General features: G+C 58.8%; 53 protein-coding genes and 1 pseudogene (1 of these 54 running past the window's edge). 26 read left to right on the plus strand and 28 right to left on the minus strand.

Annotated elements, in window-relative coordinates; translation table 11 throughout:
- Window positions 1-217 precede the first annotated feature (217 nt).
- The 5 genes from FHT82_RS16445 (at window position 218) to ugpC (ending at window position 5,628) form a co-directional block, all read left to right on the plus strand.
- The gene (locus tag FHT82_RS16445) at window positions 218-1,375 is read left to right on the plus strand and encodes a Gfo/Idh/MocA family oxidoreductase (protein ID WP_183732834.1); all 1,158 of its coding nucleotides are present in this window, start codon (window positions 218-220) and stop codon (window positions 1,373-1,375) included.
- Window positions 1,376-1,388: 13 nt separating this feature from the next.
- Window positions 1,389-2,273, plus strand: a complete 885-nt coding sequence (locus tag FHT82_RS16450) for a sugar ABC transporter permease (RefSeq protein WP_183732837.1) — start codon at window positions 1,389-1,391, stop codon at window positions 2,271-2,273.
- Window positions 2,270-3,127, plus strand: coding sequence for a carbohydrate ABC transporter permease (locus FHT82_RS16455; RefSeq protein WP_183732840.1), 858 nt, complete (start codon window positions 2,270-2,272; stop codon window positions 3,125-3,127). Before FHT82_RS16450 ends, FHT82_RS16455 begins: the two co-directional genes overlap by 4 nt.
- A gap of 75 nt (window positions 3,128-3,202) precedes the next feature.
- The gene (locus FHT82_RS16460; RefSeq protein ID WP_183734161.1) at window positions 3,203-4,408 is read left to right on the plus strand and encodes an extracellular solute-binding protein; all 1,206 of its coding nucleotides are present in this window, start codon (window positions 3,203-3,205) and stop codon (window positions 4,406-4,408) included.
- Between the two features lie 86 nt (window positions 4,409-4,494).
- A complete protein-coding gene (gene ugpC, locus FHT82_RS16465) occupies window positions 4,495-5,628 on the plus strand; it encodes a sn-glycerol-3-phosphate ABC transporter ATP-binding protein UgpC (protein WP_183732843.1) in 1,134 nt (377 codons plus the stop codon).
- Between the two features lie 16 nt (window positions 5,629-5,644).
- Here the strand turns inward: ugpC and FHT82_RS16470 are convergent, their stop codons facing one another.
- From FHT82_RS16470 to FHT82_RS16480, 3 genes are read right to left on the minus strand one after another with little or no spacing between them, the layout of a single operon-like run.
- Complete coding sequence (locus FHT82_RS16470; protein WP_183732846.1) at window positions 5,645-6,745, minus strand: D-TA family PLP-dependent enzyme; 1,101 nt, start codon at window positions 6,743-6,745, stop codon at window positions 5,645-5,647.
- Entirely contained in the window at window positions 6,746-8,221 is a 1,476-nt protein-coding gene (locus FHT82_RS16475; RefSeq protein ID WP_183732849.1) for a M81 family metallopeptidase, read from the minus strand. It abuts the gene before it with no gap.
- Between the two features lie 31 nt (window positions 8,222-8,252).
- Window positions 8,253-8,738, minus strand: coding sequence for a hypothetical protein (locus FHT82_RS16480; RefSeq protein WP_183732852.1), 486 nt, complete (start codon window positions 8,736-8,738; stop codon window positions 8,253-8,255).
- Window positions 8,739-8,849: 111 nt separating this feature from the next.
- On the opposite strand from FHT82_RS16480, the gene FHT82_RS16485 reads away from it, so the two are divergent.
- From FHT82_RS16485 to FHT82_RS16505, 5 genes are all read left to right on the plus strand, one after another.
- The gene (locus FHT82_RS16485; protein WP_183732854.1) at window positions 8,850-9,236 is read left to right on the plus strand and encodes a RidA family protein; all 387 of its coding nucleotides are present in this window, start codon (window positions 8,850-8,852) and stop codon (window positions 9,234-9,236) included.
- Between the two features lie 25 nt (window positions 9,237-9,261).
- A complete protein-coding gene (locus tag FHT82_RS16490) occupies window positions 9,262-10,125 on the plus strand; it encodes a MurR/RpiR family transcriptional regulator (RefSeq protein ID WP_183732857.1) in 864 nt (287 codons plus the stop codon).
- A 19-nt stretch (window positions 10,126-10,144) separates the two neighbouring features.
- Window positions 10,145-10,921 (plus strand): SDR family oxidoreductase, encoded by a 777-nt coding sequence (locus FHT82_RS16495; protein WP_183732860.1) that lies wholly within the window; start codon window positions 10,145-10,147, stop codon window positions 10,919-10,921.
- A gap of 30 nt (window positions 10,922-10,951) precedes the next feature.
- Complete coding sequence (locus FHT82_RS16500; protein WP_183732863.1) at window positions 10,952-12,868, plus strand: beta-N-acetylhexosaminidase; 1,917 nt, start codon at window positions 10,952-10,954, stop codon at window positions 12,866-12,868.
- Between the two features lie 108 nt (window positions 12,869-12,976).
- On the plus strand, window positions 12,977-14,239 hold the full coding sequence (locus tag FHT82_RS16505) for an MFS transporter (RefSeq protein ID WP_210276803.1): 1,263 nt from the start codon (window positions 12,977-12,979) through the stop codon (window positions 14,237-14,239).
- Window positions 14,240-14,305: 66 nt separating this feature from the next.
- Here the strand turns inward: FHT82_RS16505 and FHT82_RS16510 are convergent, their stop codons facing one another.
- Entirely contained in the window at window positions 14,306-16,108 is a 1,803-nt protein-coding gene (locus tag FHT82_RS16510) for a hypothetical protein (RefSeq protein WP_183732866.1), read from the minus strand.
- 272 nt (window positions 16,109-16,380) lie between these two features.
- Here FHT82_RS16510 and FHT82_RS16515 point away from each other — a divergent pair, with 272 nt between their 5' ends.
- The gene (locus tag FHT82_RS16515; RefSeq protein WP_183732868.1) at window positions 16,381-16,848 is read left to right on the plus strand and encodes a hypothetical protein; all 468 of its coding nucleotides are present in this window, start codon (window positions 16,381-16,383) and stop codon (window positions 16,846-16,848) included.
- 487 nt (window positions 16,849-17,335) lie between these two features.
- Here FHT82_RS16515 and FHT82_RS16520 read toward each other — a convergent pair whose 3' ends face one another.
- Genes FHT82_RS16520 through FHT82_RS16530 form a run of 3 tightly spaced genes read right to left on the minus strand, consistent with a single transcriptional unit; the run spans window position 17,336 to window position 20,050 of the window.
- On the minus strand, window positions 17,336-18,274 hold the full coding sequence (locus FHT82_RS16520) for a DUF2950 family protein (protein WP_183732871.1): 939 nt from the start codon (window positions 18,272-18,274) through the stop codon (window positions 17,336-17,338).
- 29 nt (window positions 18,275-18,303) lie between these two features.
- Window positions 18,304-19,695: a DUF3300 domain-containing protein gene (locus FHT82_RS16525; RefSeq protein WP_183734165.1), complete on the minus strand. Its 1,392-nt coding sequence runs from the start codon at window positions 19,693-19,695 to the stop codon at window positions 18,304-18,306.
- Window positions 19,696-19,735: 40 nt separating this feature from the next.
- A complete protein-coding gene (locus FHT82_RS16530) occupies window positions 19,736-20,050 on the minus strand; it encodes a hypothetical protein (RefSeq protein ID WP_183734167.1) in 315 nt (104 codons plus the stop codon).
- A gap of 299 nt (window positions 20,051-20,349) precedes the next feature.
- Here FHT82_RS16530 and FHT82_RS16535 point away from each other — a divergent pair.
- The 4 genes and pseudogenes from FHT82_RS16535 to FHT82_RS16550 form a co-directional block, all read left to right on the plus strand.
- Window positions 20,350-20,466, plus strand: a pseudogene (locus FHT82_RS16535) (DUF3302 domain-containing protein); the annotation flags it as partial.
- Between the two features lie 77 nt (window positions 20,467-20,543).
- Window positions 20,544-22,259, plus strand: a complete 1,716-nt coding sequence (locus FHT82_RS16540; RefSeq protein ID WP_183732874.1) for a SulP family inorganic anion transporter — start codon at window positions 20,544-20,546, stop codon at window positions 22,257-22,259.
- A gap of 20 nt (window positions 22,260-22,279) precedes the next feature.
- Window positions 22,280-23,119 carry a polyphosphate kinase 2 gene (ppk2, locus tag FHT82_RS16545; protein ID WP_183732876.1) on the plus strand — a complete coding sequence of 280 codons (840 nt, stop codon included), beginning with the start codon at window positions 22,280-22,282 and terminating at the stop codon, window positions 23,117-23,119.
- Window positions 23,120-23,152: 33 nt separating this feature from the next.
- Window positions 23,153-24,271, plus strand: a complete 1,119-nt coding sequence (locus tag FHT82_RS16550) for an AI-2E family transporter (RefSeq protein WP_183732878.1) — start codon at window positions 23,153-23,155, stop codon at window positions 24,269-24,271.
- Window positions 24,272-24,283: 12 nt separating this feature from the next.
- Here the strand turns inward: FHT82_RS16550 and FHT82_RS16555 are convergent, their stop codons facing one another.
- Window positions 24,284-24,520, minus strand: a complete 237-nt coding sequence (locus tag FHT82_RS16555) for a hypothetical protein (RefSeq protein ID WP_183732881.1) — start codon at window positions 24,518-24,520, stop codon at window positions 24,284-24,286.
- A gap of 141 nt (window positions 24,521-24,661) precedes the next feature.
- Window positions 24,662-24,982 (minus strand): hypothetical protein, encoded by a 321-nt coding sequence (locus FHT82_RS30695; RefSeq protein WP_348647626.1) that lies wholly within the window; start codon window positions 24,980-24,982, stop codon window positions 24,662-24,664.
- Between the two features lie 316 nt (window positions 24,983-25,298).
- Between FHT82_RS30695 and FHT82_RS16565 the strand changes: the two genes are divergently transcribed.
- The 3 genes from FHT82_RS16565 to FHT82_RS16575 all read left to right on the plus strand — a co-directional run bounded on the left by FHT82_RS16565 (window position 25,299) and on the right by FHT82_RS16575 (window position 29,035).
- Window positions 25,299-26,522 carry an ATP-binding protein gene (locus FHT82_RS16565; RefSeq protein ID WP_183732884.1) on the plus strand — a complete coding sequence of 408 codons (1,224 nt, stop codon included), beginning with the start codon at window positions 25,299-25,301 and terminating at the stop codon, window positions 26,520-26,522.
- Window positions 26,512-27,186: a response regulator gene (locus tag FHT82_RS16570; RefSeq protein WP_183732887.1), complete on the plus strand. Its 675-nt coding sequence runs from the start codon at window positions 26,512-26,514 to the stop codon at window positions 27,184-27,186. The genes FHT82_RS16565 and FHT82_RS16570 overlap by 11 nt, the downstream gene beginning before the upstream one ends.
- Before the next feature lie 85 nt (window positions 27,187-27,271).
- The gene (locus tag FHT82_RS16575) at window positions 27,272-29,035 is read left to right on the plus strand and encodes a hypothetical protein (protein ID WP_183732889.1); all 1,764 of its coding nucleotides are present in this window, start codon (window positions 27,272-27,274) and stop codon (window positions 29,033-29,035) included.
- 6 nt (window positions 29,036-29,041) lie between these two features.
- Here FHT82_RS16575 and FHT82_RS16580 read toward each other — a convergent pair whose 3' ends face one another.
- Window positions 29,042-30,007 (minus strand): hypothetical protein, encoded by a 966-nt coding sequence (locus FHT82_RS16580; protein ID WP_183732892.1) that lies wholly within the window; start codon window positions 30,005-30,007, stop codon window positions 29,042-29,044.
- 159 nt (window positions 30,008-30,166) lie between these two features.
- Between FHT82_RS16580 and FHT82_RS16585 the strand changes: the two genes are divergently transcribed.
- Entirely contained in the window at window positions 30,167-30,811 is a 645-nt protein-coding gene (locus FHT82_RS16585) for a helix-turn-helix domain-containing protein (protein WP_183732895.1), read from the plus strand.
- Between the two features lie 49 nt (window positions 30,812-30,860).
- Entirely contained in the window at window positions 30,861-31,208 is a 348-nt protein-coding gene (locus tag FHT82_RS16590; protein WP_183732898.1) for a hypothetical protein, read from the plus strand.
- 37 nt (window positions 31,209-31,245) lie between these two features.
- Here FHT82_RS16590 and FHT82_RS30375 read toward each other — a convergent pair whose 3' ends face one another.
- From FHT82_RS30375 to FHT82_RS16610, 4 genes are all read right to left on the minus strand, one after another.
- Window positions 31,246-31,590, minus strand: a complete 345-nt coding sequence (locus tag FHT82_RS30375; RefSeq protein WP_246698151.1) for a hypothetical protein — start codon at window positions 31,588-31,590, stop codon at window positions 31,246-31,248.
- A 55-nt stretch (window positions 31,591-31,645) separates the two neighbouring features.
- Complete coding sequence (locus FHT82_RS16600; protein ID WP_183732902.1) at window positions 31,646-31,807, minus strand: hypothetical protein; 162 nt, start codon at window positions 31,805-31,807, stop codon at window positions 31,646-31,648.
- 10 nt (window positions 31,808-31,817) lie between these two features.
- Complete coding sequence (locus FHT82_RS30380) at window positions 31,818-32,060, minus strand: hypothetical protein (RefSeq protein WP_246698152.1); 243 nt, start codon at window positions 32,058-32,060, stop codon at window positions 31,818-31,820.
- Between the two features lie 108 nt (window positions 32,061-32,168).
- Window positions 32,169-33,893, minus strand: a complete 1,725-nt coding sequence (locus FHT82_RS16610) for a penicillin-binding protein 2 (protein WP_183732905.1) — start codon at window positions 33,891-33,893, stop codon at window positions 32,169-32,171.
- Between the two features lie 368 nt (window positions 33,894-34,261).
- On the opposite strand from FHT82_RS16610, the gene FHT82_RS16615 reads away from it, so the two are divergent.
- A complete protein-coding gene (locus FHT82_RS16615) occupies window positions 34,262-34,435 on the plus strand; it encodes a hypothetical protein (RefSeq protein ID WP_183732908.1) in 174 nt (57 codons plus the stop codon).
- Window positions 34,436-34,477: 42 nt separating this feature from the next.
- Here FHT82_RS16615 and FHT82_RS16620 read toward each other — a convergent pair whose 3' ends face one another.
- From FHT82_RS16620 to FHT82_RS16645, 6 genes are all read right to left on the minus strand, one after another.
- On the minus strand, window positions 34,478-35,788 hold the full coding sequence (locus FHT82_RS16620) for an HlyD family type I secretion periplasmic adaptor subunit (RefSeq protein WP_183732910.1): 1,311 nt from the start codon (window positions 35,786-35,788) through the stop codon (window positions 34,478-34,480).
- Window positions 35,775-37,568 carry a type I secretion system permease/ATPase gene (locus tag FHT82_RS16625; RefSeq protein WP_348647638.1) on the minus strand — a complete coding sequence of 598 codons (1,794 nt, stop codon included), beginning with the start codon at window positions 37,566-37,568 and terminating at the stop codon, window positions 35,775-35,777. Before FHT82_RS16625 ends, FHT82_RS16620 begins: the two co-directional genes overlap by 14 nt.
- 61 nt (window positions 37,569-37,629) lie before the next feature.
- Window positions 37,630-38,367, minus strand: coding sequence for a hypothetical protein (locus FHT82_RS16630; RefSeq protein WP_183732915.1), 738 nt, complete (start codon window positions 38,365-38,367; stop codon window positions 37,630-37,632).
- A gap of 75 nt (window positions 38,368-38,442) precedes the next feature.
- Window positions 38,443-40,971 carry a TonB-dependent hemoglobin/transferrin/lactoferrin family receptor gene (locus FHT82_RS16635; protein WP_348647627.1) on the minus strand — a complete coding sequence of 843 codons (2,529 nt, stop codon included), beginning with the start codon at window positions 40,969-40,971 and terminating at the stop codon, window positions 38,443-38,445.
- A 246-nt stretch (window positions 40,972-41,217) separates the two neighbouring features.
- Window positions 41,218-42,234 (minus strand): FecR family protein, encoded by a 1,017-nt coding sequence (locus FHT82_RS16640; RefSeq protein ID WP_183732918.1) that lies wholly within the window; start codon window positions 42,232-42,234, stop codon window positions 41,218-41,220.
- Window positions 42,235-42,351: 117 nt separating this feature from the next.
- A complete protein-coding gene (locus tag FHT82_RS16645; RefSeq protein ID WP_183732921.1) occupies window positions 42,352-42,852 on the minus strand; it encodes an RNA polymerase sigma factor in 501 nt (166 codons plus the stop codon).
- Window positions 42,853-43,268: 416 nt separating this feature from the next.
- On the opposite strand from FHT82_RS16645, the gene FHT82_RS16650 reads away from it, so the two are divergent.
- The 4 genes from FHT82_RS16650 to FHT82_RS16665 all read left to right on the plus strand — a co-directional run bounded on the left by FHT82_RS16650 (window position 43,269) and on the right by FHT82_RS16665 (window position 47,655).
- On the plus strand, window positions 43,269-43,940 hold the full coding sequence (locus tag FHT82_RS16650) for a L,D-transpeptidase (protein ID WP_183732924.1): 672 nt from the start codon (window positions 43,269-43,271) through the stop codon (window positions 43,938-43,940).
- Complete coding sequence (locus tag FHT82_RS16655; protein ID WP_183732927.1) at window positions 43,937-44,482, plus strand: OmpA family protein; 546 nt, start codon at window positions 43,937-43,939, stop codon at window positions 44,480-44,482. Before FHT82_RS16650 ends, FHT82_RS16655 begins: the two co-directional genes overlap by 4 nt.
- 292 nt (window positions 44,483-44,774) lie before the next feature.
- Window positions 44,775-46,088 (plus strand): exopolysaccharide biosynthesis protein, encoded by a 1,314-nt coding sequence (locus FHT82_RS16660; protein WP_183732930.1) that lies wholly within the window; start codon window positions 44,775-44,777, stop codon window positions 46,086-46,088.
- Between the two features lie 58 nt (window positions 46,089-46,146).
- Entirely contained in the window at window positions 46,147-47,655 is a 1,509-nt protein-coding gene (locus FHT82_RS16665) for an O-antigen translocase (RefSeq protein ID WP_183732933.1), read from the plus strand.
- A gap of 58 nt (window positions 47,656-47,713) precedes the next feature.
- On the opposite strand, the gene FHT82_RS16670 is transcribed toward FHT82_RS16665, so the two are convergent.
- From FHT82_RS16670 to FHT82_RS16695, 6 genes are read right to left on the minus strand one after another with little or no spacing between them, the layout of a single operon-like run.
- On the minus strand, window positions 47,714-48,931 hold the full coding sequence (locus FHT82_RS16670; RefSeq protein ID WP_183732935.1) for a DegT/DnrJ/EryC1/StrS family aminotransferase: 1,218 nt from the start codon (window positions 48,929-48,931) through the stop codon (window positions 47,714-47,716).
- Window positions 48,928-49,902 carry an NAD-dependent epimerase/dehydratase family protein gene (locus FHT82_RS16675; protein WP_183732938.1) on the minus strand — a complete coding sequence of 325 codons (975 nt, stop codon included), beginning with the start codon at window positions 49,900-49,902 and terminating at the stop codon, window positions 48,928-48,930. The genes FHT82_RS16670 and FHT82_RS16675 overlap by 4 nt, the downstream gene beginning before the upstream one ends.
- On the minus strand, window positions 49,899-50,618 hold the full coding sequence (locus FHT82_RS16680; protein WP_183732942.1) for an acyltransferase: 720 nt from the start codon (window positions 50,616-50,618) through the stop codon (window positions 49,899-49,901). The genes FHT82_RS16675 and FHT82_RS16680 overlap by 4 nt, the downstream gene beginning before the upstream one ends.
- Entirely contained in the window at window positions 50,608-51,711 is a 1,104-nt protein-coding gene (locus tag FHT82_RS16685) for a DegT/DnrJ/EryC1/StrS family aminotransferase (protein ID WP_183732945.1), read from the minus strand. The genes FHT82_RS16680 and FHT82_RS16685 overlap by 11 nt, the downstream gene beginning before the upstream one ends.
- Window positions 51,708-52,745, minus strand: coding sequence for a Gfo/Idh/MocA family oxidoreductase (locus FHT82_RS16690; protein WP_183732948.1), 1,038 nt, complete (start codon window positions 52,743-52,745; stop codon window positions 51,708-51,710). Before FHT82_RS16690 ends, FHT82_RS16685 begins: the two co-directional genes overlap by 4 nt.
- Window positions 52,742-53,248: an acyltransferase gene (locus tag FHT82_RS16695; protein ID WP_183732961.1), complete on the minus strand. Its 507-nt coding sequence runs from the start codon at window positions 53,246-53,248 to the stop codon at window positions 52,742-52,744. Before FHT82_RS16695 ends, FHT82_RS16690 begins: the two co-directional genes overlap by 4 nt.
- Window positions 53,249-53,803: 555 nt before the next feature.
- On the opposite strand from FHT82_RS16695, the gene FHT82_RS16700 reads away from it, so the two are divergent.
- Window positions 53,804-54,625, plus strand: coding sequence for a response regulator transcription factor (locus FHT82_RS16700; RefSeq protein WP_348647628.1), 822 nt, complete (start codon window positions 53,804-53,806; stop codon window positions 54,623-54,625).
- Between the two features lie 261 nt (window positions 54,626-54,886).
- On the opposite strand, the gene FHT82_RS16705 is transcribed toward FHT82_RS16700, so the two are convergent.
- Entirely contained in the window at window positions 54,887-56,716 is a 1,830-nt protein-coding gene (locus FHT82_RS16705) for a glycosyltransferase (RefSeq protein ID WP_183732963.1), read from the minus strand.
- A 4-nt stretch (window positions 56,717-56,720) separates the two neighbouring features.
- Window positions 56,721-57,671, minus strand: the 3' portion of a protein-coding gene (locus FHT82_RS16710) for a UDP-glucuronic acid decarboxylase family protein (protein ID WP_183732965.1). 93 nt of this gene lie beyond the right edge of the window; the window shows 951 of its 1,044 coding nt (coding positions 94-1,044); its start codon lies beyond the right edge, outside the window; the stop codon is at window positions 56,721-56,723.

Genomic DNA, 57,671 nt, shown 5'->3' on the forward strand with positions numbered 1-57,671 from the left:
CGAACGCCGGCCGAGGTCTTCCTCACACATTTGCAAGACGGGGCATGATCCCCTACCCTCAAAAACGGCATGATGCGCTTGGGATAGATTCTCCATCTCCAAATCGATGATGAAAATTAATTTCATCAATTCGCTCCGAACCCCGTTTTCAGTTGACGACCCTCGTTTTTTGTCCCAACTTGAAGAAAATAAATTACGAGTTGGGAACATTGTTGGCATGAAAGTGGGAATCATAGGGCTGGGATTCCGGCTCGGCTATCTTGGCTATGTCTTCAAGGCTATCGACAGCAGCTTCGAGATCGTCGGTTACGTCGATCCGGATCCTGCGGGACTTCCCGGACTGACCGAAAATGGCGTCTCTGTCGGCACGGCCTATGGTTCGCCGCAGGAGCTCCTCGCTTCCGAAAAGCTCGATCTCCTGATGATCGGCTCTCCCAACCACATGCATCTCGATCATATCCGCCTCGGTCTCGAGGCTGGTCTCAAGGTCTTCTGCGAAAAGCCGATTGTGACGACGATCGCCGAGAGCATCGAACTTGCCTCCCTGATGGCGAAGTTCGGCCATGAGCGGCTGATGGTCGGTCTCGTGCTGCGCTACTCGCCTCTTTATAAGGATCTGCGTGCCATCCAGGCCGAAGGCAAGCTCGGCCATATCGTTTCCATCGAAGCCTCCGAACATATCGAGCCCTATCACGGCGCGTTCTTTATGCGCGACTGGCGCCGCTACGAGCGTTATTCCGGCAGTTTCATGCTGGAGAAATGCTGCCACGATCTCGACCTTTATAATGGTGTGGTGGGCGCCCGTCCCGAACGGGTCGCAAGCTTCGGCGGCCGCAAGAGCTTTATCCCCGCCAACGACCCGGCGCGCGAAGGCATCAACGATCTGGAACTCTTCCACCGCAAGCCGAGCGGCTGGATGGGCTCGGACAAGGTGTTCGACAGCGACGCCGACATCATCGATTACCAGGTGGCGATCATCGAATACGCCAACGGCGTCGGCATGAATTTCCACACCAACCTGAATGTTCCCGACCAATTCCGCCGCTTCGCCATCATGGGCTCGCGCGGCATGGCCGAAGGCGACTTCGTTCGCGGCTACCTCGATGTGCACGAGCAGCTGACCGGCAACAAGATCGTCGAAAACAAATATGCCGCGACCGAGCTGTCGCAGCATTACGGCGCCGACGAACAGATGGCAGCCGATATTCTGCAGAGCGTGCGCACCGGTTCGGAACTCCCGGTCTCCACGCTCAACGCGTTGGAGGCAGGCATCCTGGCGCTCGCCATGGATGAGGCTCGCATGAAGAAGGCCGTGATCGACCTTCGTCCCATATGGGACCGGTTCGACGAGGCGCTACACTCCAGAGCGGCCTGAGGAGACCGGCAAGATGAGTGCTCAGAAAAGTGCCGTCATCTTCGCCTGGATCCTTCTCTTTCCGGCTGTCCTCTATGTGCTCGCGATCGTCGCCTATCCGCTGGTCGATACGTTCATCCTGTCTTTTACGGATGCATCGCTGCGGAAGGTGACGAACTGGGTCGGCTGGGTCAATTACGAGAAGATCTTCAATCCCACCTTTGTGGAAGTCATCGTCCGAACCTTCATCTGGACCTTCTTTTCGGTCGCGCTGAAGATGATCATCGGCACGTTCGGCGCTGCGATGCTGAACGCCGCCGTGCCTGGCCGGTCGCTGTTTCGACTGCTCACCATGCCGCCGTGGATCGTGCCGATGGCAATCGGCATCTTCATGTGGGGCTGGATGTATAATGGCCAGTTCGGAATGATCTCCGGATTGCTGCAGCGCTTCGGCCTCGTCGACGGTCCGGTCGCCTTCCTCGCCTATGGCAGTACCGCCTTCTGGGCGACGATTGTCACCGACGTCTGGATCGGCGTGCCGCTGGTGACGATCTACTTCCTGGCCGCGATCCAGTCGATTCCAAAGGACCTCTACGAGGCAGCATGGACCGACGGGGCCGGCCGCTGGTATCGCTTCCGCCGCATCACGCTGCCGCTGATGGTTCCGGCCATCATCACCATGTCGATGCTGTCGCTGATTGCGACCTTCAATTCCTTCGACATCATCTGGATTCTGACGCAGGGCGGCCCGAGCGGCGAAACGACGACGATGATCATCGACACCTATCAGACGGCGATCGGCTCGAAGAAATATGGCGAAGGCGCAGCGCGCGCGGTGCTGATCTGCATCTTCCTGTCGCTTTTCTGCTTCGCCTATTTCCGTATCACCCGCCGCCTGAACCCGGAGAAGCGCGCATGAGCAGCCGTCCCATGATCGATCGCTATAGCTGGTGGGAAATCATCCTCATCTATTGCGGCATAGCGCTCTTCCTGTTCTTCGTTCTCTCGCCCTTCGTCGAAGGCTTCCTGGTGTCGCTGAAGCCGCTGAGCCAGCTCTTCTCCTCGCCCTACCGCTTCTGGCCGGAAAACGGCTCGTTCGAAGCCTACCGGACCATGTGGATCAGCGTACCGGGCTTCGGTCGTTACATCTTCAACTCGTTCTTCATCTCGATCATCGTGACCGTGATCGTGCTCTGCCTCGTTATTCCCGCGGCCTATGCGTTTGCGAGGTTCGAGTTCAAGGGCATGGGCATCCTGCTCGGCGCCTTCCTGACGGTGAATATGTTCTCCGGCGCCGTTCTGCTCATCCCGCTCTTTCGCTTGATGCGCAGCATGGGTGTTTTGAACACCTATCTTGCGATGATCGTACCGGGCGTCGCCTTCCTGATCCCTTCTGCGATCTGGCTGCTGCGCACCTACATGATCCGCATTCCACAGGAACTCAACGAAGCGGCCTACATGGATGGCGCCAGCCATTTCTATACGCTGCGCCGGGTCATTCTGCCCATTGCGATGCCGGGGATTGTCGTCGTCGCGATCACCACCTTCATCGGCGCCTATGCCCAGCAGTTCATCTTCGCGCTGACCTTCAACTCGAAGACGGAATACATGCCCCTGCCGGTGGGACTCTTCGCTTACTTTGGCAAGCAGGAGGTCATCTGGAACGAACTGATGGCGGCCTCCTTCGTCGGCATCGCGCCGGCGATGATCGTCATCTTCTTCCTTCAGCGCTATCTCGTCGGCGGCCTGACTGCCGGTGCGGTGAAACAATAAGACCAACAATAAGAGTGAACAGCTAACACAGAGAATGGGAGTAACGACGTGAGCATTACCATCAAGACAGGCCTTATAGCGCTCGCCCTGCTCGGTTCCACCGCATTGACCGCGGTTACGGCCCAGGCAGCCGACAAGGAAATCAGCTGGATCTATTGCGGCGACACGATCGACCCGATCCACACCAAGTATATCAAGGAATGGGAATCCAAGAATGCCGGCTGGAAGATCTCGCCGGAAGTGGTCGGCTGGGCACAGTGCCAGGACAAGGCAACGACGCTGGCTGCCGCCGGCACGCCGGTTGCCATGGCCTATGTCGGCTCGCGCACGCTGAAAGAGTTCGCGCAGAACGACCTCATCGTTCCCGTTCCGATGACCGACGATGAGAAGAAGGGTTATTACCCGCATATCGTCGACACGGTCACCTTTGAGGGTAACCAGTGGGGTGTTCCGATCGCCTTCTCCACCAAGGCGCTCTACTGGAACAAGGATCTCTTCAAGCAGGCCGGCCTCGACCCGGAAACGCCGCCGAAGACCTGGGCTGAAGAAATCCAGATGGCAAAGACCGTCAAGGAAAAGACCGGCATTCCGGGCTTCGGTCTTTCCGCCAAGACCTTCGACAACACGATGCATCAGTTCATGCATTGGGTTTATACCAATAACGGTGCCGTGACCGACGCCGAAGGCAAGATCACGCTCGACAGCCCGCAGATCCTTGCTGCGCTGAAGGCCTATAAGGATATTTCGGCCTATGCCGAAGAAGGTCCGACCGCCTATGAGCAGAACGAAGTCCGCGCCATCTTCCTCGATGGCAAGGTCGCGATGATCCAGGCCGGCTCCGGTGCCGCCTATCGCCTGAAGGATACGAAGATCAACTGGGGTGTCACAACGCTGCCGCTTGGTCCCGATGCCAAGGGTGCAGGCACGCTTCTCATCACCGACAGCCTTGCGATCTTCAAGGGTTCGGGCGTCGAGGACAAGGCGATCGAATTCGCCAAGTACATCACCTCGCCCGACATCCAGGGTGAATACGAGCTGCAGGGCGGCGCAGGCCTCACCCCGCTGCGTCCGTCCGCAAAGGTTGACGAATTCGTCGCCAAGGACCCCTTCTGGAAGCCGTTCATCGAGGGCATCAGCTATGGTGGTCCCGAGCCGCTCTTTACCGACTACAAGGGCTTCCAGAATTCGATGATCGAGATGGTCCAGTCCGTCGTCACCGGCAAGGCCGAGCCTGAAGCCGCTCTGAAGAAGGCTGCCGGCGAGATCGAGGCTTTCAAGTAAGCCGACGTCGAGGATCGCAGGTCGACGATCTGCGATCCTCACTGACTAAACTCTTACGCATTCAGGCCGGGACCGGAGACAGATTTTTGGGACAGCTTCAGCTCAATAAGGTTCAAAAATTCTATGGCGACTACGAAGTTCTGAAAGGCGTCAACCTCGACGTCAAGAACGGTGAGTTCGTCGTCTTCGTCGGGCCTTCGGGATGTGGCAAGTCTACCCTCCTGCGGATGATCGCAGGTCTCGACGCAACGAGCAAAGGCGACATCATCATCAATGGCGTCAGGGTCAATGACCTGCCGCCGGTCAAGCGCGGCATCGCCATGGTCTTCCAGTCCTACGCGCTCTATCCGCATATGACGGTCTTCGAGAACATCGCCTTCCCTTTGCGCGTCGAGAGAATGGAGGAGGAAAAGCTCAAGGCAAAGGTCGAGAATGCCGCTCGTATCCTGCATCTCGAAACGAGGCTGCAGCAGAAACCCGGTATGCTCTCGGGCGGACAGCGCCAGCGCGTCGCAATCGGCCGCGCCATCGTCCGCGAGCCGAAAATCTTCCTGTTCGACGAGCCGCTGTCGAACCTTGATGCCGCCCTTCGCGCCGACATGCGTATCGAACTCGCCAAGCTGCACCGGCAACTGAAGGCGACGATGATCTATGTGACGCACGACCAAGTGGAAGCCATGACGATGGCCGACCGCATCGTCGTGCTGGATGCCGGCAATATTTCACAGACCGGCGCGCCGCTCGAGCTCTACCATAAGCCCGCCAACCAGTTCGTCGCCGGCTTCATCGGCAATCCGAAAATGAATTTCCTGCCCGTGACCTGCACGTCCGCAAGCGAGGCAGGCGCGATCGTCGACTATCGCGGCCAGACGGCGACCCTACCGGTGAAGCCCCGCGACGGCATGGTCGGCAAGATGATGACGCTCGGTATTCGGCCGGAACATATCCAGCTCAGCTCCGGCGATATTTCGCTGACGGTTATGCCCAGCGTCATCGAGCGGCTTGGCGCGAACACCGTGGCCTATGCGGCGCTCGGCAGCGAAACGGAAAACTTCTGCGCCATGCTGCCCGGCGGTGTCGGTATCCGTACCGAGGCGCCGGTTACCGTCGGTATCAATGCCGCCGATTGCCATCTCTTTGACGAGGAAGGTGTCGCCTTCGAACGCCACGTCGAGCTCACCGATATCGACATGAACCTGCTGGCTCCGGCAACGGCGTGAAGGGTCGATTGATCAGCTACCAGACAAGCCCGCGCGCGGCGACGTCCTCGACGCGCGTGACGATGCCGTCGCGATGGAAGACCATCGTGTCGAACAGGTTCGAAACCACGCATGTGTGGTTCGGGATGATGAAGAGCTTTTCGCCGATCTCAGGCCGCGTAGCGGTGCAGGCCGAAAGGTCGATGACGCCGTGCTCTTCGGAGAGGCTGGCTATCTTCGCCTCGGGATATCCGACGACGAGGCCGAAATCGGCAAAGCCCTGAAGATCGGAGGTCAGCGCCTTCGAACCTGCATCAATAACGGCGCGGTCGGCATTCGGCCGTGACACCACTGTTACCAAAACGTGCATCGCGCAATCGTCTTGCGTGCAATGTCCCATCCGGATCATCTGACGGTCATTATAGATATAGGTCCCTGCCCGGTGTTCCGTCGCCGATTTGACCAGATGCGCCTGAAAGAGGCTGGGCGTACCGCCATTGCTGACGATCGGGCAGGCGATACCGTCTGCCGCCAATTGCTTTAATGTGGCTTGGATGAAAGCTTCGACGACATCGGCCGACTGCGGCTTCGGATAGGTGAGGATACCGCCGAATGTCAGCCCGTCGGCGGGAAGGATGCGTCTGGCGAGCGAGACCGCCTGCTCGGGCGTCTGGACGCCGCAGCGGGCACCGCCGGTATCGCATTCCACGAGCACGGTCAGCGGCTTGCGGCCGGAGAAATGTGCAGACAGGCCGTCGACCGTCACGTCGCTGTCGGCAACGACTTTGAGACCGGAAATGCGATCGTTCAAGGCGGCGAGCCGTTCGAGCTTCGGGGCTCCGATAATATTGAAGGTGATCAGGATGTCTTCGAAACCGGCTTCGGCAAAGACCTCTGCCTCTGTCACCTTCTGGCAATTGATACCCTTGGCGCCGGCCGCGACCTGGGCCGCAGCGAGCGCCGGTATCTTATGGGTCTTGATATGTGGACGGAAATTCAGCCCGTGCTCGTCCATGTAAGACTGGACCCTTGAGATGTTGGCCGCCAGTCTGTCTTCGTCGATGATCGGGCGAGGCGTGGAAAGATCCACGATCCTGTCTCCAGTCTTGGCGACGACGGCAAACCGGTTGTCATGCATTCAGGCAGCTCCGCGTTCGGTTCCATGAGGATCGGCCACGATCGGCCAGATGGTCTTCGGTGCACGGCGATAGTGGGTCGTCGCCGGATTGTTGGGATAGGGGGTTCCCGCCGAACAGTACAGGATTTCGGCGGCGATCTTCGAGAAGGATGCGAAGAAATGGTTGGTGGACTTGATCACCAAAATCTTCTGCCTGGTCGGATCGATGCCCATTGCGGAAAACAAGCTCGGATCGAAACTCTGCGCCCGCGTCGAGTTCAGAATGATGTCGATGCCATCAAGCACGATATGCGCCGCATCACCGAAAGGTGCGAGGCTTTCGCCGAACTGCATCTCGGCATTCTTCACCAGTTTGACGACCTTCACCACGCCATCGACGGGGTTGCCGGTTCCCGGCGCCGATTTCGCACCGAAGCGCAGCGGAATTTCGGCCCCCTCGCCTGCGGCAAAACAGATCTGAACGGCGACCGGATCCCAGATCGTGCCGACCGCAGCACTTGCCACACCGCGCGCCAGAAGCTCCTCGAGAATGACGGTGGCATCGCCGGCAGTCCCACCGCCCGGATTGTCCCAGACATCGGCAATGACGACCGGCCAGGCTTTGGCGGCGATCGCCCGGGAGACGGCTTCCCTCTCGTCGATCTGCGGCACCATGAAGGTGCCACGCTTGGAAAACAGCTCCATGCCGAGTTCGCGCGCCAGCAACGCACCCTTTTGCGGATTGTTGTCAGTGACGACAAGCAGCTTGGTGCCCATCTCCGGCACATCGCCGACCATGAAGCCGTGGACCACGGAGATCGACAGGATGTCCGGATCTTCCGTCTCGATCCGCATGATCTTGTCGACGAAGGAACGCATCGGATCGCGCGAGGTCGGGAAGACATCGATCATCCGGCAGTCGAATATCGAATTGACCGGCTTGACCCTGCCCTCGAGCGCGTCGACGGCGATGCGCCAGAGATCTTCGGCACGATCGACGAAATCCGTATGCGGAAATTCCTTGAAATAAACTGCGAAATTCAGCGCTTCGAGGCGCTTCTTGGTCAGATGGCTATGCGGGTCGAGTTCGGCGCAGATCAATACGTCCGGTCCGACGATATCGCGCATGCGGGTCAGGAGGTCGCCTTCCGTATCCTCGTATCCCGCAGCCACCATCGCCCCATGCAGGCCCATCACCACGGCATCGACGGGCATTGCGGCACGGAGCTGGCCAAGAATCTCGTCTCGTAAGCCTTCATAGGCCTGGCGGTTGACGAGGCCGGCCGGGTCTGCCCAGGCTGCCGTGCCCTCGATCAGCTCCCAGCCCTTTTCAGCGGCGACGCGGCGACCGACAGTGATCGGCGCGGTGCAGAGTGTGGGCGTTTCCGGATGCTGGCCGGGCGGGGCATAAAGAGAGGCTTCGAAAGCGCGGCGGTCCACACAGATCGGGGAAAACGTATTGGTTTCGGTCGCCAGTGCTGCCGTGAAAATGCGCAATTGAGTTGGCCTCGTTTTTTGCGGTCCCGCCTCAACCCATCGGGTTCGGCAGGTAGCCGGTAAATCCGCAGATCTTCCACCGTCCCTCGTGGAGCCTGCAATAATAGAGCGTCTGCCACTGCATGATATCGCGGGTGCCATCGCTCTTCGTGAGACTTCCGTCGAACTTCTTGCGGACAAGCGCCATGTCGCCCTCGATCTCGATGTCCTCGAGCGTCGTGGTGGTGAAGATCGCCGCGCGGGTATCCTCGGCGAAGCTCTGCGTTGCAAAATCCCTTGCCTGTCTCAGCCACTCGTCGCGATAGGCGCCGAGTGCCGGGAATGCCAGGCGCCACTTGTCGGGGCTGATCTCCTTGCGGCCATCGATGCCGATAAAACCTTCCTCGACGAAATCACCTTCGACCATCGACCAGTCGGCTGCCAGAAATGCATCGATATCGCGAGGCACGAGCATCTCCCAGATGGCGTGCCGTGCAGGATCGGAGGGCGGAAAAGGATTCTTGAAAGGATCACGCATCTTCGCTCCCGATTTAAATTCTTTTCATAAATGGTGTTTTTCACTGGTCAAAATCTGCTTTCTATGGTCCCTTGTCAACTTATCAAGAAAATAATTTGCAGGGATCCCAATATGTCCATCAAGCGATATGGCACTGTTCAGACCGGCGCCGGCGGCAAGCCGCTGCCTTTCGCACGCGCCGTCGAGGCAGATGGCTGGCTCTATGTTTCCGGCCAAGTGGCAATGGAAAACGGCGAGATCATCGACGGCAATATCGTTGCCCAGACGCATAAGACGATCGCCAATGTGCTCGCCATTCTCGACGAAGCAGGATACGGCGTCGAGGATGTGGTGCGCGTCGGCGTCTGGCTGGACGATCACCGCGATTTCTGGACATTCAACAAGATCTATCAGGATTATTTCGGCGCACATCCGCCGGCCCGCGCCTGCGTCCAATCGTCGATGATGGTGGATTGCAAGATCGAGATCGACTGCGTTGCCTATAAGAAGAAGAGTTGACTGACGGATCGACGGGAGGACCGGCTTGGATATCTTTTCCACATTGCAGGAAGACCGGAGCCGGTTCTCTGCCTCCGAGAGCCGCATCGCCGACATCATCGTCAATGATTTCGAATTCGCGGTGAATGCGTCGATCATCGAGCTTGCCGAACGCGCGGAAGTCTCGCCGCCGACGGTTACACGTTTCTGCCGCCGCCTCGGCTGCGACAGCTTTTCCGATTTCAAGGTGCAGCTTGCCCGCACCGCCCATGTCGGCGTGCGTTACCTGAAGCCGGAATCAAAGAGCAGCGATCCGGCCGATGTCGCTCAGGATATCATCACTAAAGCGCAGAACGCCCTTTTTCTGTTGCATCGCTCGCTGGACCTCACCGCGATCGAAGCTGCGGTCGCGCAGATCGCCAAGGCGGAGATGATCTATGCCTTCGGATCGGGCGGCAATTCCTCAATGATCGCCGACGAGCTGCAGAATCGGCTCTTTCGGCTTGGTCTCAAGATCACCTCCAGTTCCGACCATAGCATGCAGCTGATGATGGCGGCGGCAGCGAAGGCCGGCGATGTGATCATTGGCTCGTCCTTCTCCGGGCGCAACGCAGAGCTGGTTCGGGCCTTTGCACTGGCACGCGAAGCCAAGGTCAAGACCATTGCGCTGACGCAAACCGACAGCCCGGTCGCAAGAGCCGCCGAGATCGTTGTGCCGATCGATCTTCCGGAAGGCACCAACATCTTTCGCCCGACATCGACGCGTATCGCCTATATCGCAACCGTCGATATCCTGGCGAGCCTCGTCGCCTATGCGATCCAACCGAAGGCGACGACGACGCTGAGACGCATCAAACAGCAGTTGGTTACATACCGCGATGGCGACGACAAGCAGCTGCTTGGAGACTGATCAACGAGAGGGAGCGACAATGACGCAATCAGTGGCCATTGTGACAGGAGCAGCAGGCGATATCGGCGCAGCGATCGCCGATCGACTCGCCGCCGATCATGACGTCATTCTGCTTGCGGATATCGATCTCGTCACTGCGGCAGCCGTTGCCGGCAGGCTTGGACCATCCGACCGCTTCGTCGCCATCGAGTGCGATGTGACCAGTGAGACAAGCGTTGCGGCTCTTGCCGAGCGCGCAGCCCAGCTCGGCAGCCTGCGCACGCTCGTCAACAATGCGGGCGCAGCCCGCGCCGTCAGCCTGCATGATACGACGCCGGAGATTTGGCGCGCCGACAATGCGCTCAACCTCGAAGCCGCCTTTCTCTGCTTTCGGGCTGTCGAAGACCAGTTGAAGACCTCGCGGGGCTCTATGGTCAATATTGCCTCGGTCAATGGCATGAACGTGTTCGGACATCCGGCCTACAGCGCGGCCAAAGCCGGACTTCTGCATTTCACCCGGCTGGTCGCCGTCGAATACGGAAAATTCGGCATCCGCGCGAATGCCGTTGCCCCCGGAACAGTGAAGACACAGGCCTGGGAAGCCCGGGCGGCCGCCAATCCCAATGTCTTCGAGGACGCCCGTCGCTGGTATCCGCTGCAGCGCGTCGTCGATCCGAAGGACGTCGCCAATGCCGTCGCCTTCCTGGCTGGGCCGCAGGCTGCGGCGATCACCGGCGTCTGCCTGCCGGTCGACTGCGGCCTGACAGCCGGTCAGGCCGAGCTTGCCCGCACGTTTTCCCAGTCCGAGCACTATTGAAATCGAAAGAGACAACAAGAGGAACGAGATATGAAGCCGGCCGACTATCGTCTGGAAAGCAGCTGGAACCCTGGTGGCAGGCCGCATGGCACTTTTACCTTCACGCTTTTCAATCTCTCCGGCGAGGCGCTCTCTGGTTTCAAGCTTGTCTACACCTCGCTCACGCGGGTCATCGATGCCGCCGCATGCGGCAATGCCACCTTTCTGAGACGCAACGCCAATTTCCATGAATTCGAACCGCCGGCCGGACTGGCCCTCGCAGCCGGTGAAAGCTGGACCTTCACGGTCGCCGGTCTGCACCGCCCGGCACGGCATTGCACCGATGGCGCCAAGTCCGCCTATCTGACGCTGTCTTCCGGAGAGCATATGCCGGTCGCCGTTTCCGATCTGCTTCTCGAAGGCCGCGTGAGCGAGCCTCCGCCCGCGCTTTTGCCCGAGGGCCGGCTCGATCTGCCTTTTGCACTGCAGCCATGGCCGGCCGAAATCGATGCGAAGCCGGATGATAGTTTTCCGGTCATCCTCTATCCGGAGGGCGCCAGCGCAGAGGAATTGTCGGCGATATCAACATGCATTTCCCTGACGCGCCGCCTTTTCGAAAGCGACCATTCGGTTTTCAATCTGGTCGCCTCGCCACAGGGCCGAGCCCTCACCTTCCGCAAGGACGCCTCGCTCGACACCGAAGCCTACCGGCTGACCTTCGCGGCCGATCGCGTGACACTTTCCTATTCCGGCTCCGCTGGGCGCCAGTACGGATTGATCTCGCTCGCGCAGATGCTGAACGGTACGCGCGCCAGCCAGGGCAAATTCCGCTTCCCGGTTTCGGGAACGATTTCCGATCACCCCCGCTATAGCTGGCGCGGCTGCCATCTCGACGTTTCCAGGCAGTTTTATCCGGTTGATGACGTCAAGCGGCTGATCGACATCCTTGCCTGGTTCAAGCTCAACATCTTCCACTGGCATCTGACCGACGACGAGGCCTGGCGTCTGGAGATCAAGGCCTATCCGCAGCTGACGACAACGGGTGTGCTGCGAGGGCCGGACGAACCGCTGCTGCCGCAGCTCGGCAATGGCGCGGAGCCGGTCGGCGGCTTCTACTCGCAGGACGATGTCAGAGACATCGTCGCGCATGCGAGCTCCCTCAACGTCGAGGTGGTTCCGGAGATCGATATCCCCGGCCACAATGCGGCAACGCTGGTTGCCCTGCCCGATCTGACGGATGGACAGGAGGCACCGGAAAGCTACCATTCTGTCCAGGGCTACCCGAACAACGCGCTGAATCCTGCCGTGCCGCTGACCTACGAATTCCTGAAAAAGGTCTTCGACGAAATGGTCGAGCTATTCCCCTCGCCTTACATCCATATCGGCGGCGACGAAGTGGCGAACGGCTCCTGGCTCGCCTCGCCGCTTGCCAGGAAGCTGATGGCCGAACAAGGCATTTCCGGCACGTTCGGTCTGCAGTCCTATTTCCTGAAGCAGATCAAGACGATGCTCGACAAGCGCGGCCGCAAGCTTGCGGGCTGGAACGAGGTCGCTCATGGCGGCGGAGTTGCCGCGAAGGACAGCCTCCTGATGGCCTGGGAAAATCCGCAGGTCGGCATCGAGCTTGCCGAACAGGGTTATGACGTCGTCATGACGCCGGGCCAGGCCTATTATCTCGACATGGTCCAAGCCGAAGCCTTCCAGGAACCGGGCGCGAGCTGGGCCGGTACGGTACCGCCGGCCCACACCTATGCCTATGAAGCCGCCGGCGAATTCCCGGAGGAATTGAAGCACAAGCTGAAAGGCGTCCAGGCCTGCATCTGGTCGGAGCACTTCCTGTCGCGCGGCTATTTCAATCGCCTCGTCTTCCCGCGTCTTCCGGCAATCGCAGAGGCTGCCTGGACCCCAAAAGCGTCGAAGGATTGGGACCGTTTCGCGGCGATCGTGGCGCTCAGCCCGAAGCTTTGAGCTGTCAACTGAGCGTCAGGCCGGCCGCTTTGTCTTTCCCTTGAATGAGGATTTCGGCTACACGCCGCATGCGCGCCTTCCCGCCCTCAGGCGCGACCGAAATTGATCATGACGATCCTAGTGCGATCGCGGTTTCCCGATCCGCACCAGACGCCTCAAAGCCAGCTGACGACGATAATGAACCGCTTGATTCCCAACGTTTTCCGTAATCCTGCAATCCGGGTGAGCATGGTCGCCATCTTCACCTTCGGATTTGCCGGAGCGACGACGGCCCCCTATCGGTCTGTGGTCGGCATCCGCGAGCTCGGCCTGTCGAATGAACTCTATGCTGCGCTGATCTTCGCCGCAGCGGCGGTCAACGCAATCGTCAGCATTCTGCTCGGCAATCTTGCCGACCGGCTCGGTGAATATCGTTCGATGATGCTTGTTGCGGCGACCTTCGGCGTTGTCGGTTATGGCGCAGTCTTCTTCTTCCCGACGCAGGACATATTTGTCCTCAGCGCGCTTCTGCTGCTGCCAGTCTATGGTTGCCTGAACTCGTTGCTCTTTGCCAATGTCCGGGCCGCGGCCCATGGAATGGCGCCGGCTGACGTGGCGACCGTCAATTCCGGCGTGCGGGCGATGATCTCGCTTTCCTGGGTCCTGGTTCCCGGGCTCACGGGGGTTCTGCTCTCCTCCTCTTCGACCATGTTGCCAGCCTATCTCTTCGCCGCTATTTCCTGCCTTGTCTGTGTGGGACTCGTGGGCTTCTTTTTGCCCCGACAGAGCGGCACGGATCATGCTGCCGCCCACCATCTCACCTATCTCGCCGCACTTGGCCAGGTGATTTCTCCCAAAATCTTCAGCAGGATCACGGCGATCGCGCTGATCAGCAGCACATTGCATGTGAACGACGCCATTTTTCCCCTCGTCGTAACCGGCGCCGCCCGCGGTACTGTCGCTGATATCGGTATTCTGGTCGGGATCGTCGCTCTCCTCGAGGTAGTCTTCATCATCGTCTGGTCGCGCCTGCTGCGTCGCATCAGCCAACTCGCGGCCCTTGCAGCCGGGGCATTGATCTATGCCGTCTACCTACTGCTTCTGGCTTTTGCCCATGAGCCGTGGCATGTCTATGCCCTCACCTTGATCAGTGGCATCGGCGCGGCGTCACTGATCTCCATTCCAATCACCTATCTGCAGGACTTGATCGCCGAGCGGCCCGGTCTCGGCAGCGCGCTGATTTCCGTTAACATCTTTCTCAGCGCCGGACTGAGCGCTCTTCTCTTTGCCGCTGGCACAGCCATCACCAGCTATTCCGGCACTGCGGTGGTCAGTGCCCTCTCCGGTCTTCTCGGGATCGCTTGGCTGCTATGTCTCGACAGACGCCGGTAGCCAAGGAGCGGCGACGGCGCTTGAGAAAGCTTCGGCGCCATCCGCATTTGCATGGCTATCGCCATTTTAGTCCTTTGACGCCTCATCATCCGACACCGGCAGGCCTGCAGCCTTGAGTCCCGCAAGAAAGCGCTCCTGGTCTTCGGTCCGCGCCAGCCGCTTGGCGACCTCCCGTCTGACGTTCGGGATCAATGCCGGTGACCTGAGCTCGATCCAATCGAGCTGCTCCTTGGCCTCGGCCGGTTTTCCCAGCGTGCCGAGGATGGAGAGCAATACGAGGCGATGCATCGGATTGTAGTTCAGGTCCGACATGCGGGACCACAGTTCCGCGGCTTGCGTGTCGCCCCGCATGAAAGCACAAAGCGCCATTCCAACCTCGTAATATCCGCGTGGTCCGGCATTCCGGCTGACGGCCTCGGAAACCAGTTCGCAACCCCTGCCCCATTTTCCCGACATCGAGAGGCGCAAGCCGTATTCACCTGCCACTTCGGTGTCGTTCCGGTTGCTGGCATAGGCGGCCTCGCCGGCATGCAGGGCTCCGGTCGGGTCATTGCTGAAAAAATTGGCGAGCATTAGTGCTTGAAGCGCGCGCGCATTCTTCGGGTCGAGCCTTACTGCGCGTTCGGCAAGTTCTTTCGCAACGCTGAGCGTAGCGGCTGTCGGCTTGGTGTGCAGCTGGTACAGAAAACGGAACTCGTCGAGATGGATCAGCGAAAGAAGAGCGACGGTATTGGAAACATCGGGTTTCTTTTCAACGGCCCGTTGCAGACAGGATTTTGCCATCTCATGCGCCTGCGCAGTCATTTCGCTGCGATAGCTATAATAGGACAGAATGCAGGAAAAAGTGTCGGCACTTCCGGCAATGCTGGCGGTGTCCGTTTCGAACATAACGCCGAACGGCCGTGCGACCGCCGTCGCGATATCTTCGGCAAGGCTCCCCTGCGTTTTCAGGATGCCCTGCACTTTCGTGTCGGCATCGTAATTGTTTGCCCAGATGACCACTCCATCCGCCCGTCGCACGAGCCTTGCCGTTGAGCGCAGAGTATTGCCTTCCAGCCGGACGCTTCCCTGGAGCGCGTAGAGCGGCTCCGACGAAGCCCGGCCTTCCCTATTGCGCGGCAGCACGGCCACGGCGACGACGATGTCGTTGAAGGGGACGAGTTTTTCGATGATGTCGTCGGTAATGCCTCTGGAGATATCGGATGCGAGCCCTCCTTCAGAGGCACTTGCGAAGCGTTCGACGACGATAGTGGGGCGGCTGTCGGCCGCCGTCGCTGTCTCGGCTTCCATATCGAACAACCTTGCATGCAAAAGCATCGCCGCCGAGACGAGGAGGATCACTGCGCCCCCCGCAGGGAGCCAATATCGGGGGCGTGACAAGCGCCAGCTCGCCCTGTCTCGGCCGACCGTATCTCCGATGATATTGGCCTGCCGCGCATCGCCTCCCCCTGATATCGGCTGATCGGAATGCCTGAGTTTCGACATATCTGCGGGCTCAGTGCCTTGCCTCACGTCGAAGACCGGCGTGTAACCGCCCAGCGGAATTGTAATGATGATCCGGTCAGCGCCGCCGGCGGTCAGGTAATAGTGTTCCAGCTCCCTCCTCAGCCGCCCGGCTTCGATACGGACGCATGGATCCTGTTGAGCATCGAAATTCGCATCCCTGCCGAAAACGGCTTGCGCGATCGTAAAGGCCTTCAGATACTCGCGACGGCCCTCAAGTGTTTCCGTCACGACGAATTCGAAGAATCTTCTCGCCCGCTCGGGAAGACGAAACTCCGGGCTGGAAAGAATGCGCTCAAGCTGCTGCCGCACCTCCTCCTGCGAAGGCGTGCTGCCGCCGGCCCTGTCAACGCCTGCATTTGCCATCGGCTCCCCCAGAATCCGCCAGAATCCGATTGATAACAACCTGCAGCATACTGCCTTGGACGATAGTCCCGAGCCGCCATGACGGCAATGTCATTTAATAGAAAACACTAATAAAACAAAGCTTGCGCAATGGATCACCTGATGGCCTGGCAGGTCTTCGCGGGTCATATGCCGGCGTAAGATACCGTATTCTACCGGATCGGACGTGTATTTTACTGCCTTCGGCTGCCTGCGCGCTCTATCATCGCCCATGCACTCTGGAGGAGACGGCGATGACATCACCTGAGACGTCCACACCCCAATCCATGGCAAGCGCAGAGGAGCTGCGCAAACGTGCTCTGGAACTCCAGCTTCTGGAAATGGAGCGCAACGAAAAGATCAAGGCGCGTGAAGCGAAGAAACATTCGGAATTCGTCGAGGACTTTTTCCGCAAACAGATCGGTGAAACGGAACGCGCCGTCATCAAGCGACTGGTGATGAAAGCCGCTGCAGACGGCAAATACGAGGCGCTGATCTACAGTTTCCCCTCGACCTTCTGCACGGATAGCGGCCGAGCCATCAACAACAACCTTCCGGGATGGCAGAAAACACTGCAGGGAAAGGCAAAGGAACTTCACGAACTCTTCGAGAAGGTCGCCAAACCTCAAGGTTACGGGCTCAAGGCGATGATCATCAACTTTCCCGACGGCATGCCTGGGGATGTGGGCTTCTTCCTCACCTGGGAGCCGCCTGTCGACTGACCGGCAACATCAGGCATGAGCGAGGGAATACCGAATTGAAAGCGACCGAGATCGAGTGAAAGTTCCCGGTCAGCAACGACCGTGGGCGCGTTTGCGCCAACGACCTGCATGTCCAGCTTTACCGCCGGGATCAGAACTCCATCCGTGTCCGCTCGATGGATGGGCGTTCCCCGCACCTGACGATCAGATTTCGCGCCGGCCTCGCCCGGAAGGAATATGGGTACGAAATTCCAATCCGAGAGGCACGAAATCTCCTGCTCCACGCGGCTGGCCATATTATTGCGACCGCGTTCTTCATGAAGGCAGAGGCTGGAATGTTGACGTCTTTGCCGGCACTTGTGAGGAACTGACGCTTGCGTAGATCGAATGGCGAGCCAGGATGATCCCCGAACCTGGCGCAATAGGTGGGAACGAACACTATTCCAACCGCGCCATGGCCGCTGTCTTGCGCATACCGCCGGCGATACCGGCAGCATGGACTAAGATCCTATTCGCTTACGACGGTCCAGTTGGCATCCGGATTGAAATCCTTGATCGCCGCCGCGCGCGCTTCCGTTTCCGGTCCCAGATCGCGCTGGTAGATGACGCTCGTCCCGTTGACCATGAATGTCTGCACGCCGGTGACCCGATATTTGACCGGCCAGGCGATGAGCGCAAAGCCGCCGGTCATATAACCGTTGATGATATAGCTTTGCTTGCCGCCAAGCACGTTGTCTCCCTGGGACGTCAGGATGCGGTAGCGATAGCCGTAATAGCCCTCCCCGCGTTTGGCGGCGCCGAAGGCAGCTGTCTCGACCAGCGCGCTTGCCGGGCTTTCCTCGGGATAAACGTTTGGATCCCAGTACAAGCCATCGATCTTGCCCGGACTGCTGATCAATTTCTTTGCGAACTCATAGATGCCGTCGCCATCACGGTCCTCGGATGCAAATTGATACTGGGCCGCGACATATTCATGCATGGTGTCGATGGTGGCGAGTTCGTTTTCGCCAATGCGGCGATTGATGATCTCCTCGAGGCCGCGCTGAGTATCAAAGGACCATTTGTCGTCCTTGCCCTCGGTCAGCGGAAACGGCAGGGGCCAAAGCCGATCGCCGATCGCAACGATCTTCATGCCTTCTGAATCCCGCAAAACCACCCGTCGTTCGGCGCCTTCGCGGATCAATCCATAGGCGATCATCGCCTCGTTGTTCGAGCGCAGCTTGTCCGGCTTCAAGCCGAGCAACGTGGCAAGATCGTCGATATTGTTCGAGCCCAGCACCGATTTGAGCTTATCGAGCGCAAGCTCAGGACTGTCGAATTTCGGCGATGGCGTTGCCGCCTTGTAGTCGGCAAGATCTGTCTGCTCTTGCGAAAGTGCGGGTGCTGCCGGCATTGCGCAAAGTACTGTCGCGAGCATGAGCGGAATTACGGTCGATTGACGTTTCATGATGTAACTCCCTGAACTGAAAAGAGGTCTCACCGCCGTCTGCCGCCACCGCCACCGCGACCGCCGCCACCCTGTGGGCGCGGCCGATGCTGTGCGGGACGAGCTGACTGGCGATGGGCGCCCATGCTCTGCGATCCTCGTTTCGAGGCAACTGCCTCACGACGACCGGACTGGACATTGCCGAGTGCGCTCGTCTGACGTCCGCGATTGTCGGGTCTGGCAGCCATCTGCGGTTTATTGGGCCTATTGACGGATTTCTGCGCAGGCTTGGACGGTCGATTGGCGGCCTTCTGAGGACGTGCCTCGGGCCGGGATGCTGCCGGCCGATTGGCTGCCGCTGGTCGATTTGCTGCTGTTGGCCTGTTTGCCTGCGGTCTGTCCTTCAGGCCCTGAGCCGTGCTCTTGCGGATATCTTCCGCACGTGCCGAATTAGCGCGATTGCCGGGCCGCTGGCTCGCCTGGATATCGTTGGCCCTGTTGCGCAGCTGGTTGCGATTGTCGGCCTGCAGGCCGGACTTGATCGCCGACCGGTCCATCTTCGCAAGCTGGTCCTTGCCGATGCTGAGCTTGCTGCGATCGACATTGCTCCAGTCGACGTCGTTCCACTTCAGCTTTCCGTTGAAGTTGCGGTCGTTCAGGCAATTGTTGCAGTCGATGTCGATATCGCCATCCCAGCGGCCGCCCCATACTCCCCAGTCGTCCCAGTTGACGATGGCCGCCCAGGCAAGGCCGGTTACAGCGCCAGCAAAGAACGTTGCCCCGGGGTAGTAGTAGTTGTCGTAATAATCGGGATAATAGGAGATCGGCGCCGAAACATAGCCCGGCTCATACAGCATTTCCGGCGGATATTGCGGGATATAGATCTTCTCCGGATCGGTCGGCCGGATGATGATGTTGTCGTTTTCGGTGACGATCGTCACTTTGTCATCCGTCTTGATGATGTTCTTTTCCACCGCTTCGTCACGAAGCTGCTGGATGGCAATCAGGACATCCTTCTGCTGATTGGCGAGCGCATCGGCGAGCGACTGCGTCCAATCGAGATCCTCGCTCATCATCTTGACGATGTCTGGGTAGTTGAGCAGCGAAACGACGCTGCCGTCCCAATCGCTTTTGGGCTTGAGGTCGGAATTTTTCTTCTTTGCTTCCAGGAAGCGCTGCGCCTCGACGATCTGTAGAGGAAAGAGCGAGGCGGCCGAAATTGCCGCAACCAATTCATCCGGATAGAGCGCAATCCGCGCTACGAGCACTTCAAGCTCATCATCAGACAGGAGTGCGGTTGCGGGCTGTTCTGTGCTTGTCTGCGCTGGTGCTGCTGTCGGTACGGGGGGCTGCGTCTGCGCTCGCACTGGGAGGGCCGGCTGCAACGCGATAATTGCCAGTGCCGACAATCCGCCAAGCAGTTTGCGGGAAATTGCTTTCATCACGCACGGACCTCCCTTGAGTTTTGAACGACAGATACGCCTACAAAGGTTTCGGGCCAGTCTGCGTTGACCGCCGGAGCACCACAATTTTCGATTGGGCGATGGCCTCCCCCATCTCTTTCAGGAGGGCATCGACGAGCCCCGCGTATTCCAGCCGCCGCGCCTCTCGCACCGTCTCAGGTAACCGCTCGACATGCGCCAGAGCCTGTGCAGCGGCAGCGAGATCCTCGCACATGCTGTGAAAAGCCTCGTTTGCATAGAAAAGCCGCTGTACCAGCCGCTTCTGCTCGGGAAAATAAGTCTCAGCCGTCTCGATGGCGGACAAATATGTCGAACCACTTTCTCCCGACACCATCTCCTCCCCGCCGCTGAACTGCGCCAAGCAGATGCGGGAACTATATAACAGGCGGATCGGCCGCAGACGTAAAATACGTGATCTTACGTTAGCCGGCTTCTAAAAACGCGATGAATACGGCAGGCCGAGGCCGGAACGGCATCCACCCTGCCGATCCCGCCTCTTCATTTTTCGGGTCATCTGCCAACGCGCCGATAGAGGTTACGCGATGCTACGGGCTTCAGCGCCCAAACGGGCCTAATATCTTGCTGTCGATAGTAATCGAACGGCTCGGCCAGACCAGCCGGAAGGGAGCGTCCGTGTTTCTCGACTATTTTGCCCTGGGCGTGCTGGTCTTTGTTGTCGTCACCCTGTTTTACGCAGTGATTGCGATCCACGACATTCCTCATCTCATGGCCAAGGCGCGCAATCGTCCTCTGATGGCCCAAGGCCAGTTGCAGCCGGGTGGAATGCCAAGACGCAAATGGCAACGGTGAAAGCATAGGAGCTAGCAGTGATAGGCAGTCTTCCGATGCTGCGAGGCTTGACTGGCTTCAACAGAGGCTGGTTCCGGAGCGATATCCCGGCCGGCCTGTCGATCGCTGCGGTCGGCCTGCCGAGCGCCATCGCCTATCCCGCCATCGCCGGCCTGCCGCCGGAGACCGGCATCTATGCGAGCATCGTCGCGCCGATCGCCTATGCGATTTTCGGCCCGTCCCGCCTTCTGATCGTGGGTCCTGATGCCGCGTCAATGTCGGTGCTGGCGGCTGCAATGGGCACGATCATAGCCGCCGATCCCACGGGCAGCGGCGACCGGGTAGCGATCGCGGCAGCCCTCGCCCTCGGCGTTGGCGTCTGCTATATCGCCGCCAAATTGTTGAGGCTTGGCGTCCTCGCAAACTTTCTTTCCCGCCCCATTCTGGTCGGGTTCTTTGCCGGCGTTTCCCTCTCGATCCTCGTGGGACAGATCGGCCGTTTCACGGGGGTGAAGATCGAATCCGATGGGTTGATTCAGCCGCTCGCCGAATTGCTTGCCAAAAGCAGCCTGATCCACTGGCCGTCGCTCATCTTCGGCTTTAGCATGTTCGCGCTGCTGTGGATCCTCCGTTTTTTCCCTTTCAAAATTCCAGGTCCTATTCTGGTCGTCGTTATCTCGGTCGTTCTTTCCGCGATTTTCGATTTTCGGGACCAAGGCATCGCCGTCGTTGGGGACATACCGCGCGGACTTCCGAGTTTCTCCCTACCCCCGCTTCATGAGATGCCTCTCGACAAAGTCGTCACCGGATCGGTTGCGATCTTTCTTGTCAGCTTCGGCTCCGGCATTGTGGCGGCGCGCAGCTTCGCGTCGCGGACCGGTGACGAGGTCGATGCAAATCAGGAGTTGGTCGGGCTTGGCGCAGCCAATATAGCGCCCGGGTTTTTCGGTTCGTTTCCGGTCAGCGTATCGGATTCTCGAACCGCCATAAATCTGTCGACGGGCGGCGTTTCGCAGGTCGCAGGACTGGTCTCCGCGGGAGCACTGATCGCCGTGCTGGTTTTCCTTCATGCTGCGTTGCGCATCCTTCCCATTCCCGCGCTCGCCGCAATCCTGGCAATGGCTGCCATCAGCCTGATCGATCTTCCCGAGCTCAGGAAGATCTGGCGCATCAGCCGTATGGAATTCGTCTTCGCGCTGATCGCCATGTGGGGGGCGATCAGCTTCGGTGTTCTCAATGGCGTCATCGTCGCTATTGCCGCAACCTTCGTCTATCTCCTGCGGAAGACGATGTTTCCGCGCGACGGCCTTCTTGGCCGCATCGAGGGACGGCACGGTTTCTTCGATCTCAAGCGCTATCCGGAGGCCCGGCCCGTCCCGGGCGCCGCCGTCTTCGCGGTGCAGGGCAGCATCCTTTTCTACAACGCTGATTACGTTCGCATCCGACTGACATCAGTGGCAAAGGAGCTTCCCGCCGATACCAAATGTCTGGTGCTCGATGCCAGCGCCATCACACAAATCGACAGCACCGGCGCGACCGCGCTCGAGGCCGTCGCCGAAATCCTCGTGAAGCGAAACATCATCTTCGCCTTTGCCGATCTCAGCGACGAAAGCCGCGTCATTCTCGAACGGGCCGGGGTCATCAAGATGGTCGGCGCCGAGAATATTTTTAACGGCAGAGAAGAAGCCCTGCGGACACTGATCGGCGATATCGACCAGATCAGTAGTGCCACGCCGGCGAGCAATGCACCTTAGTGATAGAAGGAGGGAGAGCCATGGACGAGAATTACGAGCCGAAGCAGGCCGCCGGCGATGAGAGTCGCGGCAAGGATAAAAAGAAAAAGAAATCATGGGATTATGAGAAAGAGATCGGCCGGCTGCAGGTCGAAATCGCCCATCTGCAGGCCTGGGTGAAGAAAGCCGGCGCAAGGGTCGTCATCATCTTCGAGGGACGCGATGCTGCCGGAAAGGGGGGAATGATCAAGCGGATAACGGAAAAGGTCAGTCCGCGTGTCTTCCGGGTCGTGGCGCTGCCTGCACCGACAGATCGCGAGAAATCGCAGATCTATATGCAGCGTTACATCGCTCACCTGCCGGCCGCCGGCGAGGTCGTGATATTCGACCGCAGCTGGTACAATCGCGCCGGCGTCGATCGTGTCATGGGCTTCTGCAGCGATAAGAAAGCGCGGCGTTTTCTGGAGCTCGCGCCCCGCTTTGAAGCGGCCATCGTCGAAAGCGGCGTCATTCTGCTCAAGTATTTCCTGACCGTCAGCGAGGAAGAACAGGAGCGGCGCTTCAGGCGGCGGATCGACGATCCGGTGCGGCAGTGGAAGCTTAGCCCCATGGATCTCGAATCCTATCAGCGCTGGTGGGATTATACGCGCGCCTATGACGAGATGCTGCGGATGACCGACACCAACCATGCGCCATGGTGGATCGTGCCTTCGGACGACAAGAAGCGCGCGCGGATTAACTGCATCTCGCATATCCTGCAGTCCATTCCCTATGAGCGGGTGAAGTTTGACGAGCCCGATCTGGGAAAACGTCAGAAGCGTCCGGCCGACTTCATAGAGGATAGCAGCATTCGCCATATCGTGCCCGACACGACGTCGTAAGCGTTGGCGGCCTGGAACGTGGCGGATGTAACAATGGAGCAGACAGCCGATACGCCGGCGCGGAAAACCGATGCGGGCCAGATTTCGATAGAGGCGAGAGTAAGTGATCTAGTCCGGTTGGGCATCATCGGGCTTTTCGCCTACTGGACGATGGTTCTCATCGCGCCCTTCGCACTGATCGTCATCTGGTCGGCGATCCTCGCAGTGGCGCTGTTTCCGATGTTCCAGGCTCTCTCGAGACTGATTGGAAACAGGCCGGTGATTGCGGCTAGTATCATCGTTGTCGGCTGCCTTGTACTGATTATCGCACCGCTCGCGCTCGTTGCGGTCAATTTTGCCGATGCGGTGCAGGCACTGACCGGCAAGTTGCGGACGGGGAACTTCACGCTACCCACAGCACCGGCCGCCATCAAGGAATGGCCCGTCGTCGGCGAGCGTGTCCATGACACCTGGAACCAGATTGCGGGCGATCTCGCCTCCACCATCATCAAGTTTCAGGCGCCCATCCGTGAGGTCATGGGTGTTGTCGTCGCAAAGCTCGCCTCGATTGGCGGCGGCGTCTTGAGCTTCGTCGCTTCGATTATGCTCTCCGGGCTGTTTCTCACGTGGTCCGCGCCCCTGGCTGCGGCAATACAGGTGCTGGCAAGCCGGATTGCCGGCGAAAAGGGCGTCGGTTTTGCCCGGCTGGCAGGAACCACTGTGTGGAATGTCTCGCGAGGCGTGATCGGCGTTGCCTTCCTGCAGACCCTGCTCTGCGGATTGTGCTTTGCCTTCTTTGACATTCCGGCACGCGGTGCGCTGACCTTTGCGGTCTTCATGCTGTGCGTGATGCAGCTAGGCCCTGGGCTCGTGCTGCTGCCGGTCGCCATCTGGGCATGGTTCTCCTGGCCATTTGCGACTGCCTTTATCTTTACCTGCCTTGCGGTGCCGATCACCGTCGTGGACAATATTCTGAAGCCCATCCTGATGGCGAGAGGCCTCTCGACGCCGATGCCCGTTATCCTGATCGGCGTCATCGGCGGCACGCTCTCTCACGGGCTCCTGGGTTTGTTCCTTGGGCCGGTCGTCCTCAGCGTCTTCTACGAGTTGCTGAGAGCCTGGGCCTGGCCGCCGGCGACCTCAAATGGATCCGAAGCGGAACACATCGGATAGGTATCGGCAAGCTCATCGGCTGGTGCAGTAGACGACGACTTCCTGCTCTATTTCGCGGCAGAGCTGCTCATATTCTGTAATCAGCTTATCTTCCCTCGGTCTTTGAATCCGAAATCTGTCCAACGCATCGACGGCAAGATCATAGGCCTCGAACATCTCGCCGAGCGTCTCGTTGGTTATCTCCGCCAGAAGATGACGGATATCGGGAAGCCGCAACATCAGTTTTCTGCGACCGCGTTCTAGGCTCATGGATCGCTCCGTATTCAAAGCACGTCTGCAACTGATACGAAGGCAGAAAGCGGTCGGATTGTTCCCGACCTAGCAAATATATGTTCCGATTTGAGAGCAAAAACTGCCGGGATCCGGCTGACGAGGCATTTGCAGTCCCTTTCAATGAAGATCGGACGGATCACATCGCTGAATTTGCCATGCGCGCCAATGGGTCGGGTGAATGTCAAGCATCTCGCCGGTCATGGCGTTGGTCCATCCGCCGGGCAGACGTTGGCAAGGAAAGACCAGGGCATGGGTACCTTCGTCGTCGATGACGGCGAGTTCTATGTCCTCTTCGAACGGAGCTTCAACGACCAAGCGCCACATCACCGAACCCTCCCCGACGATGCACCGGCGTCGACCGGCAAGATGCCATCGTTTCGGCGTGCCAGTCACTCCGCCGGCATGGTTTTTCCTGCCAGCACTCTGCAGATGTTGCATTCGCCATGTCCTGCCTTGGCGTTACACCAGCGATCGCGAGCCCTCCTCGCAGTGAACCAGCTCTCCCAAATGGCCATATACCCACGACGTCCCAGAATAGCGGAGCGACGAGCCAGAGGCATTGAGCCGGATCAATGGAGGTGAGGCGAGCCAAGGTGCTGGCTCGCTGGGCCTTCGGCAGGTCCGGTTCTAGGAAAAGACCAATAGAGTCTACGCGATATTACACCGATCCCCCATCCAAGGATGGTAAACTCGCGCCATTGTTGAGGAGGCCGTCGAGGCACAGGATTACTTCTCAAGGGCGGAGGAGACCATCATGTCCACCAAGATGGAGGCGCCGCATGTTACCGAATTCAGTTCCCTTGTCTCAAGCCTGACGGGGCGAATCTCGTTCATCGGAACGCGAATAGCACGCCGCGAACCCGTGCGTGATGCGTCCAAGGGAGATAACGGGCCACAGGCGAACTGGATCCGGCAGCTCTATGAACACATACCGGACGCAGTGTTCTTCATGACCGGCAACAATAGAATTTCAGCCTGTAACAGGGCTGCGGTGATCCTGTTCGGTTATGAGGAAGATGAATTGCTCGACCGCAAGATCGACCTCGTCTGGTCGGCGACACCGGATGTCAAGCTCAGGGGACGCTGGGCGGACCAGGGCGCGGCACGCGCCGGTCTGGCAACGACCAAGAGCGGCGTCCAGTTTCCAACTGCGCTGACCATCATCCGAGAACAGGGCGAAAAAGAAACCTTCGCTGCGGCGATCTTTGAGGACTTCCGGACAGAGCGCGAGACATTGCAGCAGGTTCAGGAGCTTCAATGTGAGCTGGCGCGTCTCGCAAGAGTAGTCGCGCTTGGAGAAATGACAACGACGCTGGCTCACGAACTGTCCCAGCCGCTCTCCTTGATCGCCGCTTACTCCGAGGGGTGCAGGCGCCTCATGACCAACGACCGTCGCCGGCACGGCGCGGAGCTTCGTGAAGCCTTGTCGGAAATTACGCAACACGCCTTGTGGGCGGGAACGATCGTCCAGAACATCAGGGAATTTGCAAAGCGCGGCACCGGCGAGAAACAACGGGAGGCGATGCACGCGTTGATCCACAGAGCGACGGCGCTTGGGCTTGCCGGATCACCCCGGAAAGACCTTCACACCGATTTGCAACTCGAAGCAGAGCGGGACATCGTAGTCGCAGACCGTGTCCAGATCGTCCAGGTACTGATGAACCTTCTTCACAATGCCATAGACGCGACCGACGGCGTCGAGCGGCCGACTATCGCGATCCACACCAGGACCGACAATTTCTCGCATCTGGTCGTCGACGTGTCCGACAATGGTTGCGGAATTGCCGCCGAGATCGAAGAGGCGCTGTTTCGTCCCTTCGTCACCAGTAAACCGCGCGGACTTGGCATGGGTCTGGCATTGTCCAAGCGTATCATTGAAGCGCATGGAGGCCGCATAAGCGCGCGTAAGGGAATACAGGGAGGCTCAATCCTCACGTTTTCGCTCCCGCTGGTGGAGACAACAATCAATGGCGAATGACCTTACGATCCATCTCGTCGATGACGAGGAGTCGCTCCGGCGATCTCTGACGTTTCTGCTGGTGTCGGCAGGCTTTGCCGTTCGTGCACACAGCTGTGCGAAAGCCTTTCTGGAACTTCTCCCGCTGTCGGGGCGAAATTGCCTTGTTACCGATCTATGCATGCCTGATGTCAACGGCATCGAATTGCTTCAGCGATTAAGGCGTGTCAGCACGGACGTGCCGGCGATCATCATTACCGGTCGGGGCGATATCGCCGCCGCGGTTCAGGCGATGAAGGCGGGAGCGTCCGATTTTCTGGAAAAACCGTTGAGGGAAGAGGCGCTGATCGCGGCCATTAACGGAGCAATGAGGCAAAGGCGATGCGGCAGCGCCGTGACCGATTGCGAAAGCGTTGCTGCGCGATTTCGTCAGCTCACGGACCGCGAACATCAGGTCCTCTCCGGCGTACTCGATGGCTTACAGAACAAGATGATCGCCTATCATCTCGGCATCAGCTCGCGTACGGTGGAGGTCCATCGCGCCAATGTGATGGCCAAGATGGGCGCGCGCAATCTGGTAGAGCTTATGCGCATGGCCATCACCATCGATGCTGCGACGCAACCGCTTGAAACCGCAAAGGCTTTGCCGATCGGCAGCTGGTCAACTTATATTCGGCAATTCTAAAGCAGAGCTTGCAACCCCAGGCTTGTGAGGTATGATGTGTTAGAAATGGCTTAAATAATTGCGTGATCTTGTCGTAGGGGCGATCATGAGGAGCGCAAAGATCAATGCCTTCAGCGGTCTTGGGCCAACGGCTGATGAAATCTGCCAGCAGGTCGAACGAATTCTCACAAGCGAGGAGTTTCACGCGCCGAAACGCGGGCGGAATTTCCTGGCATTCGTCGTCAATGAGACGCTCGCCGGCCGATCGGACTTCCTGAAGGCATTCACGATAGCAAATGTGGTTTTTGGTCGGGAAGCTTCGTTCGACCCGCAGAACGATCCGGTTGTTCGAATCGAGGCCGGCCGAATACGAAAGGCGCTCGAGCGTTACTATCTCGTCGCAGGCCAGAGGGATGACGTCGTCATTACTGTGCCCAAGGGTGGATATGTCCCGCATTTCGAATATGCGCGGGGTGCGCCGGCGCCGGCAGAGCCCGCCGAGGTCTCGGATAATGCGCAGAATGCCGAATACGAAGATCAAGATCATTCGCTTCAGGAAACACGTCGTCCGGGATTTGCCACCCTTATCGGTCTCGGAACTGCGCTGGCCGTCGTCCTCGCTCTCACGTCCGCATTGTCCTTGCGTAATACTCCGACCGCGACGATGCCGCCGGGACCTCCCAAGCCAAAGGTGATCATCGATTTTTTTGCCGAAAGCAGCCCGGCTGACGCCGGTTCGGATATCGCGCGTGGCCTCAGAGACGACATTATCGGGCAGCTCGCCCAGTTCGATGACATCGTCGTGGTCGCCGATCCGCTGCGTCGTGAACACGCCACCGCTGCCAACTACGCACTGCAGGGCAATGTCCAGCGCGATGGAAGCAGGCTGCGTGCCGTTGCCAGGCTGGTGCGCCAATTGGATGGAGCGGTCATCTGGGCCAATAATTTCGATGCGGATCTTCAAGATCAAAACAAGCTTGCGATTCAAGGCGATATCGCCCGGTTAATCGCCAATGCCGTCGCGCAGCCCTATGGCGCCATCTTCCAAACCGACACGGATATGGCAGCGCGACCGGCGCAGACGGGAAACCAGAGTGCCTATGCCTGTACGCTCGCCTATTCCAGCTACCGCCAGACCATGACTGCGCAAAGTCACGGTGCAGCACGCGAATGCCTGCAACAAGCGACCCAGCGTTTTCCCAATGACGCGGTGTCCTGGGCGCTGCTGTCCATGGCCTATCTCGATGAAATCAGATTCCGTTACACGCTCGGCACGTCATCGTCGACCCAGCCTCTCGCACTGGCGAGCGCTGCGGTGGAGCGGGCAACATCACTCGCGCCGGACAATCCCCGCGTGCTGCAGGCACAGATGCAGGTGAGCTTCTTCAGGGGAGATATCGACAAGGCCCTGAAGGCAGGCACCGCAGCCTACGATGCAGACCCTGATGATGTGGAACTCGCAGGCGAATACGGTTTTCGATTGGCGATGTCGGGGAAATGGCAATCGGGCTGCGAGTTGCTGTCGGTCGCCCTCAACAAGGGTGTCGGCACCAGAGGTTATTACGAGGTCGGCATGGCTTTGTGCGCATTCATGAAGGGAGATATCGGAAAGGCCGAGCAGTGGTCGAGAAGGTCCGATCTCGACAATAATCCCATGCATCGCCTTGTGCTGCTATCCATTCTCGGAGCGGCCGGAAAGACTGATGAAGCCATGCTGGAACAGGATTGGCTAAAAATCCACGCGCCGGCTTTGATGACGAATATCCGTCAGGAAGTGTCGCTCCGCCTGCAGCGGCCGGAGGACCAGGAACGGTTCCTGAACGGGCTGCGCGCCTCAGGGCTGGTCGCCGACCCCGTGTCCGCAAGATAAGATAAGCTATGGATCGGTGCCTGTGCCGTTCAGCCTCTGGCTGTTCGAAATCTCCATGGCGATTTGTGCGGCAATCTCGTCCTCAGCATCGAGAATGTTCTGGCCGCGCAGGTCTCGATCATATTGATTTGCCCAGATAACCGCGCCGTCGGCGTCATTTATCAGGCGGACATGCAGATGAAGGATCATGCCCTCGACGAGGGCGCTTCCCTGCAGGTTGAAAAGCGAACCGTTCACTTCCGTCCTGGAGCGGGCCGGGGCAAGCACGACAAGATTTTCCACCTTCGTCAGCTTTGCAATCAGCTGATCGGCCAATCCCTTCACGAAATCTGCTCCCTGCACGGTACCGCCGAGAGCGGCGAAGGGTTCGACAGCAATCCTGATCTTGCTCTTCAACGCTGATGTGGCAGGGGCCGGCAACCCTTTTGGTGGGGAGAGATAGGCTTCCAGCGGACGGACAAGAGCGAGTACAGCCACGACCCCGAACAGCGCGGGGATGCCGATCGGCAACAGGAGATCTCGATAGCTTAACCGCCGCTCCCGCCCGAGGGGGCGCCGCTTGTTCTCACGGTTCTGCAGAGCGGAGATTTCGCCCGCATCCGAACTGTCCTCCCTCCCGGAAAAGTGCGGCGCATAGCCTCCTTTGGGGATGGTAATCCGGATCGGGTCACTGCGTCCGCAGACGAGGTAGTATCGTTCGAGCGCGCGACGGATCCGCCCCGCTTCGATGCGGACGACCGGATCACTCTGTGCATCGAAGGAGGCATCGCGTCCAAAAACGGCCTGTGCAATGGTATAGGCCTTAAGCTGTTCGCTGCGCCCTTCAAGCGTCTCTTCAACGATATATTGCAGGAAGCGGTGCCCGCGCTCAGGGGCACGGAATTCCGGACTGGCGAGTATAAGGTCAAGTTGTGCACGCACGCTTGCAGAGTCTTGAATTGCGCGACCGTCCCCTTCCTCTTCCGATGCCATCGAGACCTCCCGCGATATTTTCGTATCGCTCTCCTCAAGGGGAATAGCTTTATACACCTGTCGATGGCTCCGGGCTTCCGTAATAATACGTAAGGGGTATCTCGAATACCGGGGCGGGCCGCGATTGCCTATTCTGCGATACGGATGGGAGCGACACATATGCTTCAAGACCACGCGATCGTAAAGCAGACGACAGTTCCGGGACACCGCTATGGCGCGACTGCTGGGACGGCTAAGGATCAGTCGATCAAGCTCAAGGCCGACGAGATGATCTATAGCGAAGGCGAATATGCGCTTGCGATTTATCGGGTCGAAGCGGGTGCGGTGCGCATCTATCGCCTGACGGCCAGCGGGCAGCGATACATCCTGTCCTTCTGCGGCAAGGGTGAGTGGTTCGGTCTGGAAACGGGCAATGTTCGAACCGATTTCGCGGAAGCCGTCTGCGAAACCTGTATCAGGCCCTTTCGCGCCAATCAGGACGCAATCGTCCCCATAGACCTTCTCCACATTGCCCTGACGAACCTCGCAAAGGCACAGCACAAACAGCTCGTCATCACCGAGCAAAGCGCACTGAAGCGCGTTGCCGCCTTTGTCTATGAAATGGCCGATCGTCATCCCGGAAACTGCGAATTCGATATGATGATGTCGCGCAGCGATATCGCCGACTATCTCGGACTGACGGTCGAAACCGTCGCCCGCTGCTTCACGAAACTCCGCGGAAAGCGCATCCTCTGCCTGAACGGCAAACTGCAACGCATTGTTCGCCTTCTTGACCGCGATGCACTCATCGCAATGACGATCTAGCGGCAGCGGATTTCGGAAGACATGATCTTGCAAAAGGAGGGATTGAGCAATGAAGTACGCATTCGGCCGAATATCAAACGGATTGACCAAAACGCTTCTTGCAAGTCTGGTCTCGCTAGCATGGCTTCCACTCACCGCGCTCCAGGCGCAGGACGATCCGTTCGATCAATTTCCATTGCTTATCCAGTGCAAGTACAAAGACACCTATCATGCCTTCTACATATCGCGCATCTCTCAGGATGGTGTCGCGACCTATGTGGCATCTGAACGGATGGCCGGCACGATCACCCTGGACGGCCACGCGAAGGCAACCGGCGGCGCTGAGGGCGGCAGCTGCGTCGGCAAGACCCTGGCAGAGCTTCGTGCATCTCACCAAGCCTATGACCTGAAACGTTAGCGCCCTCCATGTGAAGCGGTTCCCAGTTCGATCCATTTCACCATGGAGGCGGCCATGACGGCTCCCCAATCGGGTTGAACTCGGTCGAAAATTCCGCAAGCCCGACCGGGAGGGTCTTGACGGAGGAGTCCGTCGCAAAGCAGAGCCACGAAAATGAACGCGTTCCAGGTGGCAACAGAGGCGACGCCGAGGCGGGAGGCGCCGTCGATCGTGGCATGAAGATCGTCATGTTGCTCTTCTCGCGCAGCTCAGTGATCGCGTTCAGCACGTCACGCACGACGATCGGCGCTAGGCCCACCGACGGTTCGTCGATGACGACGATCTTCGGCGCGGTCATCAGCGAGCGAGCGGGCGATTGCCAGCAATTGCTGCTGACCGCCACCCATGGTCGAGCACTCTTCAGAACACGGCAATCGTGCCGTCTGCCAACTCGTCGATCAGGCTCGGCAATCGGTCCAGGTGGTTTTCGGCGACGCCAGCCACCTGCTGCCCTGCGCCTGCTCGACCATCCGGATGATCTGGGAAAGCGCCGTGTCCTTGCCGACCTGCGTAGCCCGGAAGCGAAGCATGCCGCTGCGATTGAGCGTCGCTCCGATCACCTGCGTTCGGCTATCGCCAGCGTGGGGCGAAGAAGTTGTAGAGGAGTCCGAATATCAACGTTACGCACCAGCCCCAAGCGAAGCTCTCGACGAGCCCAGGAAGAATGTCGACCAGCTCAGCCCTCGAAGGCGTCGCCTGCACCCGGATCGCATTCCGACGCGCCGTCAGCTCTTCGAGGGCATGCGCCTTGCAAAGCAGCAGCTCGCAGGCGTCCATGAGGCGTTTTGCAGTGACGTTCGTTCGACTGGACATGAGGTGCGCACCTCCATCCAATGACCTAGGCCGCAAGTATGTGGCCTGGATGACGCAAAGTAAAGAAAGTCGGGTAACCTGCGTTATCGGATAGCGTCTGGCACGGTCTCAATACGAGGCCAGCAGATTCTGCCCGAAATCCGGTTCGACGCCCAGGATCGGTGCGACCCGACTGATGATGTCATGTACCATTGGGGCGGCAGTATTCGTCGCGAAAGTAAGCCCGTGCTGGCCGGTCAGCGGTTCGTCGATGAAAGACAGCACCACATATTTCGGCGCATCGATCGGGAAGGCAGCCAGATAGGCGTTGAAGCTCAACGTGTGCGAATAGTGACCGTTCACAACCTTATTCGCCGTGCCCGTCTTGCCGCCGACATGGAAGCCGGGCACATCGGCGGTGCGTCCGGAGCCCTGTTCGCCATTCAGCTTGAAGAGATAACGAATTGTGTCGCTAGTGCTTTTCTTGACGATCTGCTGTTCGGTTTTCGCCGCCGCTTCCGCCGAGCGCGGCAGGAAGGTCGGCTCTATGAGCTCGCCGCCGTCGACGAGGGCGGCACCGGCAACCGCTGTCTGCAGTGGCGTGGTCGCGACACCATGGCCGAAGGAGATCGTGATCGAATTGATCTTCTTCCAGACTTTCGGCTGTGTCGGTGTCTTCACCTCCGGCAGCTCGGTCTGCATCTTGGTCAACAGGCCAAAGCGGGTCAGATAATCCTTCTGACGATCCATGCCGACCAGGTCCATCATCCTCGCCGTGCCGATATTGGAAGAATAGCGGAAGATTTCCGGAATGGTCAGCCAGCGGCGCGGCACGTCATGGTCGTCATGGATGGTGAAGCCGCCGTAGTGCAGCGGCCCGGTGGCGTCGAAACTGTCGGAGAGTTTCACCGTGCCGCTGTCGAGTGCCAATGCCATCGAGAAGGTCTTGAAGGTCGAGCCCATTTCGAAGGTGCCGTTCGACATACGATTCAGCCAGCCTTCGCTGCCTGTCGCCTGCGGGTCATTCGGATCGAAATCGGGCGCGGACGCCATGGCGAGCACCTCGCCGGTATGGACGTCGAGGATGACGGCGCCGGCGGCCTTGCCCTTGTATGTGGTGATCGCATCGGTGACGACGTCATGAACGACATTCTGCGCCCGGATGTCGATCGACAGCCGCACCGGCTCCAGATTCTCGCGCACTGCGAGCCCGGTGGATTCCAGATCCGAAAGGCCCTGCGTGTCGAGATACTTCTCCATGCCGGCCATGCCCTTGTTGTCGATATCGACATAGCCGAGAATGTGGGCTGCCGTGCGCCCGCCGGGATAAAAGCGCTTTACCTCCGGGCGGAAGCCAATGGCGGGAAGGCCGAGAGCCAGAACCTCGCTTTGTTGCTTTGGCGTCAGCTGGCGACGCAGCCATGTGAATTGCGAACGCTTGTCCGACAGTTTCTGATAGAGCGCCTTCCGGTCAAGCTCCGGGAAAAGCTGCGTCAGCTTCTCGACCGCTTCATCCACATCGACCATATGGCTCGGCTCGGCAAACATCGAAACCGTGCGGATATCGGTCGCCAGAAGCTCGCCGTTGCGGTCGAGAATATCAGGCCGGGAGGCCATGATCGGATTTGGCGGAATGCTCGATGTCGTCGTGTCGACGACAAGTCCATAGTAAATCAGCTTGCCGAACATCCCGGCGTAGACGATGCCGAGGACGCCAGCGAGGGTGACGATACGGCTTCTCGCCTGACGTGCCGTTCCCGTCGTTTTGCGAGCGGCCCGCGTGAAGGAGGCAGATTCGAAGGTGAGCTTCACCAGCCGACCGCTTCTTACGCTGATACTATGAATGATCGACATTGCCATACACCGAGAACAGAACGCACCAGCGCATAACCCACCCGTCGGCATCGGCTATCGAAGGGGATATGCGGATTTAAAGCCCTACGTGGCGGAACGAATTTCACGGCTCTGGCAGAACGTTTAAACCTCTCTCCATCTGGGACCTGGATGGTTAACAAGGTCTTATCCAACTGCGTGTGTTTTTGTCGCAGCTTCCCGACGCACACCGTACCCAATGGCGGCTTCCGGATTTAAAACGATTTTAAAATATATACTTCAAAAACTAATCGATTTTAATTTTATGGTTAAATTTTTCTTGTTGCGGCGCAAAAGGATTCACGCCTTAATCCCTGCGAACGGTCAATTTTCTCTGTCGAGGAACGCACATGACAGTGACATTTCCGCTAACAGAAAAGCGCAACGCCGATGAGCTGCTGAAGCATCTGATCCAGCACAATCTCTCCTATCCAGGAAACTGTGCCGTTTCGCTCAAGGCTCATGTCGCCCTCGTCACGTCCTCCCATACGTTCGCACTGGGGACCGCCCGCACGGCATGGTAGCGATCCAAAAGCCGGGCTCCGATTTCGACGATCGCGTCGATCTTAATCCTCCCGAAAGGCGCGCAGGATCTGGTCTGAGAGCGGCTTGACGAGATAGGAGAGCGCGGTGCGGTCACCCGTTTTGACCATCACCTCTGCCGGCATGCCGGGAACGAGCGTGAGGTTCTTCAGCTTTTCCTTTTCGGCTTGCGGGATAGCGACGCGCATCAGGTAGTAGGACTGACCGGACCGTTCGTCGATGGTCAGATCGGCCGCAATTCGGCTGACGACGCCGCCCAACTCGGGTGTCGTGCGAAGATTAAAAGCGGTCATGCGCAATGACGCGGCGTGCCCGATCTGAATCTCGTCTACATCCTTCGGTGCAATCTGGACTTCAAGGGCCAGATCATCCCCTTCCGGCACGATCAGCATGATCGGATCGGCAGGAGAGATCACACCGCCCACAGTATGGAACGCCAATTGATGCACGACGCCGGATTGTGGAGCGACAATATCGATGCGCTTCAATTCATCCTCAGCTGCCACTTTGCGCTCTACATATTCGCCGATCTGCGCCTGGACCTCCCGCAATTCGCGGCCGACTTCGGTTCTGAGATCCTGGTCGATCTGCAGGATCTGCAGCCGCGTTTCAGTGATCCGGCCGGCCGACTGGGCCTGGAAAGCAATCTTCTCACCGCGTTCTCCGCCGAAGGTCGCAGCCTGGGTCTTGAGGCCGTTCAGCCGCTGGTCGGAAACGATGCCCTGTTCGCGCAATCTGTTCAAAGCGGATATTTCTGTATTTAGAACCTCTATTCCCTCGCCATAGGCAACTTCCTGGGCCTTCAGCCCGGCGATCTCATGCTCGAACTGCGCGATGCGCTGACTGAGCTGGGCTTTCTGTCCTTCCCTCGCGTCTCGCCGGGACTGGAATAATCGAGATTCGCTATGCATGGCAGCAGCCACCTCAGTATCCTTGTCGGCGGCAAGCAGCCAGTCTGGAAAAGCGATCTCGTCAAGATCGTCACGTTCGGCTTCGAGTCTTGCGAGCCGCGCAGCCAATTCGTTCAGCCGCTTCGTGACGATCGCCAGGTTGGCGCGGGTCTGGGTAGCGTCGAGGCGCATGAGCACGTCACCGGCCCTGACCTCATCCCCCTCTCCTACAAGGATTTCTCCGACAACCCCGCCCTTCGGGTGCTGGACTTTCTTGACGTAGGAATCGACGACAAAGCGCCCCGGTGCAACGACCGCTCCGGCAATATCCGTCACCGAAGCCCAGGCTCCGGCACCTCCGACCATCGCGAGCGAAGCGATGAGGCCCACCATCAGGTGGCGGCGGATTGAACGGCTGACTTCGCGATCATCAATGTCTGACATCGGCATCCTCCTGACTATCTGCTATGGCTCCATTTGCTGCATCCGATGCCGCCTGGGCGACGTTTGCAATCACCCGCAGCGGCGCAGTGCTCACGCCGGTTGCCGGAAAGCCCCGGCCAGCGGGCAGGCCCGAGCCGCTCTTGAGAACTTTGGAAAGCACCTCGTCACGCGGACCGAAGGCCTTTTGCCTGCCACCTTCGATCATCAGCACATGGTCGACGATCCCAAGTGCACTGGGTCGATGGGCAACGACGACGACGATGCCCTTGCGATCGCGAACCGCGGCGATGGCCCTGACGACAGCGGCTTCACCTTCGGCGTCCAGATTGGCGTTGGGCTCGTCGAGGACGACCAGAAACGGATCGCGATAAAGGGCACGCGCAAGGCCGATGCGCTGGCGCTGACCTGCCGAGAGCGCGGCTCCGCCTTCGCCGATCTGCGTCTGATAGCCGAGTTCGAATTTCAAGATGAGTTCATGGGCACCGGCCGTACGCGCCGCGGCGATGATCGCGTCTGCGTCAGGAGCTTCCTCGAACCTCGAAATGTTCTCGGCAATGGTTCCGTCGAACAGTTCCACGCCTTGCGGGAGGTAGCCGATATGCTCCCCGAGTGCGGTGCTGTCCCACTGGTCCAGGCTGGCGCCATCGATCCTGACCTTGCCCGCCGACGGCTGCCAGGCGCCGACCAGGATTCGCGACAAGGTCGACTTTCCCGATCCGGATGGACCGATCACGCCGAGTGCGCTTCCTGCGACCAACGAGAAGCCGAGCCCAGCCAGCGTCGGTTTTCTGTCGCCCGGAGGCATGACGGTCACTGCCTCGATGCGCAGCTCGCGTTCAGGGCGTGGCAGAGCCGTGACGGGCTTGGCCTCAGGGATCTTGCCCAGCAGGTCCTGAAGCCTCGCCCAGCACTGGCGTGCCATCAGAAACGGTTTCCAGTTGCCGATTGCGAGTTCGACGGGTGCGAGCGCCCTGCCCATCATGATCGAGCTTGCGATCATGATGCCCCCCGTGGCCTGCTGAGTGATCACGAGATAGGCACCGACAGCGAGAATGGCGGACTGCAGCATCATGCGCAGCGACTTCGACACGCCTCCCAAGCCACCGCCAATGTCGCCGGCCCGGCGGTTGGCCGCAAGATAGGCGGCGTTGACCTTCAGCCATCGTTTGGCGAGTTGCGTTTCCAGTCCCATCGCGCGGACGACTTCCGCATTGCGACGGGTACCTTCTAGAAGACCGTTGCGGATCATGTTCTGGGCAATGGTTTCGCGGATAGGACCTTGCGACAGGGTGTTCGTGATCAGCGTCAGCGAGACAAGGATGACCGCGCCGACGAGCGCCGTCACGCCGATCCAGACATGGAAGAGGAAACATATGCCGAGATAAAGCGGCATCCACGGAAGGTCGAAAAAGGCCGTGGGGCCTGTGCCGGACAGGAAGCCGCGGACGTTGTCGAGATCCCGCAACGGCTGCAAGCCGTCACCTTGAGCTCGACTGACCAATGGAAGGCGTATCACGGCCTCATGAACGCGGGCGCTGAGCTTTCCGTCAAATCGCTCGCCGATCCGCAGCAAGACACGGGCGCGGACGATATCGAGGATCGACTGGAATGCGTAGAGGCCCGCGGCAAGCACCGCCAGACCAATCAGCGTCGGAACGCTGCCGCTTGCGAGCACGCGATCATAGACCTGCAGCATGAACAGGGGCGATGTCAGGGCGAGCAGGTTGACGACCCCGCTGATGAGGGCGATGCTGACGACATTGCTCTTCAGCGGGAGGATCGTCGCCGCAGCAAAGGGCTGCGACGACGTCCGAACCAAAAATTGGTTCCTCATCGGCCGATCACGCGACGAAGATCAGATCGGAGCTGTCAAGCGTGCCGCCGCCTGCAAAAGCGACGTCAATGCTGTTGCCGGCGTAGGAGATCGTCGAACCGGAAATACTGCCGCCAGCCGTAACGAAGTCGCTGTAATCATCCCAGCCATAACCATCGAGAACGATCAGGTCGTTGCCGTCAACGAAGTCGGTGATGGAATCATCGCCCCATCCGCCGGCATTCAGATCGGCGCGATAGTAGAAGGTGTCGAAGTCGCTCGCACCAGCGCCCGTCAGCACATCGTCGCCGGCAAAGCTGTAAAGGGTCTCGCCGAGGCCGCCGCTATTGCCGGTCTGCGTCGTGCCCTGTTCGCCGAGATAGTCATAGAGATGCGTCAGGTCGGCGAAGTTTGAGAGGTAGTAGATCGCATAGGTGAACGCCGTAGAGGCGGTCGCGTCCGACAGGTCCAGCGTCAGCACGGTGCTGAGATCATAGCCGGCGGCCGTGCTGCCGGTCAGATGCGAGCCGAATTCCAGCGTATCGAGCGAGCCGACGAAGCCGCCCGGAGGAATGTAGCTGAAATCGCCGTTGAGAACCACGCCCGACTGGGTGGTACCGGCGTTGCCGGCGACCCATTGGTCGTAAGGCGCCGAGCCCGGGCTGAACGAGCCATGGCTGCGATATGAGAAGGAGTTGAGCCACGTGGTTTCGAGATAGTTGACCCAATCGGGCGCACCGGCGGGGACCTGAATTCCTACACTCATTGTCTTTCTCCATTGATGGTTGGTTGTCCGTCGGTCGACGAACCTCGGATCCGGGCCTGTCGGCCGGGAAATTGCTTAGAACTTGAAGTTGAGCGATGCCGTTGCCGTGCGTCCCGGTCCGGGCAGGCTGATGGTTCCGAGCGCCGGGACGTAGGCGACATCGGTGACGTTGTTGACGGCGAAGCGGAGCTTGACGGTATCGTTGAAGGCGTAGGACCCGTATATGTCGTAGAGCGAATAGTCTTCGGTCACATAGTTGCTCGCCAGCACGCCGATATTGGGCGATGTGCCGCCGACATGGGTGGCGCGACCGCCGATCGTCAGCTTGTCGTCGAAAAGCCGCATACCCGCATCCATGGTGAACTTGTTACGCGGCGGCACGAAAATGATCGAGGGCTCGATCTCGTAGCTTGCGCCGTCGTAGCTGTAGCTGGTGCCGAAATCCGTCTTCAGATAGGTATAGGAGAGGCCGGCATACCATTTGCCTGCATCGTAGTTCGCCTCCAGCTCGATGCCTTTCATGCGCGTCGTGCCGTCGACATTGACATAGGAGGCATAGTCGCGGCCCGTTTCGGCGCGATGAACTGTCCCGAGCGCGATATAGTTTTCGATCTCGCGGTAAAAGCCGACGGCCTTCAGGCGCAGGCTGTCATCAGTGGACAAGAGCCCGTCGGTCGTGGCATTCACACCAAGCTCGAACGTGTTGCCTTCTTCGGCCACGAGATCGGGATTGGGAGCGTTCTCCACGAGATTGACGCCGGGGTGACCGCCCGTCAGGAAGGTTTCCATGATCGTCGGAGGACGGAAGCTGCGCGAATACTTTGCGAAGGGCTGCAGCCAGTCGACGGGTTTAACTGCAAGCATGGCGGAGGGCAGCAGCGCACCGTCCGAATTATCGACCGGGATGACATTTTCCGGATAGACCGTTACGCGATCGATGGTGCCCGTCCAGATCCGGCAGGTCACGCCGTCGGGGAAGTACAACCGGCATCTCCGGTTGTCGATCGTCTTGACTTCCAGACCGTAGAGCGATGCATCGCCTGACAGATTGTAATAGTCGTAGCGCAGGCCGGCCTGCGCCATCAGCCAATCGTCATGTTCGAACGTGGCATTGGTAAAGGCGCTGTAGACATCGCGATCGCCCGATGGGGTCGTGCCGGTATAGGTGGCCGTCATATCGACGCCATTGAGGAAGTAATCCTCGAGCGTCTCCGTCTTTCCGCGGTCGAAGAAGGCCTCGACGCCGTAATTCAACGAAAGCGAACCGGCTGAGGTCTCGAAACGGCTGGTGTTATCGATGCTGAAGCCCAGTGTGCCGAGAGCATAATTGACGGGGAAACCATCGTCGTTGATGGCCGAGCCGTAGCGCTTCTCGCGGTTTCGCGTGTGGTTGTACCAGAGGCGGGCGTTGAGATCGATGAGCTCGCTGTCCGGATCCCAATGAAGACTGCTGGTGATCGTATCGTTCAGGACCTGTTGCGTATCTTCATCAAGGTCGCCGTCATTGTTGTAGGAGCCCTGGCTGAAGTCGGAATCGTTGCGAAGCCAGGTCAGCGACGTATCGAGATCGTCGGTAAGTTCCGCCTCGGCCTTTAGCAGGTAAGAGTAGGAATCCTGCCCGGTGAAGATCGCCGCTCCGTCATGCACGGAGCTGTCATAAAGCTTGATGTCGCCATTCTCGCCGATGTCATAGGCGCCGATCTTCTTGTGGCTGATGCCACCGAGCACCGAGAAGCTGTCCGACAGTCGCACTGCCGCCATGCTTGCGCCATCAAACTGGAACTCGTTGGTGCCAACGGTCGCGTTTGACTCGCCGCCCCACTGGCGGCCGTCTTCTATGAGGTCATCGGCCTCGATGGTTCGGAAGTTGACCGAACCGCCGAGTGCGCCGGCTCCGCCAACACCCGACGTGCCGCTCTTTTCGACATCGATTTCACGGATGAAGGCAGTTTCGACATAGGTTCGCTGCGTCGATCCATGACCATTGCGCTGAAAATTCTGCCTCGCCCCGTCGATCATGGTGACGACGCGGTTCTGGTCCTGGAGGCCGCGAATATTGACCGTTACGCCGGGGTTCTGCCCCTCGGAACGGTTGGCATAGACGCCGGCGGCCGTGTCGAGCAGGTCGCGTGCGTTACGGGCGGGAGAGCTTTGAATGGCCTCCCTGGAAATGACACTGACGCTTGCCGGCTCGTCGTAGACCCAGTCGGGCGTGCCGCGATAGCCCGCGCCGGAGCTTGCACGCCGACCGCCCTTGATGACGATCGGAGCAAGCTGGGTAACACCATCCTCCTGCGGAATGGCATTCACGATCTCGCCGCCGCCGATCGTTGCTGCGCCGCCATCTCCGGAAATATGGGCCGATATTCCCGTCCCCGACAGCATTCGATCAAGCGCATCGGCAGGCGTCAATCGACCGACGACGGCACTGGTGTTCACAGAGCCTGTCGGCGCAGACGATAGCGTGATCTGCATACCGGATTGACGCCCGAATGCACGGATTGCACTCGCCAGCGGCTGGGACGGGATGTTGAAGGGGAGTGCGGCGGCCGCTTGTGCCTGTGCCTGATCGGCCGGAGCCGACTGCGCGTGAGCATTGGTCACGACCGATAAAATTGCAAAAGCCGTTGTCGCCAACAACCGTGCTCGCCAGGCGTACCCACCCGCTTGGCGCGCGCCGTTGAGCCTCAGAACCCCTACCCTCACTCGCATGCTCACTCTCGTCTCTCCAGTCGTTTGCGCCGATGTCGTGCCCGGCGCTTTCAACGAAATGACGATTGGCTCTCAGAGTTTTTTCAGGGTTTTCGGCTGGAGCGAGCTAAATCTTGATAATTACAGTCAAATTTCTTTCTAGAGTCGGCTGACGATGCGCGCGAGCGAGGATATCGAGCGGACCTTGCCGCCATAAGGTTCGACCAGCGCGCGCAGCGCCTGATCGGGTTGCCTGAGATTGTAGAAGCCAGTGACCCGCTGATGGGCAAGTGTCGCGTCGGGAACCGATATCCAGGCGGGGTGATAGCGCTGGATCTGCTCGACCACCGAGGCTAGCGTCGCGTCCACGACATAAAGTTCGCCATTGCGCCAGTTGGCGATTTGATCGATCGGGATCGTGTCCTTCATCATGACGGCGCTATTTGGATCGACCGTCAACAGATCTCCGGGCACCAACCGTTCGGGCGTGGTCGCAGACGAACCCGCGATGGAGGCTTGAACGGAACCGTGTGCAAGGGCAATGCTGGTCAGCCCGTCGGCAAGCTGCACATCGAAGGCCGTGCCGAGCACCTCGACGCGGACGCCATTTGCCTCCACCGTAAAGGGCCTGTCCTTGTCCGGCGCCACCTCGAAATACGCATCACCGGCAAGAAGCTTGATACCCCGCCGTCCGTCGCCGTAGTTCAAAGCAATCGAGGTCGCGGCAGCCATCGTTACCGTGCTGCCGTCTTGAAGGGTGATCGTGCGGGTCTCCGCCGTGGACGTTGAATAGTCGGCGCTCAAGCGAAGCATCAGGCCGGGCGCAACGACAAACCCAAGACAGAGCGCGGCCACAGCCGCCGCTGCCACGGCAACCCGGCGCCACGGCGCGCGACGCCGAGCCGCTGCCGGTTTTCGCATGACGGGTCTGGCCGCCGATCTCGACGCATATTCCCATTGCGATCGCATGGCCGGAACGACCTGCCCCATCGCGGTCCATGCCTTCTCCGTGCGCTCCCAGGCCAGGCGGTGTTCCCTATGGCTGCCCAGCCAGCGATCGAAGCGCGCTTTGAGGTCGGCGTCTTCGGGACCTTCCTGCAGAAGAAGGAACCAGTCTGCCGCCGCCGCCAGTGCCTCGTCCGAAACATCAGGCCTTTTATCCGGTTCGACGGCCATCAGTTCCCAATCTTTCCCGTAGCCAAACCACGTCGCATCCCCGCTGTTTTACCGCTTCACGGATAATGACGTTTATCTCGTCCGGTTTTTTCACGCGGATTCGAGATTTTTAGCGGATCATCCCATTTTTTTGGCGAATTCGACAATTGCGGCCTTGATCAGCCTGTGGACGCCGGCCACCGAAATGTCGAGGTGGCTGGCGATGTCCTCCATGCGGTATCCGCCGAAGCGATGCATTTCGACAGCGATGCGTGCCTGGTCCGGCATCGCCGAAAGGATTGCGTCGACCTGTCTGACCTGATCGCAGAAGAGCGCGTTTTCCTCAGGCGTTCCCGTGTCCAGGGGAAGTCCCCACCACGGTGTATCTTCCGGACGGGCGCGCAAATCGCGCTTCTGGCGCCTGCGCACGTCGAGCGCGAGGTTCCTCACCATGCGAAAGAGATAGGCCTTCAACTTCTGGGGTGCGGCCACGTCTTCCGGCACGAATTTTATGAAGACCTCCTGGACGAGATCTTCAGCCTCCTCTCGCGAACCGACGATGGGCGTAGCATATCGAATGAGGTCGGAGCGATGTGCCGCATAGATCGCGTAACGCCCGTCGTCCTCCCTGATGCCCATAGCAATATCCATAAAGAAACGCGGAAATGAACAATCGACGGCAGGCTAAACGCCGGATTGCAAATTCCGCTTATTTCGCAACGTGAGAGGTAAACCAAAAAAACTTGACAATTTCCAGCATGTTTTTTCCAAGATTGAATTTGCAGGAATTTCTAAGTTGAACGAATGGTTCCGCGACTGTAGGGGCGGGACCAGGATTCAACTGCGCAGGCAACACAGTTGGTGGCCGCCTTCGGTTATGTTGTGCAATTGGGTATAGCGGCATTCTCGCCGAGTAACGATCAGAGCAATACCGACCCAGAGGCATCAGCAACTCGACCTCAAGCTTTGGGGGACGAAAAGAATTTTGTGTTGTGGCAAATGAAAAATCTGATTTACTGGCGCTACGCTGCTTGGCTTTGAGGGGGATATGGCCGATGGTGTGGACCCGCAGGGATATTCTGGCTGGTGGATTGGCATTGCTTGGCACCGGCGCGGTACAAAAACCGGCTTTTGCCCAGGCTGCCTCCTATTTTACCGGCACGGCCGCCGATAATGGCGTGACGTTCAGAGCGACCAACTTCGCCAAGATCGACAGGCAGTGGCAGCGTCAGGTTGTCAAATATTTCAGCAGCGAGCCGATCGGCACCGTTGTTGTCGATACGCGGCATCATTTTCTCTATTTGATCATGGAGAATAAGACAGCCATCCGCTACGGCGTCGGTGTCGGCCGCGAGGGCTTCAAATGGTTCGGTCGCGCCACGATCGACAGCAAATCTCTCTGGCCGCGCTGGACGCCGCCACCGGAGATGCGCAAGCGCCATCCTGAACTGCCTGAATTCGTGGCCGGGGGCTCACCGAAGAACCCGCTCGGCCCCCGGGCCATGTACCTGCATCGTGACGGTGTCGACACCGGCTATCGCTTCCACGGCACGCTGGAACCCTGGAGCATCGGCAAGGATGCCTCCAGTGGCTGCATCCGCATGTTCAACGAAGACGCCATCGATCTTTATCAGCGCTGCCCGATCGGCACCGCGGTTCAGGTCCTACCGCATATTGCCGACCAGGCGCCGGCAGCTGAGGTCAGCCAGGCAACCCCGGTCGAATGAGGAATATCACGTTGATGTCTGGATATACGAGGCGTCTTGCCGCCGCGACCATGCTTTTGGCGCTCACTGCCTGCACCACCACCGATATCGCTTCCGTGGAAGAACCTCCCGCGGCGCCGTTGACTGGCCAGACCAACGATCCCGCGCCCGGTTTTGAAAGCGTCAAGGCTGGCAGCGAAGAGGATTTCATCCTCAACGTCGGCCGGCGTATCTACTTCACACAGGACTCCGCCAAACTCGACTCCGTCGCGATGACGACGCTGGACAACCAGGCTGCCTGGCTTAACAGGAATCCAACCTGGCTGATCAAGCTGCAGGGGTTTGCTGACGATAACGGTTCAGTGTCGAAGATGAAGACGCTGTCGCAACAGCGCGCCGACGCCACAATGGCCTATCTGGCTTCGAAGGGCGTGGACCCGAAACGGATGTGGGCCAAGGGTTACGGCGAGGACCGAGAAGTCCGCGACTGCACGGAGCGTTCCTGCAAGGTGCAAAACCGGCGCGTCGTCGCCAATCTGCGCACGGAGCGCGATGCGACCTGATCGCAACTCTTCTCCAGTTTTAACGTCGATCGCCGGGAAACATTCCTCCACCCTCGGCCTCCTATGGGTCGTTCGTGAGACAGAAGCCCATGTTCCGGGTCAATCCAGGTGAAGCACCCTACTCCACTTCATCAATATTGATGAAGTGGAGCAGCCGACCTCCATCTTCCTCAAGGCCCCGTCAGACTGCACACTGGTGTTGCGGCGTTGGACCTTACGTCCGTCGTCCGCGCAACGCCTAAGGCATTGAACCTGTATCCGCTTGAGGATGCTTTGCAGGCTGGACACGTAGATGAAGTTATCGTACCGCGTTCCTCACATCTTCTTTCGTGCGACGTTTGCCATCAGTGCGCTCGTCTTTCTAGCCGGACCTGTGTTACCGGCTCTCGCCGACGACACTCCCTTCGCTCCTCAAACGAAAATCCGTCTGACGATTGCCCAGTGGATGCCATCCAAAGGCCAGTATGAACGATGGGATGCGATTGGTGGCGAATACACCGTCTCGGATGAAGGCGCAGTCTTCTTGCCCTTCCTCGGCTCCCTTCCCGTCGGCAAGCTCGATAATGCCGGCCTCACAAGCCAGATTGCCACGCGCTTGCAGGAAAAGATCGGGTTGATGCAGGCACCTGTGGTGATGATCGAAATTCTCGAGTATCCGCCGATCTATGTCGTGGGGGATGTCGCCAAGCCGGGAGAGTATAAATTCCGTCCCGGCCTTATCGTCCTGCAATCGCTCGCAATGGGTGGCGGCCCGGTCCGCGCCAAAAGCGAGCAACAAACGCAGTCGATCAGGCTCGCAGGCGAATTGCGCGAAACCGATCACGCGATCCTGCGCAGCGCCGCGAAACTGTCGCGGCTCCAGGCGGAGATGGACGGAGCGAAGGAAATTACCTTCGACCGGACGGGTGGCAGTGACCAGCAATATGCGGCGGGGATCTATAACGAGGAACGGGTCATCTTTCAGGCCCGCGCAAGTGCGCTGGAAAGGCAGTCAAAGGCACTCATGGAACTGCGTGATCTTCTGAATACCGAAATTTCAACGCTGGAAGAAAAGGTAGCGGGGGCGGACGACAACATCAAATCAGTCGAGGACCAACTGGTCAGCGTCAAAACTCTGGTCGAGAAGGGCCTTACGGTCTCGTCACGGCAGATGGACCTGCAACGGCTGCTGACGACCTATCGAGCCGACAAGCTCGACCTCGTCACCGCGATCATGCGGGGCCGTCAGGCCATCAGCGAGACAACGCGGAATCTCGAAGGGCTTGCCGATACGCGCCGGAGCGAAATCGCAACCGAAGCGCAGTCCGAACGGGCAAATCTCGATCAGCTCAAAATGAAACGGGAGTTGACGCAGAAACTACTCATCGAGGGGCTCGCCGCCGGCGACGACGCCAAAAACCCTGGCGATGAACTCCCGCTTACCTTTACCGTCAGTCGGCGAAATGACGGACAAATCAATCAATTCCCGGCCTCGGAAACGACGGCGTTGGAGCCTGGCGATGTGGTGAGAGTGGTCCAACCTCACATTTTGGGAAGCTCGTCCGATCCCGATTCCGCCGAGCCTTCCGAAGAAACCCCGGCGCTTGCAGATCGGGCCAGCCAGTGACCGACGAAAGCATGGGTTGCGACCAGGTTGGCTGGCAGCAAATGGCTAGGGGCATCCGATGACCATGCGCATGATACCCCCCCGTGGCCAGACCTATACCCAGATCCTCAAATCGACGATGCTGATGGGCGGCTCCTCGCTGGTGAACGTCGCGCTCAGTATTATCAGAAATAAGGCCCTGGCTGTTCTGCTCGGGCCGGAAGGCGTGGGACTTATCGGCCTTTACGGGTCGATCATCGACATGGCGCAAGCGATCGCGGGTCTGGGGGTGAGTGGCAGCGGCGTGCGCCAGATCGCCGAAGCTGCCGGCACCAGCGACGCGGAGAGGATTGCACGGTCCGCGACAGCGCTCAGGCGCATATCGATGGTGCTCGGGCTCCTGGGTGCGCTCTTGCTTGCTGCACTGGCGTTTCCTGTCTCGAATTTTACCTTCGGCGACTACCGGCGTGTCGGCGGGATAGCACTGCTTTCCCTGGCCGTTTTTTTCCGGGTGGTCTCTGCCGGACAAACTGCATTGATTCAGGGCATGCGGAACATTGGAAGTCTTGCCCTTATCAACGTGCTTTCGGGGCTCTTCGGAACGGTGGTCAGCATCCCGCTGATCTACCTGTTCGGCGCACAGGCCATCGCGCCGTCTCTCGTCGTGATCGCAGCTGCTTCAATCCTTCCCACCTGGTGGTACAGCCGAAAGATCTGCACCGATCGCCCGCCGATGTCGGCACGCCAGTTCGGTCAGGAAGCGACCGCTCTGCTCAGGCTCGGTTTCGCATTCATGGCAAGCGGACTTCTGACTTTCGGTGCCGCCTATGCCATCCGCATCATCGTGCTGAAGGACGGGGGCGTAGCGGCGGCCGGACTGTATCAGGCGGCTTGGGCGCTTGGGGGTCTTTATGCCGGTTTCATCCTGCAGGCGATGAGCACGGACTTCTATCCGCGCCTGACCGCAACCGCAGACAACAATGCCGAGTGCAACCGACTGGTCAACGAGCAGGCGGAAATCAGCCTGCTGTTGGCCGGCCCTGGTCTGCTCGCTACCTTGACCCTCGCACCGCTCGTGATGAGTCTGTTCTATTCGGCTGAGTTTCATGGGGCTGTGGAGCTTCTGCGCTGGATCTGCCTTGGAATGATGCTCAGGATTGTCGCCTGGCCGATGGGTTTCATCGTTGTGGCAAAAGGTGCGCAAACTATCTTCTTCTGGACGGAGGTCGCAGCGACGGCAGTGCATGTGGGGCTGGCATGGCTCTTCGTGTCAAAGTTTGGCACACCGGGGGCCGGCATGGCGTTTTTCGGCCTTTATGTCTGGCATAGTATTCTGATTTACGTGATCGTACGGCGGTTTACCGGCTTCCGCTGGTCGGCCGCCAATCGCAGGCACGTGCTTCTTTTCCTGCCTGCCTCGGGATTGGTGTTTTCGGCCTTTTTGATCTTGCCACCATGGTCGGCGATGATAATTGGCTCCATCGCAGTGGCTGTGAGTGGACTTTACTCGCTGCGCATGTTGGTTGATCTGCTTCCGCCGGAGTCAGTACCCGCAGTCGTTAGAGGATGGATCACGAAATCCGCATAAAGAGACACGCGCATCAGGTGATGCGCGTGTCTCTTTATGCTGTATTCCACGGATCAGATCAGGCGGGCACGACGCCCCGCTCGGGTTGACGGATGACGCGTCCGGTGTTGGCGTCAGCAATGGCCTGACGCAGTGTCTCGACGACCCTGACGATGTCGAGTTCCGTCATCTGGGCATAAAGCGGCAGGATGATGGTTTGCTGCTGCGCCGATACGCTTCGCGTCAGGGTGCTGGCAGCGCGATGGGAGCTCTGGTCGGCATAGGCGCCTTCCAGATGAATGTTCATCACACCGCGCCGGGTCGAGATCCCTTGATCGAGCAGCGCCTGCATGACCGCCCGTTGGTCAATTTCGTCAGACAATCGCACACAGAAGCTTTGCCAATTGCTGCGAGCCCAGCGGGGTTCGATCGGAATCGAAAGACCAGGGATTGTGGACAGGCGCTCGCAATACTGTTCGGCAAACCGCCTTCGCTGCGCAATCAATTCAGGCAGCCGCCGTAACTGCTCTCGTCCGACGGCCGCCTGAAGGTCGGTCATGCGGTAGTTGTAGCCCAGTTCGTCATAGTCCTCGAAAATCACCTGTTTCGAGCCATGCCTGATGGTATCGGTGACGCTCATTCCATGTTGGCGCCACAGCCGGAATTTCCGGTCATATTCGGGATTGGCCGTGGTCAACATGCCGCCGTCACCTGTCGTGACGACCTTCCGGGGATGGAAGGAGAAGCAGGCAATGTCGCCATGCGATTTGCCGATCTTTTCCCAACCCCCATCCCACAGGATTTCGCTTCCTGTCGCGCAGGCCGCATCTTCGATAACCGGTATCGAATGGCGCTTGCCGATCTCCACGATGGGGCGGAGATCGCAAGGCATGCCGAGCTGATGCACGCAGAGGATCGCCTTGGTGCGGGACGTGATGGCTGTTTCGATCAGGCTGGGGTCGATGTTGTAACCATCCGCCTCGATGTCAACGAAAACGGGTACCGCATTGCAGTATCGAACAGCGTTCGCGGTGGCGATAAACGAATGACTGACCGTGATGACCTCGTCGCCGGCACGGACACCGATCGCCATCAAGGCGAGATGAAGCGCGGTCGTGCAGTTGGAAACGGCGCAAGCGTGCTCGGTGCCGACGAAGGCCGCGAATTCCTTCTCAAAAGCCGCGACTTCCGGCCCCTGCGTCACCCATCCCGACAAGATGACGCGGCGCGCGGCTTCAGCCTCTTCCTCTCCGAGGACGGGCTTGGCGACGGGAATTGCAGATAGCGACGGGCTCATGCAGCTTGGCCTCCTGCCACGGCGGTATTCAGCCGCCACCACGCAACAAGGTCGCGAAGCCCCTGCTCCATCGATATCTCCGCTTTGAAGCCGAGGAGCTTCTCGGCTTTGCGGATATCGGCAAGACGACGGGTCACGCCGTTGACCGTGCGGGCCTCTTTGTGCTGCGGTTCGAGTGAAACTCCCATGATATTGCTCAGCATCTGCGCGAGTTCCAGCAGGCTTATTTCCTTGCCGCTTGCGACATTGAACACTTCATCCGTGACATCGCTCTTTGCAGCCAGCAGGTTTGCCCGGGCGATGTCGCGCGCATCGACGAAGTCCATCGTCTGGCTACCGTCGCCATAGATGAGGGGCGGCATTCCAGCCGCCAGACGCTCCATCCAACGGATCAGCACTTCCGTATAGGCGCCGTAAACATCCATTCGCGGCCCGTAGACATTGAAATAGCGCAGCGCCACGTAGCGCAGGCCGTACATGTCCGCGAAGCTGCGGAGCAGTCCCTCGTTGAATGTCTTGGCCGCGCCGTAAATCGTCCTGTTATTGTAGGGATGATGCGCTTCGGTGGTCGGAAAGCTCTCGGCCAAGCCCAGCACAGAGGCCGAGGAGGCAGCAACCACCTTCGATACGCCCGCCTTGACGGCTGCTTCGAGAACATTGAACGTGCCCTCGGCCAGAACATCGAAGGCGAGCCTTGGCTCTTCCGCGCATTGCGTGATGCGAATGGCCGCCTGATGAAAGACGATGTCGACGCCTTCGAAGGTTTTCGCAAGCAGCGCTCTGTCGCGAATATCTCCCTCGATGATGTTCACGGAGCCGCTGGCTATTGCCGTGCTGAGATTGTCTCGGCGTCCACGCACGAAATTGTCGAGGATGATGATTTCGCGCGGCTTTTCCAAAGCAACCAGATCGGCGATATGCGAACCGATCAGGCCGGCTCCGCCCGTTATAAGAACTCGTTGATTTTTCATGATTTTACTCCACGCGAGATTTCCAGCACAGGATCAGCTTCCTTGCGCCAGCGTATGTGTTTTGCCGGCACACCCGCGGCAACCGAATACGCCGCCACGTCGGAAACAACGATTGCTCCGGCTCCAACGATCGCCCCTTCGCCGATGGTCACGCCGGGAAGAATGGTCGCATTCGTTCCGATATCGGCCCCTGCGCCGATGCGTACCGGTTTGATTTCAAGATCCGTGCGAATGATCGGCACGTCCACGGGCAGCGCCGTGTGGGTCGAGCCCAGTACCTTGGCTCCAGGTCCCCAGCCGACGGAATCCCCGATCTCCAGGTCACGGGCGTCGAAATAGGCCATCGGGCCGATCCAGACATTGTTGCCGATCTTGCAGGTGCCGTCGAAGCGGCCCTGGATATAGGCCTGGGCGCCGATGAATACGCCATTGCCGATTTCGAACGTTTCCGGATGCTTGAAACCGGCACCACCTGCAACCTGCAATCCGGTGCCGCAGCTCCGCGTGATGGCTTGCCAGATGGCTTTTCGCATAAGGCTGTCGACAACACCGTCCCCGGTTGCGAAGCGACCGTAGAGATCGATCAGGCCGGCACGTCCATATGATTGCTTGAGTTCTTCGGCCAGACCAGCCTGATAGGCCGGATCTGCCGGCCGTTCATGGCGGCCATGCACCGCCTGCACGACCCTCGCCTCACCTGCCCGACTAGCTGACATAGGCGTACTCCAGTGCGGCGGCCACCTGGTCGATATGCTGCGAAGGCATCTCAGGATAAATCGGCAGCGAGAGGACCTCCCGGGCGGCCGCTTCCGAGACCGGAAAATCACCGGCTTGGTAGCCAAGGTCGGCATGAGCCTTCTGCAGATGAACGGGAATGGGGTAATGCAATCCGGACGGAACGCCATCTGCACTCAGCACACGCTGAAGCCCATCGCGATCGCGGCTCCTGATGGCATAGACGTGATAGACGTGACGCCGGTCGGCTGTTTCGACGGGTATCTTCAAATGCGGCGATCCAGCGAGTAGCGACGAGTAGCGGCGCGCATGAGTGCGGCGCGCCTCTGTCCAGGCTTCCAAATGCCGGAGCTTCACGCGCAGGATCGCACCTTGAATGGCGTCCATGCGATAGTTGAAACCCTTCAGCAGATGATGATAACGCTGTTCCTGCCCCCAGTCGCGCAGCATACGCATCGTCTTGGCCTGTTCGTCGTTGTTGGTGACGACCAAGCCTCCCTCACCGCAGGCGCCGAGATTCTTGCCTGGATAAAAACTGAAGCATCCGGACACACCGATGCTGCCGGCACGCTGGCCCTTGTATTGAGCCCCATGGGCCTGGCAGGCATCTTCGATGACGGGAATGCGGTGATGATCAGCAATCGCCTTGATCGCGTCCATATCGGCCATCTGACCGTAGATGTGGACGGGAGTGATGGCCTTGGTCCGGGGGGTTATCTTCGCCTCGATCTCAGCCGGATCCATTGTAAGCGTCACGGGCTCGACATCGACGAACACCGGTCGTGCACCTGTGTAGCAGATCGCCGACACAGTCGCGACGAAAGTGAATGGCACGGTGATGACCTCATCGCCGGGACCTATGCCTGCGGCAAGGAGAGCCAGATGCAGGGCGCTCGTTCCGGTGTTGACGGCTATTGCATGCTTGACGTTGCAATAGTCTGCGAATTCCTGCTCGAAGCGCAGAACCTCTTCGCCCAGTACGTATTGCCCCGAGGCAAGAACGCCGAGCACGGCGGCGTCGATCTCGCCCTTGATGGATTGATATTGTGCCTTGATATCCAGGAACGGGATCATGCAATGCGCCTCGCCTCTTCGAGCTCGATAATACGACCGCGCTGAGCGAGCGACCGGCTTGCTGCTTCAAGAGTGCGAACGACACGCAGCCCGGCCTGGCCGTCCGTAATGGGCCGCGAATTCTGCTCGATGCACTCGACGAACTGATCGAGTTCACGTTTCAATGCTTCGGTCATATCGAGCTTGGGCGCCCACATGTCGCCGCTGCGGTAGCCGACCATCATCTGATGCACCTTCTCGCCGTAGGCCTGAGAATTTGGGTTCAGCGTGATGCCCTTGTCGTAAACCTTGATCTTTTCGCTAGGCTCCAGATCGTCGTAGACGACCATCTTGTTGCTGCCGCCGATCAGTGTGCGGCGCACCTTGACCGGCGCCAGCCAATTGACGTGGATGTGGGCGATAAGCTTGCTTTCGAAGAAGAGCGTCAGATAGGCGATGTTTTCCGGCTCGCCGAGCACATGGCTCATGCCCGTCGCTGAAACGGCCACCGGCCTTTCCTGCACAACATGGTCCAGGATGGAGAGATCATGCACCGCGAGGTCCCAGATGACGCTCACATCATGTTGGAAGAGCCCCAGATTGACCCGAACCGAGTCATAGTAATACATGTCGCCTAGGCCGCTTTCGACCAGTTCGCGCATCTTGCGGACCGCACCGGTGTGCACGAAGGTATGATCCACGGCCAGCACGAGCCGTCGGCGCGCGGCCTCCTCGACCATCCGCGAGGCTTCGTCCGTCGTCGATGCCATCGGCTTTTCGACGAAGACATGCTTTCCGGCCATCATAGCCTGCATTGCGAGCTTGAAATGGGTCGAGACCGGCGTTGCGATAGCGATTGCGTCCACTCTCGGATCGCGTAGGACTTCCTCAAAATTATCGGTGATCGTTATTGCGGGGTAGCGGCTTTTAACTGCCGCCAACCGTTCGACATTCAGATCACAAACTGAAACGAGGTGCGCACCGGCCGCTTCCGAGATGTTACGAACCAGGTTCGGACCCCAATACCCATATCCAACAACGGCAATACCGATCATCGCATTCCTCCCAATGCTTGCATGTCAACTGCTCGGTCGTGAACGTGACCGGTAATCCTGGCCGGAACGCCCGCGACAATGGCGCCCGCAGGCACATCCTTTGTTACAACTGCCCCGGCTCCGACCTGCGCGGCTTCTCCGATGGTCACGCCGGGCAGAATGGTCGCATTGCTGCCGATCGACGCGTGGCGCTTGACCAACGTGGGGATGACAACCCAGTCTGCTTCGGTCTGCAGACCGCCATCCGCATTGACAGCGCGCGGGTACGTGTCATTGGTGAACATGACCCCGTGGCCGATAAAAACGCCGTCTTCCAGCGTCACGCCTTCGCAGATGAAGGAATGGCTGGAGATCTTGCAGTCTTTTCCGACGAGGACGTTTTTCTGGATTTCAACGAAAGTGCCGATGCGCGTTCCGGCACCGATCGTGCAGCCGTAAAGATTTACGAGTTCTCGATGATGGATGACGCTGCTATCATCCAGCTTGACGTTCGATGCAATCATTACGCATGCACCTCTACTCTTGAACAAACCCTTATTTCTAAATGAAACCGACAATCAGGTGATTGTGCCCAAGGTTTCATTTCGAGAGAACAAATATTGCTCTCCATTTAAAGAGAATTGTTTTCGTCATCCGAGTAAAGGAACAAAACGTCTAAGCTTATTCACCTAAAGGCGTATATACTTATGACGACTTACGCCGAAGTTCATAGCCAACGATCAACATTGGTGGTGGAACAAGTCCGGATTCGGCTCAATCACACGTCAGGCGCAGACATTGTTTTCATGCGTTTAGCGACTCGATCCGTAACCGAGGAGCAACGTAATCGACCACTCCCCGAGCGGCTTAACATCGCATGACTTTATACCAAGAATTAAGTCGTATTTACACCTTACGATGGAACTAATGTGCGCCTTTAGCCTATATTAGCTAGTTTGAGATCGCGGAAACTGTGGTATTTAATTCCTACTTTAGTGCTTCCAAACCCTCATATCTGAAGGGCTTGAGTGTTCGGTTTTGTTGGGGCGTAGGGAAACTCGGCTGGGGAGGATGAAGCAGTGAATTCAGCGCTTATACCAAATTTAGACCTAAGGCAGGAAAATGTAACTCTGCCACTTAAGATAGAGAATAGTTCAACGGCATCGATCTTGCCGTCGAGGCCAAAGCACTCTCTCGTGATTCTCGATAACCGTGAACTTGATCGGCAATGCCTTGCGCAGTGCATGGCCGCCCACAAGACGGATTTACTTATCCTGGCATTTGGAACGGTTGAAGAGTGGAAGCAAAAACGCGACGAGTATCCGCCGCTTTCGGCAATCCTCTTGAACATTGGCGGCAAGAAAATCGACGAGCCCGCCGTTTCGGAGCAAATCAGGAGCCTCTCGTCGGAGTTCGGGACGATACCTGTCATCGTGCTGGCTGATAGCGACGATTTCACCCAAATCGTGAAGGCGCTCGAATATGGAGCCAAGGGCTACATACCTGCCTCGGTCAGCGTCAGCGTCTGCATGGAACTGATCGCACTGTCGGTTGCGGGAGGCGTTTTTGTTCCCGCAAGCACCCTGTTCGCCATGCGTCACTTGCTGGAATCCAGCAACTCGACGGCGCGCCCGTTGGCGGGCATATTCACGGATCGTCAGGCCGAAGTCGTAGAGGCGCTCCGGCGCGGAAAGGCGAACAAGATCATCGCCTATGAGCTCAATCTGCGAGAAAGCACCGTCAAGGTGCATGTTCGTAACATCATGAAAAAAGTCAAAGCAACGAACAGAACAGAGGTCGTGTTCAAGATAAACGATCTCTTCGACAGTATTACTGCCCGCGAAACAGGCAGAGACAGGATAGATTCTGCCGGGCGATCGACTCCTCCGTCACATCACTAGTGCGGTCCTGACCTAAACATCCTCGGTGGTCGCGAAGCAAATGCGCCACCGAGGCCATTTGGCGCCAGGGCACCCGAGCCGAGATCGCCTTGTGCATCTCCGGCTCTGCCCGCACACAATTGCCCATCACTGATTTTCCTTGAGATCGTCCAACCCCCTTCGTTCGGCTTGGACTGGCCCTGGTTGCAGTTGCAGGGGTTGGCGACTGTTGAACTCGTCTTTCTCGATCATTCAGCAATGGACACCGCCATTTGTCGGCGATCACAAAGGATGCCTGGAAAGCGCCGTTCGGATCCTGCGCAATGGGCTTCTCTGCGAACGGGGGATCAGGCCCTTTGCAAGGTGCCAAAAATATCGGAACTCCGGCACTGGCGGCACGTTCGGCCTCAAGTGATTCAAGCGCAGTGTGATCATCAGGTCATCGACGCTCGAGTACAACCGCTGGCGCCAGCCAATATCAAGTCTGAGATGTCGAGATACTGCGCGTCCGCCGGTTCCGCTCTCTTCGAGGGGACCGCGACGAAGAACGTTCGCAAGATCCGGCTGCTGACAACGATCGAGAATATCGGCGAAGCATGCAAGCCATTCGGGATCGCTTCGTCGGGGAAGCTGGTGAATGCTCTTTCGGCCTGTGCCGGACCGTTCGGGGACACGCCAATTGTCTTCTCGACCGCCTTGAGCGAGCACGAGGCGCGCGCGCCGGAGTTCGTCATGGGACAGGGATGGATAAAAGTCCTGCAACCTTCGCGCTTGCGCAATTTGGCCTTTGCAGACCAGCGCGAGAAGGAAATATGCCCATTCGACGGGATCCGGGTCGGCCGCCCCGTAGTCGATCATCGTTACCTTGATCAAGTTCACCAGAAGCGTGTAGGCGCGATCGGCACTACCCTCATGCAAGGCGCAGACGGCGAGACGGAATTTGGCTTCAGGCAGATAGGACACATAATCCAAGCAGCGTGCGTAGCAGTCCTTGGCCTCTTCCACCTTGCCCTGTTCGAGAAGCAGATCGCCTTGCTTCAATAAAGCGCGGTCGCTTGCCCCTCCGGCAACGTGGATACTCGCTCGCTGGGAGATGCGCTGAACCTTTATCAAGTCGCTGAAAGGGCCGGACTGAATGATTTTCTCTCCGGATCGCTGGCCGCTGTTCAGCATAAACCATTGATATATTTGCGGCCTGTGATTCAACGTGTGACGAGAGTGGACCAAATTATAGCCGGCCGCCGAAATACGCTGTATTTCAGCGGGATGAGCAAACAGGTATTCCAAGCGTTCAACGATGTCGTTGTGGTCGGTGAAGACGCAATTCTCCATGTCGGCAAAGCCAGCTGCCTGCAGCGCCGCCGTCCGTTCCGTCACGAGACAGGTGTTCGCCCCGGGAATCTCCAAATGCTTTCGCACGACCTCGCCGGCCATGGTTCCGCATGTGGGTACGACGAGGCTCGCGTTGAGCGCGCGCGCATAGGCCTCTCCTGACAGCAACTGGGAGGCAAGCTTGCTCTCATAGGTATGCTGTGGCGAAACCAGGCAGGGATATCGATCACGGATTATTGGAAAGACCTTCTGCCGCCAAGGGTAAAGGCCATTGACCTGGCCTGTGAGCGTGACCGGTATGATCTTGTGCTGGTGATAGTCTTGATAAACTTCGGGATCGATGAAGTTTGGCCAGACGAACAGGTTATCTTTCAGCTCCGGCATATATTCCGGAGCCAGAGTCGCAATCGAGAAATATGTCTCGATGCCCCATTGCTCCATATCGGAAAGGAAACCGCTGCGTCGGTCGCACCATGGATCGGCATTGTGAAGACCAAGCTTCGGAACGCCGATGTGGGTATTCGTGTTGGCGATTCTTATCCGTCGCGAGCCATGTGACCGGTAGCCGCTCTCAAACAGCGTCAGATCCGGTTCGTACCTTTCGCATATCTCTGCGTAGTCGCAGTCACGGTTTACGACGACGACATCAAAATGTGTGCTGAGGCATTTGACCTGCTGCTGCATATGCAGCAGCAGGTAACCGGCTGCGTTCGCATTGGGCTGATGGTCCCATTGAAAGAAAACGAGCTTCGGTTTGCGGTGATTGCCGTTGCTGTCCATGTCCCTATCGTGTGGCTTCCGAAACAGGGAGGCCGACCGCCGGGACAGGCAGATGCGTGTAGGTCGCCTGCGGGAACTTGGCGCCTGGCATGTTTCGGGCTTTGCCCGAAAGCTTCCACTCGAAATAAGCGATCGTTCTCTCGAGCCCTTCACGCAGGCTCACCGTCGGCTGCCAACCCAATTCTTGGCTGGCGCGGCTGATGTCCGGCTTGCGTTGTGTCGGATCATCAACCGGCAGCGGCTTGAAGACGATGCCTGATTTCGATCCCGTCATTTCGATCACCATTTCGGCCAGTTCTCGGACCTGGAATTCTCCGGGATTGCCGAGATTGATCGGGCCGGTAACGCCAGCCGGCGCCCCCATCAGGCGAATGAAGCCTTCGATCAGATCGTCCACATAGCAGAACGAGCGTGTCTGCGTACCATTCCCGAAGATGGTAATCGACTCGTTTCGAAGCGCCTGAACGATGAAATTGGAGACAACGCGGCCGTCATGGGTCTGCATGCGCGGCCCGTAGGTATTGAAGATCCGCGCCACCCTGATTTCCACGCCATATTGACGATGGTAGTCGAAGAACAACGTCTCGGCGCAGCGCTTGCCTTCGTCATAGCATGCCCGCGGGCCGATGGGATTGACGCTGCCTCGATATTCCTCGGGCTGCGGATGAACCGCCGGATCGCCGTAGACTTCGCTAGTGGATGCCTGGAAGATCTTCGCCTTGGTGCGTTTGGCAAGGCCAAGCATGTTGATGGCGCCGTGCACATTGGTCTTGACCGTCTGGACCGGATCGACCTGATAGTGAACAGGAGATGCGGGGCACGCAAGGTTGTAGATCTCGTCGACCTCGACATAAAGCGGGAAGGTAATGTCGTGGCGAAGGATTTCAAAGCGGGGATCGTCGAGAAGATGCAGCACGTTGTCACGCGAGCCGGTGTAGTAATTGTCCACGGCGAG

This window comes from Rhizobium sp. BK275 (assembly GCF_014193555.1).
Classification (GTDB): Bacteria; Pseudomonadota; Alphaproteobacteria; order Rhizobiales; family Rhizobiaceae; genus Rhizobium.

Coding starts and splice junctions, on each gene's coding strand:
- FHT82_RS16530 (WP_183734167.1), bottom strand. CDS start 20,050: ATGGTGTCGGGAGAAAGTGGTTCGACATATTTGTCCGCCATCGAGACG.
- FHT82_RS16570 (WP_183732887.1), top strand. CDS start 26,512: ATGGCGAATGACCTTACGATCCATCTCGTCGATGACGAGGAGTCGCTC.
- FHT82_RS16555 (WP_183732881.1), bottom strand. CDS start 24,520: ATGAGCCTAGAACGCGGTCGCAGAAAACTGATGTTGCGGCTTCCCGAT.
- FHT82_RS16525 (WP_183734165.1), bottom strand. CDS start 19,695: ATGAAAGCAATTTCCCGCAAACTGCTTGGCGGATTGTCGGCACTGGCA.
- FHT82_RS16670 (WP_183732935.1), bottom strand. CDS start 48,931: ATGAGCCCGTCGCTATCTGCAATTCCCGTCGCCAAGCCCGTCCTCGGA.
- FHT82_RS16615 (WP_183732908.1), top strand. CDS start 34,262: ATGACAGTGACATTTCCGCTAACAGAAAAGCGCAACGCCGATGAGCTG.
- FHT82_RS16590 (WP_183732898.1), top strand. CDS start 30,861: ATGAAGTACGCATTCGGCCGAATATCAAACGGATTGACCAAAACGCTT.
- FHT82_RS16510 (WP_183732866.1), bottom strand. CDS start 16,108: ATGGCAAATGCAGGCGTTGACAGGGCCGGCGGCAGCACGCCTTCGCAG.
- FHT82_RS30380 (WP_246698152.1), bottom strand. CDS start 32,060: ATGTCCAGTCGAACGAACGTCACTGCAAAACGCCTCATGGACGCCTGC.
- FHT82_RS16650 (WP_183732924.1), top strand. CDS start 43,269: ATGGTGTGGACCCGCAGGGATATTCTGGCTGGTGGATTGGCATTGCTT.
- FHT82_RS16610 (WP_183732905.1), bottom strand. CDS start 33,893: ATGTCGATCATTCATAGTATCAGCGTAAGAAGCGGTCGGCTGGTGAAG.
- FHT82_RS16660 (WP_183732930.1), top strand. CDS start 44,775: ATGAAGTTATCGTACCGCGTTCCTCACATCTTCTTTCGTGCGACGTTT.
- FHT82_RS16695 (WP_183732961.1), bottom strand. CDS start 53,248: ATGATTGCATCGAACGTCAAGCTGGATGATAGCAGCGTCATCCATCAT.
- ppk2 (WP_183732876.1), top strand. CDS start 22,280: ATGGACGAGAATTACGAGCCGAAGCAGGCCGCCGGCGATGAGAGTCGC.
- FHT82_RS16495 (WP_183732860.1), top strand. CDS start 10,145: ATGACGCAATCAGTGGCCATTGTGACAGGAGCAGCAGGCGATATCGGC.
- FHT82_RS16450 (WP_183732837.1), top strand. CDS start 1,389: ATGAGTGCTCAGAAAAGTGCCGTCATCTTCGCCTGGATCCTTCTCTTT.
- FHT82_RS16470 (WP_183732846.1), bottom strand. CDS start 6,745: ATGCATGACAACCGGTTTGCCGTCGTCGCCAAGACTGGAGACAGGATC.
- FHT82_RS16455 (WP_183732840.1), top strand. CDS start 2,270: ATGAGCAGCCGTCCCATGATCGATCGCTATAGCTGGTGGGAAATCATC.
- FHT82_RS16680 (WP_183732942.1), bottom strand. CDS start 50,618: ATGTCAGCTAGTCGGGCAGGTGAGGCGAGGGTCGTGCAGGCGGTGCAT.
- FHT82_RS16705 (WP_183732963.1), bottom strand. CDS start 56,716: ATGGACAGCAACGGCAATCACCGCAAACCGAAGCTCGTTTTCTTTCAA.
- FHT82_RS16500 (WP_183732863.1), top strand. CDS start 10,952: ATGAAGCCGGCCGACTATCGTCTGGAAAGCAGCTGGAACCCTGGTGGC.
- FHT82_RS16585 (WP_183732895.1), top strand. CDS start 30,167: ATGCTTCAAGACCACGCGATCGTAAAGCAGACGACAGTTCCGGGACAC.
- FHT82_RS16515 (WP_183732868.1), top strand. CDS start 16,381: ATGACATCACCTGAGACGTCCACACCCCAATCCATGGCAAGCGCAGAG.
- FHT82_RS16565 (WP_183732884.1), top strand. CDS start 25,299: ATGTCCACCAAGATGGAGGCGCCGCATGTTACCGAATTCAGTTCCCTT.
- FHT82_RS16665 (WP_183732933.1), top strand. CDS start 46,147: ATGACCATGCGCATGATACCCCCCCGTGGCCAGACCTATACCCAGATC.
- FHT82_RS16620 (WP_183732910.1), bottom strand. CDS start 35,788: ATGTCAGACATTGATGATCGCGAAGTCAGCCGTTCAATCCGCCGCCAC.
- FHT82_RS16580 (WP_183732892.1), bottom strand. CDS start 30,007: ATGGCATCGGAAGAGGAAGGGGACGGTCGCGCAATTCAAGACTCTGCA.
- FHT82_RS16655 (WP_183732927.1), top strand. CDS start 43,937: ATGAGGAATATCACGTTGATGTCTGGATATACGAGGCGTCTTGCCGCC.
- FHT82_RS16550 (WP_183732878.1), top strand. CDS start 23,153: ATGGAGCAGACAGCCGATACGCCGGCGCGGAAAACCGATGCGGGCCAG.
- FHT82_RS16630 (WP_183732915.1), bottom strand. CDS start 38,367: ATGAGTGTAGGAATTCAGGTCCCCGCCGGTGCGCCCGATTGGGTCAAC.
- FHT82_RS16645 (WP_183732921.1), bottom strand. CDS start 42,852: ATGGGCATCAGGGAGGACGACGGGCGTTACGCGATCTATGCGGCACAT.
- FHT82_RS16640 (WP_183732918.1), bottom strand. CDS start 42,234: ATGGCCGTCGAACCGGATAAAAGGCCTGATGTTTCGGACGAGGCACTG.
- FHT82_RS16505 (WP_210276803.1), top strand. CDS start 12,977: ATGACGATCCTAGTGCGATCGCGGTTTCCCGATCCGCACCAGACGCCT.
- FHT82_RS16690 (WP_183732948.1), bottom strand. CDS start 52,745: ATGATCGGTATTGCCGTTGTTGGATATGGGTATTGGGGTCCGAACCTG.
- FHT82_RS16480 (WP_183732852.1), bottom strand. CDS start 8,738: ATGCGTGATCCTTTCAAGAATCCTTTTCCGCCCTCCGATCCTGCACGG.
- FHT82_RS16445 (WP_183732834.1), top strand. CDS start 218: ATGAAAGTGGGAATCATAGGGCTGGGATTCCGGCTCGGCTATCTTGGC.
- FHT82_RS16675 (WP_183732938.1), bottom strand. CDS start 49,902: ATGAAAAATCAACGAGTTCTTATAACGGGCGGAGCCGGCCTGATCGGT.
- FHT82_RS16685 (WP_183732945.1), bottom strand. CDS start 51,711: ATGATCCCGTTCCTGGATATCAAGGCACAATATCAATCCATCAAGGGC.
- FHT82_RS16520 (WP_183732871.1), bottom strand. CDS start 18,274: ATGAAACGTCAATCGACCGTAATTCCGCTCATGCTCGCGACAGTACTT.
- FHT82_RS30695 (WP_348647626.1), bottom strand. CDS start 24,982: ATGCAACATCTGCAGAGTGCTGGCAGGAAAAACCATGCCGGCGGAGTG.
- FHT82_RS16485 (WP_183732854.1), top strand. CDS start 8,850: ATGTCCATCAAGCGATATGGCACTGTTCAGACCGGCGCCGGCGGCAAG.
- FHT82_RS16575 (WP_183732889.1), top strand. CDS start 27,272: ATGAGGAGCGCAAAGATCAATGCCTTCAGCGGTCTTGGGCCAACGGCT.